Source organism: Pseudomonadota bacterium (genome assembly GCA_016719885.1).
In the GTDB taxonomy this organism is placed as follows: Bacteria; Pseudomonadota; Gammaproteobacteria.
This window is the reverse complement of record JADJYF010000010.1, coordinates 223,580-280,516: the sequence shown is the minus strand read 5'-3', so window position 1 is coordinate 280,516 and position 56,937 is coordinate 223,580. Positions and strand designations below refer to the sequence as shown.

Here is a 56,937-nt window from a genome sequence, read left to right as displayed (position 1 = left end):
AGCACGTCGACGCGCGCCGCTGACGACGACGCTGGAACTGGCCAAGCTCATCCACGCCTGCTTTCCCCATCATGGCGGGCGCATCGACAACGCCACGCGCAGCTTCCAGGCCCTGCGCATCTTCATCAACGATGAAATGGGCGAGATCGAGCGTGCGCTGGCGATCGCGCTCGGCCTGGTCAAGCGCGGCGGGCGCGTGCTGGTCATCGCCTTTCATTCGCTCGAGGACCGCTACATCAAGCATCGCTTCCGCGAACTCGATGCCGAGGCGCGCAACGCTGGCGACGGTGATGCACCGCGCTTTCGGCTGCTGATGCGCAAGTCGGTGCAAGCTGGCGCCAGCGAACTCGCCGCCAACCCGCGTGCGCGCAGCGCCCGCCTGCGCGTGTTGGAGCGGGTCGCATGAAATCCCTGGTGGTCGCCATCATCATCGGGCTCCTCACCTTCGCTTCGGCGGTTGAACTGGTGTTGTGCCGGCACCAGAGCCGTCGCTTGTTCGTGGAACTGCAGAACCTGCACGAAGTGAAGCAGGGGCTGGACCAGGAATGGGGCCAGCTGTTGCTGGAGCAGGCCACCTGGGGCGCCGAACTGCGCGTCGAGCAGATCTCCAACGACAAGCTCGGCATGGTGGTGCCATCGCCAGCGCAGGTGGTGGAGCTGCAATGAGCGCGCGCAACGAAAGCCGTCGCGAACTCAAGCTGCGCCGACGCATCGTGGTGGCGCTGTTCGTACTGGGCGCCGCCGTGCTGTCGTGGCGCGCCATCGATCTGCAGGTCAACAAGCGCGAGTTCCTGCAGAACCATGGCGACGCGCGTTACCTGCGCGTGGAGCGCATCGATGCCAATCGCGGCATGATCCTCGACCGCAACGGCGAGCCGCTCGCGATCAGCACGCCCACGCAGTCGGCGTGGGTACAACCACGCCGCTTCGTCGAGGCCAAGGACAAGTGGCCGAAGCTCGCCAAGATCCTCGGCATTCCCTTCGACCAGCTCGAGACGCTGATCATGCCGCGCCTCGACAAGAAGTTCGTCTACCTGCAGCGCCATCTCACACCCGACGAGGGCGATGCGCTCAAGCGCCTGGAAATCGCGGGCCTCAACCTGCAGGAAGAGCAGCGTCGCTATTACCCGGCGGGCGAGGTGGCGGCGCACATCCTCGGCTTCACCAATGTCGACGATCAAGGCCAGGAGGGCGTCGAGCTTTCCTACGACCACATTCTCAAGGGCGAGCCCGGTCAGCGGCGCGTGATCAAGGACCGCATCGGTCGCGTGGTCGAGGACGTCGAACGTCTGCGCGCCACGCGTCCCGGCCGCGACGTGTACCTGAGCATCGATCAGCGCATCCAGTACGCCGCCTACCGCGCGCTGAAGATTGCTGTGCAACAGAACGAAGCGCGCGCCGGCATGATGGTGGTGGTCGATCCGCACAGCGGCGAAGTGCTGGCGCTGGTCAACCAGCCGTCCTTCAATCCCAATAATCGCGACAACTTGAACAGCGAGCGCTACCGCAACCGCGCCGTGACCGACTTGTTCGAGCCGGGCTCGACCTTGAAGCCCTTCACGTTGGCGGCGGCGCTCGAGAGCGGCCAATACAAGCCGGAGTCGCAAATTGATACGTCGCCGGGCCGCTTCAAGATCGGCAAGGACACCGTGCGCGACATCAAGAACTACGGTGTGCTCGATCTCGGCGGCATCATCCAGAATTCGAGCAACGTCGGCGCCAGCAAGGTCGCCCTGTCGCTGGAACCCGAAGTGCTGTGGAAGGCGTTCCGCGATTTTGGCTTCGGTTCGATTTCGGAAATCGCGCTGCCGGGCGAAGGCTACGGTCGCCTCAACGAATATCGCAACTGGAGCGAGATCGAGCATGCCACGCTGGCCTTCGGCTATGGCCTGTCGGTGACCGCCGCGCAACTCGCGCGCGCTTACACGGTGCTGGCCAACGACGGCTGGATGCAGCCCCTGAGCATCGTCAAGCTGTCCGAACCCGAGCCGCGCAAGCGCATCATCAGCGCCAACACCGCGCAGGAGATCCGGCGCATGCTGACGCGTGTGATCACCAAGGGCACGGGCGCGCTGGCGGCGGTGCCTGGTTACTCGGTGGCGGGCAAGACCGGCACGGTGCACAAGTCGATCAGTTCCGGCTATGCCGAACATCGCTATCGCTCGCTGTTCGCCGGCATGATCCCGGCGGAAAACCCGCGCCTGGTGGCGGTGGTGATCATCGACGAGCCGCAGCGCGGCGTGTATTTCGGTGGCAAGGTCGCGGCGCCGGTGTTTGCCAGCGTGATGCGCGACGCCGTGCGCATCCTGAACATTCCGCCCGACCAGCCGGTGCAGGCCACGCCCGAAGCGGTGTGGCTGGCGACCGGCCATGATGGCGATCGCGCCGCGGAGTCCACGCAATGATGGCCAGCAAGCTCGCCCACGGCGTCACGCTGGCGACCCTCTTGCAGGACATCGCAACGGTGCCGCGCACGCTCGATCGGCACGTCGAGGACATCACGCTGGACAGCCGCGAAGTGCGGCCAGGCAGCTGCTTCATCGCGCTCGCCGGTCACAAGGAAGACGGCGCCCGCTACGCCGCCGAGGCCATCGCACGCGGCGCCATCGCGGTGATCGCCGAGCGTCCGCTCGAGGATCTGCGCCCCGACGTGCCGCTGATCCACAGCGCCGAACTGCGCCAACAGCTCGGCGCCATCGCCAACCGCTTCTTCGACACGCCGTCGGCGGCGCTCGAGCTGTGCGCGGTCACGGGCACCAACGGCAAGACCACGGTCGCGCATCTCGTCGCGCAGGCGGTGGAGCTCATGGGCGACGCGGCGGCCTACATCGGCACGCTGGGCGCCGGCGCTTTGCATCAACTGCAGCCGCTCGCCAACACCACGCCCGACATCATCACCATCAACCGTTGGCTGGCCGCGAGTCGTGAGCGCGGTTGCCGCGTGGTGGCGCTGGAGGCCTCGTCCCACGCGCTCGCGCAGCAACGCCTCGGCGGCCTCAAGATCCGGGCCGGCGCCTTCACCAATCTCGGCCACGATCATCTCGACTACCACGTCGACGTCGACACCTATGGCTCAGCCAAGCGCCGCCTGTTCGCGCATCCCGACCTGCAGGCGATGGTCATCAACATCGACGACGCGCTAGGCGCGCAGATCGCGCTCACGCGCCCCGCCGCGCGCAGCCTGTGGACGTGTTCGTCGCGCGGCGCCAGCGCGCGGCTGCGCGCCGACGGCGTGGTGGCGGCCAGCACCGGCATGCAGTTCACGCTGGACATCGACGGCTGGCGCAAACGCATCGCCAGCCGCCTGGCGGGGCGCTTCAATGTCGACAACCTGCTGGTGGTGTGTGGCCTGTTGCTGGCCTGCGATTACGAAGCGCGCGCGGTCGCCAACGTGCTGCCGCTGCTGCGCGGTGTCAGCGGCCGCGCCGAGGAGTGCGGCCGCAGCGCGAGCGGCGCGCGCATATTCGTCGACTACGCCCATACGCCCGACAGCCTCGCCGCGATCCTGGCCACTTTGCGTGAACTCGCGCCGCGCCGCATCCTGGTGGTGTTCGGCTGCGGCGGTGGGCGCGATCGCAGCAAGCGGCCGGTGATGGGCGCGATTGCCGAGCGCGACGCCGAGCGTGTGATCGTCACCGCCGACAATCCGCGCGATGAAGACGCAGCCGTCATCGCCAGCGAGATCCTGGCCGGCATGCGCACGCCCGAGGCGGCCGAGGTCGTCGTCGATCGCGCCGAGGCCATACGCGTGGCGATAGACGAGGCTGGCGATGGCGATATCGTGCTGATCGCAGGCAAGGGACACGAGCGCACCCAGGAGAGCGCCGGCCGCAGGACGGCGTTCAGCGATCACGCCGAGATCGCACGCGCACTGGCGGAGGGCAGGCCGTGATCCGCATGACGCTGTCCGCCGCCGCCACCGCGCTCGAGGCGAGATTCGCCGGCGACGATCGCGAGTTCACCGGCGTCAGCACCGATACCCGCAGCCTGGCGCCGGGCCAACTGTTCTTCGCGCTGCGCGGGCCGAATTTCGACGCCCACGAAAAACTGCAAGAGGCGCTTGCGGCGGGCGCGGTGGCGGCGGTGGTCGAGCGCGCGATGCCGTGCCGCGTGCCGCAACTGGTGGTGGCCGACACGCGCGCCGCGCTCGGCACGCTGGCACGCGCCTGGCGTCAACGCTTTGCCATCCCGGTACTGGCCGTGACCGGCAGCGCCGGCAAGACCACGGTCAAGGAAATGCTCGCCGCCATCATGCGCACTCAAGGGCCGGTGCTCGCCACCAGCGGCAATTTCAACAATGACATCGGTTTGCCCCTGACCCTGTTCCAGCTCGATGCCAGCCATCGCGCGGCGGTCTTGGAAATGGGCGCCAACCATGTCGGAGACATCGCGCTGCTGGTCGCGATCGCGCGTCCGCGCATCGGTGTCATCACCTTGTGCGCACCCGGTCATCTCGAAGGCTTCGGCAGTATCGAAGGCGTGGCGCGCACCAAGGGCGAAATGTTCGCCGGCCTGCCCGACGATGGCATCGCGATCCTCAACGACGACGATGCACAGGCGCTCCTGTGGCGCGAACTCGCCGGCCGGCGTCGCGTGGTGAGTTTTGGCGCCGCGGCGGATTTCCGCGCCGACGACGTCGAAGCGAGCACCGCCGGCACGGACTTCACGCTGCGCACGCCGCAGGGTTCGATCGGCATCACGCTCAAACATCGAGGCCTGCACAACGTGCGCAATGCGCTGGCCGCCGCCGCCGCCGCCAGCGCCGCCGGCGTGTCGCTGGCCGACATTCGGCGCGGCCTTGCCGAGGCCGGCACCGTCAAGGGGCGTTTGCAGTATCGCGCCGGCCGTGACGGCAGTCGCCTCATCGACGACAGCTACAACGCCAATCCCGCCTCGGTGGCGGCCGCGCTGGCGGTGCTGGGCGGCGAGCCGGCGCCGCGTTGGCTGGTGTTTGGCGACATGCGCGAACTTGGGTCCGACGCCGTTGCTTATCACCGTGAGGTCGGCGCGCAGGCCGCCGCTGCCGGCGTCGCGCAGTTGTTCACCTACGGTGCACTCGCACGCCACGCCGCCGAGCGTTTCACCGGTCGCGTCCATCACGGTGAGGATCATGCGAGCTTGCTCGCGGCGCTGCATGCGGCCCTTGCCGAGGCGCGCCCGTCGCCACCCACGGTATTGATCAAAGGCTCGCGCGCGATGGCGCTCGACCAGGTGGCGAATGCACTCGCCGAACGGAGTGATGTCGCGTGTTGATGGTACTGGCGGAATGGCTGGCGCAGTATCACTCCGGATTCGACGTGTTCCGGTACCTGACCCTGCGCACGATTCTCGGTGTGTTGACCTCGTTGTTCATCGCGCTGATGGTCGGGCCGCGCATGATTCACTACCTGGCCAAGTTCCAGATCGGTCAGACCATTCGCGAGGACGGCCCGCAGTCACACCTGTCCAAGGCCGGCACGCCGACCATGGGCGGCTTGTTGATCCTGGTTTCGATCGCGGCCAGCACGCTGTTGTGGAGCAATCTCAACAATCGTTTCGTATGGATAGTGCTGGTCACCACGCTGGCGTTCGGTGCGGTGGGCTGGTACGACGATTACCTGAAACTCGTGCGCCGCAATTCCAAGGGCCTCGCCGCGCGCTACAAGATGTTCTGGCAATCGCTGGGCGCGCTCGGCGCGGCGGCGGCGCTGTTCTTCACCGCCCAGTCACCGACCGAGACGCAGCTCATCGTGCCGCTGGTCAAGAGCGTGGCGCTGGATCTCGGTTGGATGTATTTCGTGGTGGCCTATTGCGTGATCGTAGGCACCAGCAATGCCGTCAACCTCACCGACGGCCTCGACGGCCTGGCGGTATTGCCGACGGTGATGGTGGCGGCGGCGCTGATCGTGTTCGCCTATGTCGCCGGCAACGTCAAGTTCGCCCACTACCTGGCGGTGCCCTACGTGCACGGCGTGGGCGAGATCTGCGTGTTCTGCGGGGCGATCGTCGGCGCCGGCCTCGGCTTCCTGTGGTTCAACACCTACCCGGCCATGGTCTTCATGGGCGACATCGGCGCGCTGGCGCTGGGCGCAGCCATCGGCACCGTGGCGCTGACCGTGCGCCAGGAACTGGTGCTGGTGATCATGGGCGGCGTGTTCGTGATGGAAACCGTGTCGGTCATCCTGCAGGTGGCGTCGTTCAAGCTGACCGGTCGCCGCATATTTCGCATGGCGCCCATCCATCATCATTTCGAACTGAAGGGCTGGCCGGAACCGCGCGTCATCGTGCGCTTCTGGATCATCACCGTGGTGCTGGTGCTGGCGGCGCTGGCGACCTTGAAGATCCGCTGACCATGACGGCCATGACTGCCACCCGCGGCACCACCCACCAGGCACTCGCTGATTACGCGGTGGTCGGCCTCGGCATCACGGGTTTGTCCTGCGTGCGTTATCTCGCCGCGCGCGGCGTGTCGGTGCTCGCCATGGACAGTCGCGCGACACCGCCCAATCTCGAGACGGTGCGCCACGAGTTCCCCGAGGTCACGGTCATCACCGGCGCGCTCGACGCCGACACCTTGAGCCGCTGCCGGCACATCGTGTTGAGTCCGGGACTGTCGCTGGCCGAACCCGCGATTGCCGCCGCGCGCGCCGCCGGCGTGGATGTCATCGGCGACATCGAACTGTTCGCGCGCGCCGCCAACGCGCCGGTCATCGCCATTACCGGCACCAATGGCAAGAGCACCGTCACCACCCTGGTGGCGCGCATGCTGGAAGCCGACGGATACCGGGTCAGGGTCGGCGGCAATCTCGGCACGCCGGCGCTGGACCTGCTGGAAGTGGTGGCACCCGATTGCTACGTGCTCGAACTATCGAGCTTCCAGCTCGAGACCACCGTGAGCCTCGCGCCGCGCGTGGCCTGCGTGCTCAACATCACGCCCGATCATCTCGATCGCTACGGCAGCTTCGCCGACTACCGCGATGCCAAGGCGCGCATCCTCGCGCGTGCCGAGCAGGTGGTGTTGAACGACGACGACGCGGTGACGCGGCAACTCGCGGGCGGCGGAGCGCGCACGCTGTTCACGCTCGCGGCCCCGGCCGCCGCCCAGTACGGCGTCGAAATCGACGCTGGCGAGGAATACTTGGTCGGCCCGCACGGCACGCGCCTCGCCGCCAGTGCGCTCGGGCTGGTCGGCCGGCACAACATCGCCAACGCGCTCGCGGCGATCGCGGTGTGCCATGCCTTCGGCGCGCGCGGCAAGGTGCTGCTGACCTCGCTCGCGAGTTTCGGTGGGCTCGACCATCGCGCGCAGCTGGTCGCGACCATCGCCGGCGTGCGCTACATCAACGATTCCAAGGCCACCAATTCCGGCGCGGCCTGCGCCACCATTCGCGGCCTGTGTCGCGAGCGGGGCGGCGTGCTGATCGCCGGCGGTGAAGCCAAGGAGCCGGATTTCACCGAGTTCGCCGATACGGTGGTCGCACACATGCATACGGTGGTGCTGATCGGCCGCGCCGCGCCGCTGTTCGCCGCCGCCATCCATGGCCGCATCGCCACCGTGTTCGCCACTGACATGCGCGGCGCGGTGGCCGCCGCCGCCGCCGCGCAGCCAGGCGACATGGTGTTGCTGTCGCCCGCCTGCGCGAGTTTCGACATGTTCGCCAACTATGCCGCGCGCGGCTTCGCGTTCCGCGACGCGGTGCTCGAGAGGATGGCGCCATGAGCGTCACCGCGGAAGCCATCGGCCAGGCCAAGCCGCAGCCGGCGCGTGGCGAGGTGGTGCCCTCGGCCTACGACGTGTGGCTCATCGGCGCCGCGTTCGCGCTGCTGTGCGTGGGGCTCATCATGGTGGTTTCGACCTCGGTCTCGATCGCCGAACATCGCGATCTGACCCAGCTCTATTACTTCAAGCGCCAGCTGTTCGCGGCCATCCTCGGCATCACCGGCGCGGTGGTGATGACACGTACGCCGCTCGCCTATTTCGAACAGTGGAGCACGCCGGTGCTGTTCGTGGCGATCGCGTTCCTGATCGCGGTGCTGATCCCGGGCCTTGGCCACGAAGTGAACGGCTCGATGCGCTGGCTGGGTTTCGGTTTCTTCACCATCCAGACCTCGGAGCCCGCCAAGGTGGCCGTCGCGATCTACGTGGCGGCCTACCTCGTGCGTCATATCAAGCAGGTGCGCACCGACTTCATCGGCTTCATCAAGCCCATCGGCGTCATCACCTTGATTGCCGGCCTGCTGCTGCTGGAGCCGGACTTCGGTACGGCGGTGGTGTTGTTCACCACCGTGCTCGGCATGTTGTTCCTGGCCGGCGTGCCCTATATCCGTTTCTTCTTCTGGGGACTGGCGGCGCTGAGCGCGCTGGCGGCGCTGTCGATGCTCGCGCCTTATCGACTGGCGCGCCTCATGACCTTCATGGACCCGTGGTCCGACCCCTTCAATACCGGTTTCCAGCTGACCCAGGCCTTGATTGCCTTCGGGCGTGGCGAATGGTTTGGCGTCGGCCTCGGCAACTCGGTGCAGAAGCTCTTCTACCTGCCGGAAGTGCATACCGACTTCGTGTTCGCCGTGATCGCCGAGGAAGGCGGTTTCGTCGGTTGCCTGACGGTCATCGGCCTGTTCGTGTTCCTCATCTGGCGCATCTTTCATGTCGGCGGTCGCGCCGAGCGCGCCAACCTGTTGTTCGCCGCCTACGTCACCTACGGCATCGGGTTGCTCATCGGCATCCAGGCCTTCGTCAACATCGGCGTGAACATGGGCATCCTGCCGACCAAGGGCCTGCCGCTGCCGTTCCTGAGCTACGGCAGCAACAACCTGGTGGTGACGCTGGGCGCCATCGGCATCGCCTTGCGCGCGGGAATCGAAGCCCACGAAGTGACCTATCCACGTGCGACCGCGCCGCAGATCATGACCGCGCCGCCGACCTCCGGCGATGACGAGTACGACGACGACGATGACGACGACGCGGAGCGCGACAATGACTAGAACCGTCATGATCGTCGCCGGCGGCACCGGCGGTCACGTCTATCCCGGCTTGGCGGTGGCCGAGGCTTTGCGCGCGCGTGATGTGGAACTGCACTGGATGGGCACCGAGCGTGGCATCGAAGCGCGCGTGGTGCCGCTCGCCGGCCTGCCCTTGACCACCATTCCGGTCAGCGGTTTGAGACGACGTGGCTGGTGGCGCTGGCTGGCCGCGCCGTTTGGCGTGAGCTACGCGGTGTGGTGCGCGCTGACGGCGATGCGTCGCATTCGCCCGCAGGTGGTGCTGGGCATGGGCGGCTTCGTCAGTGGCCCGGGCGGCATCGCGGCGTGGTTGACGCGTCGGCCCTTGATCATCCACGAACAGAACGCGGTGCCGGGCCTGTCGAATCGCATCCTCTCGCATTTCGCGCGCCGGGTATTGCAGGGCTTTCCGAACAGTTTCGCGGCGCGCGTGCACGCCATCACCACCGGCAACCCGGTGCGCGCCGACATCGCCGCGATCGCCGCGCCCGCCGCGCGCCGTCATGACGATGGCGCCTTGAAGGTGCTGGTATTCGGCGGCAGCCGCGGCGCGCGGGCACTGAACGAACGCGTGCCGCAGGCGCTCGCCAGCTGCGCAATCGCCAACCTTCACGTGCGCCACCAGTGCGGAGCCGATGACGTGGCCGCCACCGAAGCGCGTTACGCCGAGGTCGGCAATGTCACCAGCGCGAGCGTGGTGTCCTACATCGATGACATGACCAGCGCCTACGCGTGGGCGGATCTCGTCATCGCGCGCGCCGGCGCCAGCAGCATCGCCGAGATCGCGGCCTGCGGCGTGGCCTCGATACTCATTCCCTATCCCTATGCGGTGGACGATCACCAGTCGGCCAATGCGCGCTACCTGTCGACCGCCGGCGCCGCGCTGCTGATGCCGGAAGCCGACCTCGACGTCGAGACACTGGCGCGCGCCATCGCGAGCCTGCTCGGCGATGCCGAGCTGCGCGTGGCGATGGCTGAGCGCGCCCGCGCGCAGGCGCGGCCCCACGCCACCGCCGACGTCGCCGCCCAATGTCTGGAGTTCATCGATGCATGACCCTCACGGCACGCTCATGCATCGCGTAGAGCGCATTCATTTCATCGGAGTCGGCGGCTCGGGCATGAGCGGTATCGCCGAAGTGCTGTCGAATCTCGGTTACAAGGTCTCGGGTTCGGATCAGAGCAGCTCGCGCGTGACCGAGCGTCTGCGCGGCGCCGGCGTCGCGGTGCTGGGCTCGCATGTCGCCAGCAATGTCGACGGCGCCGACGTGGTGGTCTATTCGAGCGCGATCGCCGACGACAACGTCGAACTCATGGCGGCGCGCGCGCAGCGCATCCCGGTGGTGCCGCGCGCCGAGATGCTGGCCGAGCTCATGCGCTTCCGGCGCGGCATCTGCATCGCCGGCACCCATGGCAAGACCACCACCACCTCGCTGGTGGCGACGGTGCTGGCGGAAGCGGGCCTCGATCCGACCTTCGTGGTCGGCGGCCTGGTCAAGAGCATCAATGCCAACGCGCGCCTCGGCGCCGGTCGCTACCTGGTGGCCGAGGCCGACGAGAGCGACGCTTCGTTCCTGCTGCTGCATCCGCTGGTGGCGGTGCTGACCAATGTCGACGCCGATCACATGGCGACCTATCACGGCGACTTCGCGGTGTTGAAGGCGACCTTTGTCGAATTCTTCCGCCGTCTGCCCTTCTACGGCGTGGCCTGCGTGTGCCTCGACGATGCCCAGGCGGCGTCGCTGATCCCCGAGATCCGCGCGCGTGTCATCACCTATGGTGTGCACGAAGATGCCGACGTGCGTGGCTACGACCTTCGCCACGTCGATGGGCGCGAGCATTTCCGCGTCGCGCTGAAAGGTGAGGCGACGCAGCCGCGCGAGGAGTTCGTGCTCAACCTGCCGGGCGAGCATAACGTGCAGAATGCGCTGGCCTCGATCGCGGTGGCGCGCGAACTCGGCGTCGATCTCGATGCCGCGCGGCGCGCGCTGTCGGGCTTCCAGGGCATCGCGCGGCGCTGCCAGATCCATCGCGACATCGACATCGGCGCACGACGCGTGACCGTCATCGATGACTATGGCCACCACCCCAAGGAACTGGAGGCGGTGCTGAAGACCATCCGCCGCACCTTTCCCGACAAGCGCCTGGTGGTGGTGTTCCAGCCGCATCGCTACACGCGCACGCGCGACCTGTTCGAGGATTTCGCCGCCGTGCTGTCGCGCGCCGACGTGCTGGTGTTGCTGGAAGTCTATGCCGCCGGCGAAGCGCCCATCGCCGGCGCCGACGGGCGCGCGCTGGCGCGCGCCATCCGCACGCGTGGCCACATCGACCCGGTGTTCGTCGCCGAACTCGGCGCGGTCCAGGACGTGCTGGCGGACATCGTGCACGACGACGACGTGGTGGCCTTGCTCGGCGCCGGCAATATCGGCGGCATTGCCGAGGCGCTGGTGTCATGAGCAAGGAAGGCCAGCCCAGGTGTCGGACGTGAACGCGCAGCCCGATCGCATCGACGCGCCATGGCGCGGCGCCTATCGGCGTGGCGAAGCGCTGGCGCGCCACACCAGCTGGCGTTGCGGGGGCCCGGCCGATCACTATTTCGAGCCGGCCGACCGCGAAGAACTCAAGGCCTTTCTGGCCGGCAATGGCGTCGACCCGCTGTTCTGGCTGGGACTCGGCAGCAACCTGCTCATTCGCGATGGTGGCCTGCGCGGTACGGTCATTTCGACCGCCAGGCTGTCGCGCAGCGAATGGCGCGACGACACGCATCTGTATGCCGAAGCCGGCGTGCCGTGCGCGCGCATCGCGCGCAGCGCCGCGCTGCAGGATCGCGCCGGTCTCGAGTTCCTGGCCGGCATTCCCGGCAGCCTGGGCGGCGCCCTGCGCATGAACGCCGGCGCGCTCGGCGGCGAGACCTGGCAGTTCGTGGAGTGGGCCGAAGTGATCGATCGCCGCGGTGACATCACGCGCCTGGCGCGCGACGAGTTCCAAGCCACCTATCGCCAGGTGCGACAGCCTCGGCCGGGCTGGTTCATCGCCGCCCTGCTGCACCTGCCGCAGGCCGCGCACGGCGAAGGTAACGAACGCATCCGCCAGGTGCTGGCGCAGCGCGGCGCGACGCAGCCGACCGGCAAGGCCACCTGCGGTTCGGTGTTCAAGAATCCGCCCGGTGATTACGCCGGACGCCTCATCGAAGCCTGCGGTCTCAAGGGCCATCGCATCGGCGGCTGCGAAGTGTCGACCGTGCACGCCAATTTCATCGTCAACGATGCCGGCGCGCGCGCGGCCGACGTCGAACGCATGATTCGCCATGTGCAAGCCACGGTGCGCGCGCAGACCGGCATCGTGCTCGAGACCGAGGTGCAAATCGTCGGTGAAGCCGAGGAGGCGACACCATGAGCGCGCCGTCCCGCCAGGAGTTCGAGGCCATGGTGCGCGCGGCGGGGCGCGTCGGTGTGCTGATGGGCGGGCGCTCGGGTGAACGCGAGGTGTCGCTGAAGAGCGGCCTGGCCGTTACCGACGCCCTGCGCAATGCCGGTATCGACGCCACCGCGCTCGATTGGGCGGGCACGCTCGAATCGCTGCTCACCTTCAAGGGCTACGACCGCTATTTCATCGCCCTGCACGGGCGGGGCGGTGAAGATGGCCAGGTGCAGGCCGCGCTCGATCTGCTCGGCGTGCCCTATACCGGCACCGGCGTGGCGGGCTGCGCGATTGCGATGGACAAGTACCGCAGCAAGCTCGCGTGGCTGGGCGCCGGTCTGCCGACGCCGCCGTTCAAGGTGGTGGACGAGCGCAGCGACGTACAGAGCGTGGTCGCCGAACTCGGCCTGCCGTTCATCGTCAAGCCGGGCCGCGAAGGATCGAGTCTCGGTGTATCCAAGGTCTCGCTGGCCGACGACTTCGGCACCGCCGTCAAGGCCGCGCTCGCCTACGACGAACTCGTGATCGCGGAGCGCTATATCACCGGCGGTGAATACACGCTGTCGATCGTGGCGGGTCAGACCTTGCCCATGATCCGGCTCGAGACGCCTCACGAGATCTACGACTACGCCGCCAAGTACTTGGTCGATACCACGTCATATATATGCCCGTGCGGACTGTCGGCCGCCGAGGAAGCCGCCGCCGCAACGCTGGGGCTGCGCGCCTTCGAGGCCCTCGACGGCCGCGGCTGGGGACGCGTCGATTTCATGCGCGACGCGCAAGGCCGCATGTGGCTCATCGAACTCAACACCGTGCCGGGCATGACCGACCACTCGCTGGTGCCGATGGCGGCGCGTCAGGATGGCTGGAGCTTCGAAGAGCTGGTGGTCGCGATCCTGGGCTCGAGTCGCGCGCGGGAGGTGGACGCATGAGCCACGCCGTACCAAAGGTCACCGAGCCGCTGCCGCCGCGCGTGGCGCCGACCACCGTGGTGTTCCTGGTGATGGTGGTGGCGACCGTCATCGGCGCGGTGTGGTTGGTGCGCGAACTGTCCGACCCGACGGCCCTGCCGATACGGCGCGTGATGGTGGAGGGTGAATTCAAGCACCTCACCACCGAGCACGTGCAGCGCGCGGTGGTCGGCGCCGTGCACGCCGGTTTTTTCGGCGTCGATGTCACCGACATCCGCCGCCTGCTGCAGGACCAGGCGTGGATCCGCGACGCCAATGTCAGCCGCATGTGGCCAGACGGTCTGCACGTCACCATCGTCGAACAGGTGCCGGTCGCGCGCTGGGGCGACTACGGTCTGCTCAACGAGCGCGCCGACATCTTCGTGCCCGCCGCCGAGGATCTGCCGCGCGACCTGGTGCAGCTCAACGGTCCGCTGGGATCGGAGCAGGAAGTGCTGGAGCGCTACGGCTACATCCGCTCGCAGCTCAGGGCGGTCGGTTTGAAAGTGGTGGCCTTGAGCCTGTCGGACCGCCGCGCATGGACGGTCACCACCGACGGTGGTCACGAGATCCTGCTCGGCCGGCGCTCACTCGAAGAACGCCTGGCACGTTTCAAGTGGGGCTACAGCAAGGGTTTGAATGCGGCGTGGGAGCGTATCGGCCACGTCGATATGCGTTACACCAATGGATTCGCGGTGGGCGAGCGCGGATCAGTGAAGAGGAACGGTTGAAATGAAGGGCTGGCGGACTGGGGTCGGCACTGCGCCGAGGCGCGGGAGCACAACATGATGGTGAAGAAGCCGGACAAGAAGCTGCTGGTCGGCCTCGACATCGGCACCTCCAAGGTGGTGGCGATCGTCGGCGAGATCTCGCCCGACGGTTCCATCGAGGTGGTGGGACTCGGCTCCCATCCCTCGCGCGGCCTGAAGAAGGGCGTGGTGGTGAATATCGAGTCGACGGTGCAATCCATCCAGCGCGCCATCGAGGAAGCCGAGCTCATGGCCGGCTGCGAGATCCACTCGGTGTATGCCGGCATTGCCGGCGGCCACATCCGCAGCCTGAACTCGCACGGCATCGTCGCCATCCGCGATAGCGAAGTGACGCACAATGATGTCGAGCGCGTGATCGACGCCGCGCGCGCGGTCGCGATCCCGGCGGATCAGAAAATCCTGCACATCCTGCCGCAGGAGTTCATCATCGATGGCCAGGAAGGCATACGCGAACCGATAGGCATGTCGGGTGTGCGCCTCGAATCGCGCGTGCACATGGTGACCGGCGCGGTGTCGGCGGCGCAGAATATCGTCAAGTGCGTACGACGCTGTGGCCTCGAGGTGGACGACATCATCCTGCAGCAGCTGGCTTCATCCTATGCGGTGCTGACCGAGGACGAAAAAGATCTCGGCGTGTGCCTGTGCGACATCGGCGGCGGCACCACCGACATCGCGGTGTTCGTGCACGGCGCCATCCACCATTCGGCGGTGATCCCGATCGCCGGCGACCAGGTCACCAACGACATCGCGGTGGCGCTGCGCACGCCCACCCACCACGCCGAGGACATCAAGATCAAATATGCCTGCGCGCTGACCCAGCTCGCCAACCCCGATGAGACCATCGAGGTGCCGAGCGTCGGCGACCGGCCGCCGCGACGGCTGGTGCGCCAGACGCTCGCTGAAGTAGTGGAGCCGCGCTACGAAGAGCTGTTCAGCCTGGTGGCGGCCGAACTCAAGCGCAGTGGTTTCGAGGAGATGATGGCCGCCGGCGTGGTGCTCACCGGCGGCGGTTCCAAGATGGAAGGCGTGATCGAACTCGCCGAGGAAGTGTTCCACATGCCGGTCAGGCTCGGCACGCCGCAATACGTGGCGGGCCTGGTCGACGTGGTGCGCAATCCCATTTACGCGACGGGCGTCGGCCTGCTGCTGTTCGGCAACCAGGCCGGCGCCGGCACCTTCACCCAACCCGCGCGTTTCGAGAGCACGGCAGGACTCTGGGAGCGCATGAAAGCTTGGTTCCATGGAAATTTTTGAGGCAAAGCGCCGGCGGTGTGGAAACCGCGCGTGCGATGCCATGACTGATTACTAACGCTGGTTACACGAATACATAACAGTCACCCGCCCCACCAACCGGGCGGATAGTAGACGGAGGGAAGAAGATGTTCGAACTCATGGACTCTTACAGCCAACGCGCGGTCATCAAGGTGATCGGCGTCGGCGGCGGCGGTGGCAACGCGGTTCAGCACATGCTGGGCGCGGACATCGACGGCGTTGAATTCATCTGCGCCAATACCGACGCGCAGGTGTTGAAGAACTCGCCGGTCAAGACCACCTTGCAACTCGGCGCCGATATCACCAAGGGCTTGGGCGCGGGCGCCAATCCCGATATCGGCAAGCGCGCGGCAATGGACGACCGCGATCGCATCGGCGACGTGCTCGAAGGCTCCGACATGATCTTCATCACCGCCGGCATGGGCGGTGGCACCGGCACCGGCGCGGCGCCGGTGGTGGCGCAGATCGCCAAGGAGATGGGCATCCTGACGGTGGCGGTCGTGACCCGGCCGTTCCCGTTCGAAGGCAAGAAGCGCGCGGCCATCGCCGACCAGGGCATCAAGGATCTCGCCCAGTACGTCGATTCGCTGATCACCATCCCCAACGAGAAACTGCTGTCGGTGCTGGGGCGCGACATCAGCCTGCTGGACGCCTTCAAGGCCGCCAACGACGTGCTGCTGGGCGCGGTGCAGGGCATCGCCGAACTCATCACCTGCCCGGGCCTCATCAACGTCGACTTCGCCGACGTGCGCACCGTGATGTCGGAGATGGGCATGGCGATGATGGGCTCGGGTGTGGCCCGCGGTCAGGACCGCGCGCGCATCGCCGCCGAGGCGGCGATTTCGAGCCCGCTGCTGGAAGACATCAACCTGTCCGGCGCCAAGGGCATCCTGGTCAACGTGACCTCGGGACTCGACCTCAAGATGGGCGAGTTCGAAGAGGTCGGCAACACCGTCAAGGCCTTTGCCTCCGACAATGCCACGGTGGTGGTCGGCACCGTCATCGACCCCAACATGGACGACGAGATCCGCGTGACGGTGGTGGCCACCGGCATCAGCACCGAGATGCGTCAGAAGGAAGAGCCGACGCCGGTCGTGCAGCAGACCGTGGCGGTGGCCTCGGCCGGCCCGACCGCGGTGCCGAACAGCGCCCCGAGCGCACGACGTGCGGACGACGATATCGATTTCCGGCGCATCGAGCGGCCGACCGTGATCCGCAACCGCGAGGAGCGGGTGCTGCCCGATCTCAGCGACGGCAATACCGATTATCTCGATATTCCGGCGTTTCTGCGTCGTCAGGCCGACTGAGTCGGAGGACGGCGCGGAACTCGCGCGAGATCAGCAAGGACGGTGGGTTCGTCGAATAAGGACAGGGATATCAAGCCTATACGGAGGTGTGGTACATTCCCGACCCAAAAGCGGACCTTCTCTCAGGAGAAGTGGAGAACATGATCAAACAGCGGACCCTGAAGAATGTGATCCGGGCGACGGGTGTCGGCCTGCACACGGGGCGCAAGGTCTTTCTGACCCTACGCCCCGCACCCCCGGATACCGGCATCGTATTTCGTCGCGACGACCTGAAACCGTCGGTCGAAATCGTTGCTCGGGCCGAGAACGTCGGTGACACCAGTCTTTCGACCAGCCTGGTCAGGGACAATGTGCGCATCTCGACCGTCGAACACTTGCTGTCGGCCTTCGCGGGTCTGGGCATAGACAACGCCTACGTGGACTTGAGCGCCGCCGAAGTGCCGATCATGGACGGCAGTGCCGGGCCCTTCGTGTTCCTCATCCAGTCCGCCGGCTTCGAAGAGCAGAGCAAGCCCAAGAAGTACATGCGCATCAAGCGCCAGATCTCGGTGCGGGACGGCGACAAGTGGGCGCGGTTCGAGCCGTTCGATGGCTTCAAGGTATCGTTCGCCATCGAGTTCGATCACCCGTTCTTCCACCAGCGCAGCAAGCACGCCGAAATCGATTTTTCGACCACCAGCTTCGTCAAGGAAGTGGCGCGCGCGCGCACTTTCGGATTCATGAAGGACGTCGAGATCCTGCGCGAGCAGAACCTGGCGCTGGGCGGCAGCCTCGATAACGCCGTGGTGGTCGATGACTACCGCGTGCTTAACGAGGATGGCCTGCGTTACGAAGACGAATTCGTCAAACACAAGATACTCGACGCCATCGGTGACCTGTACCTGCTCGGTCACAGCCTGATCGGGGCCTTCCACGGCTACAAGTCAGGGCACGAACTCAACAACCGTCTGCTGCGCAAGATCCTGGCGACCGAGGACGCGTTCGAGCTGGTGTCGTTCGAAGGCGAAGAGAACGCGCCGTTCTCCTTCATGCAGCCCATACCGGCGCGCTGACGCCGGTCTAATCCCGCGCATGCCGCGCCAGGCGCTCGAGCGCCGCGCGCAGCTTGCCGTCGGCGGTGCAGCGCGCCTCCTGGCGCAGGGCGGCCGCCGCCGCGTGGGTCATGTGCCTGCGCGGTGGAGCGACGGTCTTGGGCTTGGGCTCGGTGACGTTGCGCACGCGTACGCTGCGCACCTCGCTGAATTCCGGGTGGGCCTTGAGCGTTTCCAGGATTTCCGGGGTCTTGAAGCGCAGCTGCGCGGCCCAGGTCGAACCCTCGGCCTGCAGCACCAGGCAGCCATCGCGCACCGTGGCCAGGCGGACGTGCCTGGCCAGGGACGCCGGTACGCAGGACAACAATGACGCGTTCAGTTCGCGCAGCCGATTGGCCTTATCGGTCAATTGCTTTAGCTGCGAGAATCTGGAGACAATGTCAAAAACAGACAGGGGGGTGCTCACAGCGGCTGGCCTGGCCTCGGGGTCGGCATGGCCGTTGCCCAACTCGTTTCATGGAAATCATCATCCTATCAAAATCGCGCGGCACCACCGCGAGATTCCGTATCGGTTGGCAGCTGCTGGCCTTGACCACCGTCGTGCTCATCGGCGGCTCATCGAGCCTGGCCTGGTGGGGATATGCGCGTGGCGGCAACGCCATGGTCGAGGAGATCCTCAACAATCCCGAACGCTCGGCGCAGATCTGGCAACGCGAGATCATCAATCAGCGCCAGTTCCTCAATTCCCTGAATGAAGACATGAATGCCGATCTCAGCGCCCTGTCGGGCGCCATCGGCCGCATGCAGTCACAATTGACCCGCCTCGACGCGGTTGCCGAGCGGGTCGCCAAGTCGGCGCGCATCGATGCCGCGGAATTCGACCTGGGCCACGAGCCGGCCATCGGCGGTCCGCACAGCGCCAATGTCCAGGCGCCACAGTGGACCGATCTCTTGGCCAACCTCGATTCGATCAAGAGCGAAGTGCAGTTGCGCGACGATCGCCTGGGAGCGATCGAGGCCCTGATGCAGAATCGCCAGCTGCATGACGACATGAAGCCGGCTGGCCAACCCTTGAGCGACGGCTGGATTTCTTCGGGCTTCGGTTATCGCACCGATCCCGTGACCGGCGGCCGCGAATTCCACGACGGGCTCGATTTCGCCGGCAAGCCCGGCGCACAGGTGCGCGCGGTGGCGGCGGGCGTCGTGACCTGGTCGGGCAAGCGCTGGGGCTATGGCAACCTGGTCGAGATCAGCCACGGCAGTGGCTATATCACCCGCTACGCGCACAACCGCGCCAACCTGGTGGCGGTCGGCGAGACCGTCAAGAAGAACCAGGCTGTGGCCCTCCTCGGGTCGACGGGCCGTACCACCGGCCCCCATGTCCACTTCGAAGTCGTGCATGACGGCGATCGGGTCGACCCCTTGAAGTTCGTCGGCAACCCCGCGCAGCTGCGCGTACAGGCGGGCACCGTCCTGCGCCGATGACGCTGGCGCCCGCGCCACGGGGTGGCCGGGCACGCAGTATCCGCACTTCCCTTTGCTACAATGTCGGCGCCGCGACCGCCGCCCCGGAAGGTGGTCGGTCGCCGCCCAATTCAATTCCAGCGCATTCCAATGGCCGCAACCTCAAAGTCCCTTCCCGCCCGCATCATCCAGTCGGTGTTCGGCAGCCGTAACGATCGTCTGCTGAAGAAGATGCACAAGACCGTGCATGCCATCAATCAGCTGGAGAGTGGCATCGCGGCCCTCGACGACGAAGCCCTGCGCGCCAAGACCACCGAATTCCGCGAGCGCTACAAGGCCGGCGAAACCCTCGACGCCCTCCTGCCCGAAGCCTTTGCCGTGGTCCGTGAAACCGGCAAGCGCGTGCTCGGCATGCGCCATTTCGACGAGCAGATGATCGGCGGCATCGTGCTGCACCAGGGCAAGATTGCCGAGATGCGCACCGGCGAAGGCAAGACCCTGGTGGCGACCTTGCCGGCCTACCTCAACGCCCTGTCGGGGCGTGCGGTACACGTGGTGACCGTCAACGATTACCTGGCGCGGCGCGACGCCGAATGGATGGGACGCCTGTACAACGCCCTCGACATGTCGGTGGGCGTGATCCTGACGGGCATGTCGAGCCAGGACCGGCAGCGCTCCTACAGCTGTGCCATCACCTACGCCACCAACAACGAACTCGGCTTCGATTACCTGCGCGACAACATGGCCTTCCACGCCAGCCAGCGGGTGCAACGCGATCATGCTTTCGCCGTGGTCGACGAAGTCGACTCGATCCTCATCGACGAGGCGCGCACGCCACTCATCATCTCCGGCCCGGCCGACGATCGCAGCGATGTCTACACGCGCATCAACAAGCTGATTCCTATGCTCGAGCGCCAGGAGTTCAGCGAAGAGAAGGATGCGCCGGAAAAACCCGGCGACTTCTCGGTCGACGAGAAGGCGCGCCAGGTCTATCTCAGCGAAGCCGGCCACGAGAAGATCGAACGCCTGCTGGTCGAAGCCGGCATGCTGGCCGAGGGCGACAGCCTCTACAGCGCCACCAACATCTCGCTCATGCACCACGTCTACGCCGCGATCCGCGCCCATGCGCTGTTCCAGAAAGACGTCGACTACGTGGTGAAAGACGGCGAGATCATCATCGTCGACGAATTCACCGGCCGCACCATGCCGGGGCGTCGCTGGTCGGAAGGCCTGCACCAGGCGGTCGAGGCCAAGGAAGGCGTGTCCATCCAGCAGGAGAACCAGACGCTCGCGTCCATCACCTACCAGAACTACTTCCGTCTCTACGACAAGCTGTCCGGCATGACCGGCACGGCCGATACCGAGGCCTATGAATTCCAGGAAATCTACGGCCTGGAAGTGGTGGTGATCCCGACCCATAGACCGATGGTGCGCGACGACCGCGGCGACCTCGTGTTCCTCACCGCCAAGGAAAAATTCGACGCCATCATCGATGACATCAAGGACTGCGTGCAGCGCGGTCAGCCGGTGCTGGTCGGCACCACCTCGATCGAGACCTCGGAATACCTGTCGGGCCTGCTGCGCAAACAGGGCATCAAGCACGAAGTGCTGAACGCCAAGTTCCACGAGAAGGAAGCGCAAATCGTCGCCCAGGCCGGGCGCCCCGGCAGCGTGACGGTCGCCACCAACATGGCCGGTCGCGGTACCGACATCGTGTTGGGCGGCAATCTCGGCGCGGAACTCGCCGAGATCGGCAGCGACGACGCCGACAAGGTCGCGGCCGTACGCGCCGCCTGGGAAGAACGCCAGAAACAGGTGCTGGAATCCGGCGGCCTGCACATCGTCGGCACCGAGAGACACGAATCGCGGCGCATCGACAACCAGCTGCGCGGCCGTTCGGGACGCCAGGGCGACCCCGGTTCCAGTCGCTTCTACCTGTCGCTGGAAGACAACCTCATGCGCATCTTTGCCTCCGAGCGCGTCAGCGGTCTGATGCAGAAGCTCGGCATGCAGGAAGGCGAGGCCATCGAACACCCGTGGGTGAGCAAGGCCATCGAGAACGCGCAGCGCAAGGTCGAAGGGCGCAACTTCGACATCCGCAAGCAATTGCTGGAGTTCGACGACGTCGCCAACGATCAGCGCAAGCACGTCTATGAGCAGCGTCGCGAGGTGATGGAGGCCGAGGACATCTCGGAGAACATCCGCGGCATCCGTCATGACGTCGTGAACGCCATGATCGACACTTACATTCGCCCGCAGAGTTTCGACGAAACCTGGGATCTGCCCGGCCTCTCCCAGGCGCTGGACAGCGAGTACGGCATCCACGCCGACGTTGCCGAGTGGCTGAAGCAGGACGACCAGCTCGACGAAGACGGCATACGCGCGCGCGTGCTGCAAATGGTCGAGGACGCCTACGGCGCCAAGGAAGCGCAGGTCGGCGCGGCCGACATGCGCAATTTCGAAAAAGGCATCATGCTGCAGGTGCTGGACACCCACTGGAAGGAACACCTGGCGGCCATGGACCATCTGCGCCAGGGCATCCATCTGCGCGGCTTCGCGCAGAAGAATCCCAAGCAGGAATACAAGCGCGAGGCGTTCGAGTTGTTCGCGCGCATGCTCGACGAGATCACCCGCGACGTGATCGGCATCCTGTCGAAGGTGCAGGTGCGCGCCCACGAAGACATCGAGGCGGTCGAAGAACAGCAGCGTCGCGCCGCCGCCCAGAAAGAGCAGGAATATCATTACCAGTCAGGGTCTGACGAGCCACCGCCCGCCGCGGCATTGCCGCAGGAAGAGCGGGGTGGCCCGCAGCAGCAACCCCACGTACGCGACGGTCGCAAGGTCGGTCGCAATGAACCCTGCCCCTGTGGATCGGGCAAGAAATACAAGCAGTGCCATGGCAAACTCGATTGAACGGCCGACGGCCGACACCCAAGCACGGCCCATCGCCGGCATCCGTCTCGCGACCGCCGCCTCGGGCACGCGCTACAAGAACCGCACCGATCTGACGCTCATCGAAATCGCGCCGGGCGCGACGGTCGAATGCCTGTTCACGCGCAACAAGTTCTGCGCCGCGCCGGTGACCGTGGCGCGCGAACATTGGGCGAGTGGCCAGTCGCGCTACCTCATCATCAATGCCGGTAACGCCAATGCCGGCACCGGTTCGCCCGGCGAAGCGCGTTGCCGCGAAGTGTGCGCGGCGATCGCCGAGGCGGCGGGCTGCGCGGCGCAGGACGTGCTGCCGTTTTCGACCGGCGTCATCGGCCAGCAGATGAATGCCGCGGCGCTGTCGGCGCCGGCGCCGGCGCTGGTTGCCGCGCTCGTCGCCGACGGTTGGCAGAACGCCGCCGCCGCCATCATGACCACCGATACGCGCGCCAAGATCCGCAGCGTCGAAGTGAGCGATGGCGGGCAGCGATTCGCCGTCACCGGCATCGCCAAGGGCAGCGGCATGATCAAGCCCGACATGGCGACCATGCTCGGCTATGTCGCCACCGACGCCAAGGTTGCGCCGGCGGTGTGGAAAGCCATCGCTGCGCGCGCCACCGACTTGAGTTTCAATCGCATCACGGTCGATGGTGACACTTCGACCAACGACGCCCTGGTGCTGATGGCGACCGGCGCGGCCGGCACGTCCTTGATCGACAGTGCGCAGCATCCGCTCTACGCGCGCTTCGCGGCGGCGGTGGAAGCGGTGTGCATCGGTCTCGCGCAAGACATCATTCGTGATGGCGAAGGCGCCACCAAGTTCATCACCGTGCGCGTCAGCGGTGGCTACAGCGAGGCCGATTGCGTGCGCGTCGCCTACGCGGTGGCCGAGTCGCCGCTGGTCAAGACCGCGATGTTCGCGAGCGACGCCAACTGGGGACGCATCCTCGCCGCGGTCGGTCGCGCCGGCGCCGAGCGCCTCGCCATCGAAGAAGTGAACCTCGCCATCGGTGGCCTGCCGATAGTGACCGCTGGTGAACCGGCGCCCGGCTACACCGAAGCCGAGGGCAGCGCCATCATGAAGAAGCCGGACATCGAAATCGACATCACCATCGGCCGCGGCACGCAGACCGCCACCGTGTGGACCTGCGATTTCTCCTACGACTACGTCAAGATCAACGCCGAGTACCGTAGCTGAGCCTAACCGTGAGCAGGGCGCGGCCGCGGTCCGTCGCCACGCCGAGGCTGCGCGTGGCGGCGGCCGTCATCCGGCGCGTCGATGGCGCGGTATTGTTGAGCGTACGTCCCAGCCACGCCGCCCACGGCGGCCTGTGGGAATTCCCCGGCGGCAAGCTCGAAGGGCGCGAACGGCCGGTCGACGGTCTCGCGCGTGAACTCGCCGAGGAACTCGGCATTCGCATCGCGCGCGCCACGCCGCTCATCACCGTGCGTCACCAGTATCCCAAGGCCCACGTCGAACTCATCGTCTTCGAAGTCAGGGACTGGCAAGGCGAGGCCCATGGCCGCGAAGGTCAGCACGTCGAATGGGTCGCTGCGGCGCAATTGCAGAACCTGCAATTCCCCGAGGCCAACCTGCCGGTCACGACCGCGGTCGCGCTGCCGCGCGTGCTCATGATCACGCCCGATGTCGGCGACGACGAAGCGGCCTTCCTGACGCGTCTCGAGGGCTGTGTCGGCGCTGGCGTGGAACTCGTGCAGCTGCGCATCCGCACCCGCGGCGAGCAACGCCGCCGCGTGGTGACGGCGGCCGTCGCCGCCTGCCATCGTCATGGTGCGCGTTTGATGTTGAACGGTTCGGCGCAAGAGGCCGTGGCCCTGGGCGCGCAAGGCCTGCACCTCAATCGTCAAAGGCTGTTCGAATGCCGGCGACGCCCGGTCGCGGCGTCGATGCTGTTGAGCGCTGCCTGTCATGACGCCGCGGCACTGGCCCAGGCCGAACGCATTGGCGTCGATTTCGTCTACCTGTCGCCGGTGTTGGCGACCACCAGCCATCCCGGCGCCGAGGGGCTGGGCTTCAAGGCGCTGCGCCAGCTGTGCGCCGCCACGCGCCTGCCGGTCTATGCGTTGGGCGGCATGCACGCCGCGCACCTGCCGCGCGCCGTCAGGGCCGGCTGCCAGGGCATCGCGATGTTGAGCGGTGTGTGGCAACACGCGGCGCCGGCCAGCCTGTTGGCGCGCGCCGCGCGCTTGCTGGAGAAAGCGGCCGCCGAGGTCGGGACGGCCTGAGGCGAAGGGGCTTCAGATGCCGCAGCAGGCCAGTTCGAAACGCACGTCGTCCTGGACCTGCACGGCGCGGGTCGAGGTCTGGCGCTGCGAATAGAAGCGCACCGTGAAGCGGTGCTTGCCGCCGCTGATCTCGGGAAAGGTTTCCGCCGCGCCCGGCATCACCACCCGCACGATCTGGCACTGCGCGGCGCTTTCGAACTGCTGCTGGTAGAAGCCGGCATTGGCCACCGCGATGCGCGGATTGGCGCTCTCGCGAATCAAGGCCAGGATCAGGCGGGTGGCTTTTTCGATGACGCGGATGTCCTGCATCCACACCATCATCTGGCTGCTGCGCTGGGACGGCAGGCTGTTCAACCAGAAATGCAGCGACGGCACGTCGAAGCTGCAGGTGCCACCCGGGATGCTCATGCGTTGGCGCACCTGGTTGGCCAGCTCGTCGTTGCGGATGCGCGCTCCGGGCTGGCAATCGGGCGCCTTCAACTGCACCAGCACTTCGCTCATCGAACCGATGGTCTTGTCGAGCACCGCCGAATTCACGCTCGGGTTGTTGCGCAGGCTGTTGAACGTCGAGATCTCGCGTTCGAGTTCCTTGATCAACTCGCCCTTGATATCGGTGCGTACCAGGAAATCGCTGACTTCGAGAATACGGCCGAGCGCGTTGCGCGCGCTCCATTGATCGCCGCCCTCGACGCCGGCGGCTATGCCGTGGAACAGGTGTTCCAGGCGCAGACAGTTGCGGATGCGCTCGTTGAGCGGCTGCTCGTAGATGACCGAGGTGTCTGCTTCGGGGAAAAGACTGGGCTGACTGGCCCCGCGCTCGCCAGCGGTCACGGGTATGCCTTCATGCTTTGGCCGCGGCTAGTTGCAGGTACATCTCGTGTAGTTCGTCCACACGGCCCGCGAGCGAGGCCGTGTCACCATCATTGACCACCACATCGTCGGCGATGCGCAGGCGCGCCTCGCGGCTGGCCTGTGTGCGCATGATTGCGGCGACCTCGGCTTCTGTCAAATGATCGCGCGCGCGTACGCGCTCTACCTGCAGGGCTTCCGGGCAATCGACCACCAGCACGCGGTCGATGAGATCATTGCGGCCGCCCTCGGCCAGCAAGGGGATGCCGAGCATGCAATAGGCGCCGGTGACCGCTTCGACGTGGGCCCGCATGCCGGCGCGGATGGCCGGGTGCGTGATGGCTTCGAGTTCGGCGCGGCGCGCCGGATCGGCGAACACGATACCGCGCAGCCGTGCCCGATCGAGGCGTCCGTCCTTGCCCACCACCTCGGCGCCGAATGTTGCGACGATGGCGGCGAGCGCAGGCGTGCCGGGTTCCACCACTTCGCGCGCCACCTGGTCGGCGTCGATCACGACGATGCCGTGTCGGTCGGTGAACACCCGGCACACGGTCGATTTGCCCGAGCCTATGCCGCCGGTCACGCCCACCACGTACGCTCTTTTCACAATCTCGCTCCGGAACGAAAGAGGCCGGCAATGCTGTCATCGAAGAACATCGCGACGATGCCGGCGGCGGCCAGGAAGGGGCCGAAAGGTATCGGTTCACCGCGCTTGGTGAGACCGGAGGCCATGGCGCCGATACCGATCACCGCGCCGATCACCGAGGACAGCAGGATCACGGCCGGCAAGGCCTGCCAGCCCAGCCACGCGCCCAACGCGGCCAGCAGCTTGAAGTCGCCGTAGCCCATGCCTTCCTTGCCGGTGACCAGCTTGAAGGCCCAGTAGATGGACCATAGGCTGAGGTAGCCGGCCATCGCACCCAGTACCGCACTGGCGAGATCGGGTGCGAACAAGCCGAACAACGAGCACGCGAGACCTGCCCACAACAGCGGCTGGGTGATGTTGTCGAACAGGTAGCGGGTGTCGAAATCGATCAGCGCCAGCGCCACCAGCGTCCACGCGTAGCAGGCCGCGGCGAGCGCGCGCAGCAGCCACAGGGCGGATTCGGCATCCGCGCGGTAGCCGAAATGCCAGGCCGCGAGGCCACCCAGCACGCCGCCGGTGAGTTCGACCAGCGGATAGCGTTTCGAGATCGCAACCCGGCAGTGGCGACAGCGGCCGCCCAACACCAGGTAGCTCACCAGGGGAATGTTTTCCATCGCCGTGATCTGGGTGCCGCACTTCGGGCAACGCGAACGCGGACGCACGAGATCGAAGGCTTCGGCGGCGCTGGCCTCGTCGGTGAGTTCCAGCAGGCCGCGGCAATCACTGCGCCACTCGCGCTCGACCATGATCGGCAGGCGGTGGATGACGACGTTGAGAAAGCTGCCGACCAACAGGCCCAGCACCGTCATCGCGCCGACCACGAGGGCGGGTTGCGCGGCGAGTAGGGTGATCGTTTCCATGGGTGTGCGGCTGCCGCCAGTGCCGCGGCGCCGAGAGTCGCCCGACTCTCAGCGCGCCATTGCGGGGTTTGGAAGCGGGATGTCGGAGGCCTTAAACCACCTGGCCCATCTTGAAGATCGGCAGGTACATGGCGATCACGAGGCCGCCGATGAGCACGCCGAGCACCGCCATGATGATGGGCTCGAGCAGGCTGGTCAGCGAATCGACCGCGTCGTCCACCTCCTGTTCGTACCAGTCGGCGACTTTGCTCAGCATCGAATCGAGCGCGCCGGATTCTTCGCCGATGGCGACCATCTGCACGACCATGTTGGGGAAGATGTTGACGTCGCGCATGGCGGTCTGCATCTGCGTACCGGTGGCGATCTCGTCGCGCATCTTCATCACCGCCTCGTAGTAGACGATGTTGCCGCAGGCGCCGGCCACCGAGGTCATGGCTTCGACCAGCGGCGTGCCGGCGGCGAACATGGTGGCGAGGGTACGGGCGAAGCGCGCGATGGCGGACTTGTTGAGGATGTCACCCAGCACCGGGAACTTGAGCAGCGCGCGGTCGACGAAGTGGGCGAATTTTATCGAGCGCTTCATGGCCTGGATGATGCCGAATACCGAGCCGCCAATGACCATGATCAGCAGGTACCAGTAGGCCTGGAACCATTTCGACATGTTGATCACGATCTGGGTCAGCGCCGGCAATTCCGCGCCGAAACCCGAGAACAGGTCCTGGAACTGCGGGATCACGAAGATCATGAGGATGCAGGTGATGACGAAGGCCACCACCACCACCGCGATCGGATAGAACATCGCGCCCTTGATCTTGGACTTGAGCGCCTCGGTCTTTTCCATGTAGGTGGCGAGCTTGTGCAGGATGTCCTCGAGGATACCGGCGTGTTCGCCGGCCACCACGAGGTTGATGTACAGCTCGTTGAACTGCTGCGGATGCTTGGACAGGGCTTCGTTCAGTGAACCGCCGGCTTCGACATCGGCCTTGATGCCCATGATGAGCTGTTGCATGGCCTTGTTCTCGTGACCACGCCCGACGATTTCGAAGGACTGCACCAGCGGCACGCCCGACGACATCATGGTCGCCATCTGGCGCGAAAAGACCGTGATGTCCTTGGTGGTGATCTTGCCGCTCGATTCGCCGAACAGCGGTTTGGTTTTCTTCTTGACCTTGAGCGGGTTGACGCCCTGGCGGCGGAGCTGGGCCTTGATCAGGGCGTCGTTTTGCCCCGACATCTCGCCCTTGACGCGCTTGCCATGTCGATCGACGCCTTCCCAGACGAACATCGACGATTTGACTGCGGCTTCTGCCATGACTTACTCCACTGTCACTCGGTTGACTTCGGCAAGGCTGGTGATGCCGGCGCGGACCTTGGAAAGGCCCGAGGTGCGAATGTCCCAGATGCCTTCGGTGCGCGCCTGGTCTGCCAGCACCACGGCATTGGCGCCTTCGATGATCAATCGCTTCATGGTGTCCGAGATCGGCAGTACCTGGTAAATACCGGCGCGGCCCTTGTAGCCGCTCGGGCAATCGGCGCCGCCGTTGCCGGGGCCGAACACGCTGATGCCCTGGTCCACCCATTCCTGCGGGAAGCCTTCCTGCAGCAAGGCTTCATTGGGCATGTCGAGGCGCACCTTGTAGTCAGGGTGCAGACGCCGGCACAGACGTTGACCGGTGATGAGGTTGATGGTGGTCGCCACCGCGAAGGCCTGGATGCCCATGTCCTGCAGGCGCGTCAGGGTCTGCGGTCCGTCGTTGGTATGCAGGGTCGACATCACCATGTGACCGGTCTGCGCGGCCTTGACCGCGATCGAGCCGGTTTCGTAGTCGCGGATCTCGCCGACCAGGATGATGTCCGGGTCCTGGCGCAGGAAGGCTTTCAGGGCCTTGGGGAAAGTCATGCCGGTGCGCTCGTCGACCTGCACCTGGTTGACGCCCGGCAGGTTGATTTCCACCGGGTCCTCGGCGGTCGAGATGTTCACGTCGTCCTGGTTCAAGATGTTGATGCCGGTGTAGAGCGACACCGTCTTGCCCGAGCCGGTGGGGCCGGTGACCAGGAACATGCCGTAGGGCTTGTGCAGGTTCTTCAGGAACAGCTTCTTCTGGAATTCCTCGTAGCCGAGCTGATCGATCTGGAGCTTGGCGGCGTCGGAATCGAGGATACGCAGCACCGCCTTTTCACCGAACAGGGTCGGGCAGGTGCTGACGCGGAAATCGATGGCCTTGGTCTTGGACAGCTTGAGCTTGATGCGGCCGTCCTGGGGCACGCGGCGTTCGGACACGTCGAGGCGCGACATGACCTTGATGCGCGCGGCAATCTTGCCGGCCAGCGCCAGCGGCGGACGGGTGATTTCCTGCAGCACGCCGTCGATACGGAAGCGCACGCGGTAGATCTTTTCGTAGGGTTCGAAGTGCAGGTCCGAGGCGCCGCGCTTGATGGCGTCGAGCAGGCACTTGTTGACGAAGCGCACCACCGGCGCGTCGTCGATTTCCGCTTCGTTGCTGGTGTCCGGTTGTTCCTGGCCGACTTCGACGTCGTCGAAGTCCTCCAGATCCGAATCCTCCATTGCGCCGAGGCTGGTGTCGGCCGCTTCCAGCGCCTTGTCGATGACCTTGGCGAGCTTGTCCCATTCCACCACCACCGCTTCGGTGGTGCCGCCGCCGATGTTGAATTTGATCTCGTCCAGCGCCTGCAGGTTGGTCGGGTCCGGAATGCCGATGAACACCCGCGCGCCGCGCTTGAACAGCGGCATGGCGTTGTGGCGGGTGATGAGATCGCGGCTGACTATCTTGATGGTGTCGGGGTCGATGTCGAGCGCATCGATGTCGACCATCGGCACGCCGAACTCGCTGGACGCGGCATGGGCGATGGCGCGGCCGTTGACGATGCCGTTCTCGACCAGGAACTTCACGAACGGGATCTTCTTGGCCAGTGCTTCCTGGAACGCCTGACCCGCGGCTTCTTCTTCGAGGAGGCCGTCAGCAACAAGTCTGCGTGCGAGGCCGCTCAAGGGCACTCGGTTACTCGATACCGCCATGGGTCAGCTCGCGAGGTCAGTTGATTCCACACAAAATGGTAGATTAGTCGCTTCTAAATAGCTACTCCGTCGAATGATTTTGACGCGCGCGCAGGGCTCGAAACGAGACCTGCGCACGCCTTTGGGAGGGGACTGATCAGGCCGCGGCAGCGCGTGCTCCCGACAGCACGAGACCCTGCTCGCCACAGTCGACACGGACGGTATCGCCCGCACCGTATCGACCCTTGAGCAAGGCCTCCGCGAGCGGCGTTTCGAGCAGGTTCTGGATGGCACGTTTCAGCGGCCGTGCGCCGTAGACCGGGTCGAAGCCTGCCTCGCCGAGCTTGTCGAGCGCGGCGGTGGTGATGTCGAGCCCGAGGTCCATCTGCGCCAGGCGCTGCTTCAGGCCGGCTATCTGCACTTCGGCGATGGCGCGGATCTGCGCCTTCTCCAGCGCGTGGAATACCACCACCTCGTCGATGCGGTTGATGAACTCGGGCCGGAAGTGGTTGCTGACCACGCCCATCACCGCCGACTTCATGCGCTCGTAGTCGGCGCTGCCGGTCAGGGCCTGGATGGTGTCGCTGCCGAGGTTCGAGGTCATGACGATGACGGTATTGCGGAAATCCACCGTGCGGCCATGGCCGTCGGTCAGGCGACCGTCGTCCAACACCTGCAAGAGGATGTTGAAGACCTCGGGGTGGGCCTTTTCCACTTCATCCAGCAGCACCACCGAGTAGGGCTTGCGCCGCACGGTTTCGGTCAGGTAGCCGCCTTCCTCGTAACCGACATAGCCGGGCGGGGCGCCGATCAGGCGCGCCACCGAGTGCTTTTCCATGAATTCCGACATGTCGATGCGCACCAGCGCCTGTTCGGTGTCGAACAGGAAGGCGGCCAGCGACTTGCAGAGTTCCGTTTTGCCGACGCCGGTCGGACCCAGGAACAGGAAGGAGCCGTTGGGACGATTGGGATCGGACAGGCCCGCGCGCGAGCGTCGGATCGCATTGGCGACCGCAGTCACCGCCTCGTCCTGGCCGACCACGCGGTCGTGCAGCGCTTCCTCCATGCGCAACAGCTTGTCGCGTTCGCCTTCCAGCATCTTCGAGACCGGGATGCCGGTCCACTTGGAGACCACCTCGGCCACTTCCTCCTCGGTGACGCGGTTGCGCAGCAGCTGGTTGGGCTTGCCCTCGCGGCTGGAGGCGTCGGCGAGCTGCTTCTCGAGCGCCGGGATGACGCCGTACTGGAGTTCGGACATGCGGTTCAGATCGCCGGCGCGGCGCGCGGTCTCGAAATCGAGGCGCGCGCGTTCCAGCTCCGCCTGCACCTGGTGGGCGCCGGTCAGGGCTGCTTTCTCGGCTTTCCAGATCTCCTCGAGGTCGGCGTATTCCTGCTCGACCTCGGCCAGCTGGGCCTCGAGATCGGCCAGGCGGCGCTTGGACGCCTCGTCCTTCTCCTTGCGCAGCGCCTCGCGCTCGATCTTGAGCTGGATGGCGCGCCGTGCGAGGCGGTCCATCGATTCCGGCTTGGAATCGATTTCGATGCTGATGCGGCTGGCGGCCTCGTCGATGAGGTCGATGGCCTTGTCCGGCAGCTGGCGGTCGGTGATGTAGCGGCTGGAAAGATTCGCCGCCGCGACGATCGCCGGATCGGTGATCTCGACGCCATGATGAACCGCGTAGCGTTCCTTCAGGCCGCGCAGAATGGCCACCGTGTCTTCGATGCTCGGCTCGTTGACCATCACTTTCTGGAAGCGCCGCTCGAGCGCGGCGTCCTTCTCGACGTACTGGCGGTACTCGTCGAGCGTGGTCGCGCCTATGCAATGCAGCTCGCCGCGCGCCAGCGCGGGTTTGAGCATGTTGCCGGCGTCCATCGCGCCTTCGGCCTTGCCGGCGCCGACCATGGTGTGCAGTTCGTCGATGAACAGGATGATCTGTCCACCCTGCTTGGAGAGGTCGTTCAACACCGCCTTCAGGCGTTCCTCGAACTCGCCGCGGAACTTGGCGCCGGCAATCAGCGCGCCCATGTCCAGCGACAGCACGCGTTTGCGCTTCAGCCCTTCCGGCACTTCACCGTTGATGATGCGCTGGGCGAGGCCTTCGACGATGGCGGTCTTGCCGACGCCGGGCTCGCCGATCAGGACCGGGTTGTTCTTGGTGCGACGCTGCAACACCTGGATGGTGCGGCGGATCTCCTCGTCGCGACCGATCATCGGATCGAGCTTGCCTTCCTCGGCACGCGCGGTCAGATCGACCGTGTATTTGTCCAGCGCCTGGCGCTGTTCTTCGGCATTGGCGTCAGCCACGCTGTCTCCTCCACGTAAATCGTCGATGGCCTTGTTGATGCGGGCGCGATCGGCGCCCTGTTCCTTGAGCAGGCGGCCGACTTCACCGCTGTCTTCCAGTGCCGCCAGCAGGAACAGTTCGCTGGCGATGAAGCTGTCCTTGCGCTCCTGCGCGAGCTTGTCGGTGAGATTCAATAGCTTCATGAGGGCGTTCGACGGATGCACGTCGCCGCCGACGCCGCTGACCTTGGGCAGGCGCTCCAGGCTGCGGGCCACGGACGCGCGCACGCGGCCGACGTTCACGCCGGTGTTCTGCAAAAGCTGCGTGACCACGCCACCGTCCTGGTCGAGCAGCGCGGACAGCAGGTGGGCGGGTTCTATGAATTGGTTGTCGGCGCCCAGCGCCAGGCTCTGGGCATCGGACAGCGCCTGCTGGAACTTGGTGGTCAGTTTGTCGGCACGCATGCAGCGTTTCCTCGAAGAGTCGGACGAATGCCAAGGAAATGGGGCTGTGCGCGCTTAAATCAAGGCGGGCCGTTGATCCAGATCAGCGCCGCCATGCGACCGGTGTCGCCGTCGCGGCGGTAGGAGAAGTAGTTGCGGGCATCATCGTGTACGCAGATGCCGCTGGAAGTGATGCTGGTGACGCCGAGCGCGGCGAGTTGCAGTTCGGCGATGCGCGCGAGATCCAGGTGCCAGCGGCCGGCGCGCTCGGTGAAGCCCGCCGCCAGGCGCGCGTCCTGCGCCACGAAGCGCGCGCGCAGCTCATCGCCCACCGTGTAGGCATTGGCGCCGATGGCCGGTCCCAGCCAGGCATGCAGGCCGGCGGCCGGCGCATCGAAGCGCGCCACGGTCTTGGCAATGAGTTCGCAGGCCAGGCCGCGCCAGCCGGCATGCACCGCCGCCACCTGGCGCCCGGCGGCGTCACACAACAGCACCGGCAGGCAGTCGGCCACCATCACCGCCGCAACGCGGCCGACGCTGCGGGTGATGGCGGCATCGCCGCGCCGCGCAGCGGCCGGGTCGTCGAGGTCGAGCAGGATGTCGCTGTGCACCTGTTCCAGCCAGCACGGGCCTTCGGCCAGACCGAGATGAGCGGCCAGCGCCGCGCGGTTGGTGGAAACCGCCGCCGGTTCGTCGCCCACATGGCTGCCGAGATTGAGGCTGGCGTAGGCGCCCTGGCTGACGCCGCCCTGTCGCGTGCTGAAGGCAGCGCGCACGGTGGCGGGCGCCGGCCAGTCGATCGCCAAGCATCGTGGCGTGGCGTTCATGGCATCTCATCTTGGTGGGCGTCGAGGTCGTCGCGCAGCACGCCGAGCAGGTGCTCGAAATCGGCCGGCGGCGGCGATTCGAATTCCAGCTCGGCGCCGTCGAGCGGATGGGTGAAGGCCAGCCGCCAGGCGTGCAGCGCCTGGCGCGGAAAATGTTGCAGGGTGTCGCGCAGCGCGGGCGTCGCCGCCGGCGGCAAATGGGGCCGCCCGCCGTAGCGACTGTCGCCGACCAGCGGATGGCCGCGCCACGCGAGATGCACGCGGATCTGGTGCGTGCGGCCGGTTTCGAGTTCGACTTCGAGCAAGGTGTGAGCGCGGTAACGCTCGGCCACCCGGTAATGGGTGACGGCGGCGCGCCCGCCCGGCATCACGCGCATGCGCGTGCGCTGCTGCGGATCGCGGGCGATGGCGGCGTCGATGGTGCCGCCGGCCACCAGCACGCCGTTCACCACGGCCAGGTAGTGGCGATGAATGTCGCGCCGCGCCAGCGCCCGCACCAGGGTCTGAAAGGCCTGCGGTGTGCGCGCCGCCACCAGCAGGCCGGAGGTGTCCTTGTCGATGCGATGTACGAGTCCGGCGCGGGGCAGGGCGGCGAGCTCGGGAAAGCGCGCCAGGAGGCCGTTGACCAGGGTGTGATCAGGGTTGCCGGCGCCCGGATGCACGACCAGGCCGACCGGCTTGTCGATGACGAGGACGTGCGGGTCGACGTGCGCCAGCCGGAACTCGACCGCCTGCGCTTCGAGTTCGCCGGCGGCGTCGAGCGTGGCGATGACGTCGATGACTTCGCCGGCGCGCGCCGCCGCGCGCGGTTTGAGCGCAACGCCCCGGTGCGTCACCTGGCCGGCGTCCATCCATTGCTTGATGAGGCTGCGCGAATATTGCGTGAGGACCCGCGCCAGGGCCTGGTCCAGACGCAAGCCGTCGACCGCCGGCGGCAACTCGACGCGATGATGCTCGGTGACGCCGGCGCTCACGGGCGCCGCACGCGTTGGGATGCAAGGGCTCGGGACGGACCTGCCGACGGTGCAACCATCACGTTCATTGCCTTGTCGAAAATTCCGCCACTACAATACGACGCGCTTACGACCGCGCTTCTCACCCACACCCACGCGGGGATTCTACGTTAGATGACTTCCAAGCTCAGCCCTGCGCTCGCGCGCGTCCTGTTTGTGTGCCTGTGCGCGCTCTCCGCCGGCTGCGGCCTGCTCCCCAGCGAAACCGACAAAGACAAGGAGATGTCGCGTTGGCCCGAGGATCGCCTCTACCAGGCGGCCAAGGATCATCTCGACGGCGGCACCTGCGGCTCGGCCATCGAGTATTACGAGAAGCTGCAGTCGCGCTACCCGTTCGGCGTCTACACCCAGCAGGCGCAGCTCGAGCTGGCGTACTGCTATTACAAGACCGACGAACCGGCCTCGGCGATTTCGACGCTGGACCGCTTCATGAAGCTCTATCCCTCGCACTCCAACATGGCCTACGCCTATTACCTGCGTGGGCTGGTCAACTTCGGCGCCGGCCAGGGCCTCGCCGAGCGCTACATCAATCGCGACCCTTCGCAGCGCGACCCGGGCGCGGCGCTGAAGTCGTTCAACGATTTCGCCGAGGTCATCAAGCGCTTCCCGGAAAGCAAGTACGTGGACGACGCGCAGCTGCGCATGCGTCACCTGCGCAACCTGCTTGCCCAGCATGAAGTGAACGTGGCCAATTACTACATGCGTCGCGGCGCCTTCGTGGCCGCCGCCAACCGCGCCCGCTACGTGGTCGAGAACTACCAGCAGACGCCGGCCATGCCGGAAGCGCTGGTGCTGATGGCCAAGTCCTACAAGATTCTCGAACTCGATGACCTGTCCAACGACGCGCTGCGCGTGCTGGAACTCAACTTCCCGAATTACCCGGGCATCGAGGAAGTGAAGGAGACGCGGGTCAGGTAGTAATGCCCTGTGGGTCAGACTTCAGTCTGACATTCGATATGGGAGGCGATGGCTAAACTACCGGTGTCAGGCTAAAGCCTGACCCACATGTTTAGATAGTCAGGTCTCGTCCTGCTCGTTATAGCGTGAGGTGATCGGAAAGCGCCGGTCGCGGCCGAAGGCGCGGCGGCTGATGCGTACGCCGGGCGCCGCCTGGCGGCGCTTGTATTCATTTCGATCGACCATCGCCGCCACCCGTTTCACGGTCGCGAGATCGAAGCCCAGCGCTGCTATCTGGTGCGGGGTCTGGTCGAGTTCGATGTAGCGCTCGAGGATCGGGTCCAGCACTTCGTAGGGTGGCAACGAATCAGAGTCCTTCTGGTCGGGACGCAGTTCGGCGCTCGGCGGGCGCTCGATGACGCGCGCCGGGATGACCGGCGACTGCGCATTGCGCCAGTTGCACAGGCGATAGACCAAGAGCTTGGGGATGTCTTTCAGCGGCGCGAAGCCGCCCGCCATGTCGCCGTACAGCGTTGCGTAGCCGACCGCCATCTCGCTCTTGTTGCCGGTGGTCAACACCATGCGCCCGCTGGCATTGGAAATCGCCATCAGGATCACACCGCGCGCGCGGGCCTGCACGTTCTCGGCGGCGACACCCGCGTCGCGGCCGGCGAGCACCGGTGCCAGCACGTCGGCAAACGCGCCCACCGGTTGCTCGATGGGCACGAGGTGGAATTCACAGCCCATGTTGTCAGCCTGTTCGCGCGCGTCGTCTATGCTCATGTCGGCGGTGTAGCGCGACGGCATGGATACCGCCATCACCCGTTCCGCGCCCAGCGCGTCAACCGCCAGCGCGAGCGTCAGCGCCGAATCGATGCCGCCGGACAAACCCAGCACGCAGCCCTGGAAGCGGTTCTTGCCGATGTAATCGCGGATGCCGAGCACCAGCGCATCGTAGACTTCGGCTTCGACTTCATTGCTCTCGGCTTCCTGGTGCGGGCCGTGCAGGGTGACGCCGTGCGCGCCGCGCGCCACGCGCACGGGCATGAGGTCCTCGACGAAGGCCGGCGCCTGGGCGGCCACCGCGCCATCGGCATTCATGGCGAACGAACCACCGTCGAACACCAGTTCATCCTGGCCGCCGACGGTATTGACGTAGGCGACCGGAATACCGCCGGCCGCGACCGCCGCGCGCACCGCCGCGAGACGCTCCGGCGCCTTGCGCAGGTGATAGGGCGAGGCGTTGATGTTGCAGATGAAGTCGGCGCCGGCGGCACGTGCCTGGGCGGCGCTGGCGGGCGTCCAGATGTCCTCACAGATGGACAGGCCCATGCGCACGCCCTTGATGTCGACCACCACCGCCGCATCGCCGGGCGTGAAGTAGCGTTTCTCGTCGAACACCGCGTAGTTGGGCAGATGCTGCTTGCGGTAGTTGGCGAGCACCTCGCCGTCACGCAGCACCAGGCAACTGTTGTAGAGCAGGTCGCCTTCCGGTTCGGGATAGCCGAGCACGAGGTGAATGCCGCTCACGCGCGCCGCGATTGCAGCGAGCGCCGCCTTGACCCGCGCATGCAGGCCGGGGCGGAACAGGAGATCCTCGGGCGGGTAGCCGGTGATGGCGAGTTCCGGCATCACCACCACGTCGGCGCCGGCTTCGCGCGCGCGGAGCGCAAGGTCGATGATGATGTCGCGATTGCCGGCGATGTCGCCGACACAGAAATTGGCTTGCGCCAGGGCGAGGCGGAGTTCGGAACTCATGTCATTGCCGGCGCGCGCGTCGCGTTCAACGCCGCGCGCGACGCCGGCCTGTGCTCACGCGCCGAGCGCCTTCGCCATGGCAGGCCCCATTTCCGCCGGTGAGCGCACGATACGCACGCCCGCGGCCTCGAGCGCCTTGAACTTGTCGTCGGCCGTGCCCTTGCCGCCGGAGATGATGGCGCCGGCATGACCCATGCGCTTGCCGGGCGGCGCGGTGACGCCGGCGATGTAGCCGACCACCGGCTTGCTGACGTGCTTGCCGATGAAGGCCGCCGCGTCTTCCTCGGCCGAGCCGCCGATTTCACCGACCATGATGATGCCTTCGGTCTGCGGGTCGTCCTGGAACAGCGCCAGGCAGTCGATGAAGTTCATGCCGTGGATGGGATCGCCGCCGATGCCGACGCAGGTGCTCTGGCCGAGGCCCGCACGCGTGGTCTGGTGCACGGCTTCGTAGGTCAGGGTGCCCGAACGCGACACGATGCCGATGCGGCCGGGCTGGTGGATGGCGCCCGGCATGATGCCGATCTTGCACTCACCGGGGGTGATGATGCCCGGGCAGTTCGGCCCGATCAGGCGCACCTCGGGACGCGCCGCGAGGCTGGCCTTGACGCGCAGCATGTCCAGCACCGGTATGCCTTCGGTGATGCAGGCGATGACCTTGATGCCGGCATCGGCCGCTTCGCAGATCGCGTCGGCGGCGAACGGCGGCGGCACGAAGATCATGCTGGCCTCGGCGCCGGTGGCGGCCACGGCATCGGCCATGGTGTCGAAGATCGGCCTGTCGAGGTGCTTGGCGCCGCCGCGACCGGGACTGGTGCCGCCCACCACCTGGGTGCCGTAGGCAATCGCCTGCTCGGCGTGGAACGTGCCCTGTTTGCCGGTGAAGCCCTGCACCAGCACGCGGGTCGCGCGGTTGACCAGAATCGACATCAGTTCTTTCCTCCCACGGCCGCCACCGCCTTTTTCGCGGCATCGGCGAGATCCTCGGCGCTGGTGATCGCAAGGCCGCTCTTGGCCAGCATCTCCTTGCCTTCGTTGACGTTGGTGCCTTCGAGTCGCACCACCACCGGCACGTTGACGCCGACTTCCTTGACCGCCGTGATGATGCCCTCGGCAATCAGGTCGCAGCGCACGATGCCACCGAAGATGTTGACCAGGATGGCCTTCACGTTGGGATCGGAGACGATGATCTTGAACGCCTCGGCGACGCGCGCCGCGGTGGTGCCGCCGCCGACGTCGAGGAAGTTGGCCGGCGCGCCGCCGGACAGCTTGATGATGTCCATGGTCGCCATGGCGAGACCGGCGCCGTTGACCATGCAGGCGATGTTGCCGTCGAGGGTCACGTAATTGAGATCGAACTCCTTGGCGCGGCGTTCCTTCTCGTCTTCCTGATCGGGGTCGCGCCAGCTGGCGATTTCCTGGCGATAGAGCGCGTTGTCGTCGACATTGATCTTGCCGTCCAGCGCGCACAGCGAACCGTCGGTCAGGATCGCGAGCGGATTGATTTCGACCAGGCTCAAATCGCGTTCATTAAAGAGCCGATACAGGCCATGCAGGATGATCTGCAACTGGCTGCGTTGCTTGGCGTCCAGTTCCAGCGCGAAGGCCATCTTGCGGCACTGGTAGTCTTGCAGGCCGAGCACCGGGTCGACCGTGAAGGTGACGATTTTCTCGGGCGTGGTGGCCGCCACTTCTTCGATGTCCATGCCGCCGGCGCGCGAGGCCATGAAGGCGATGCGCCGGCTGGCCCTGTCCACCAGCACCGACAGGTACAGTTCGTGGGCGATGTCGGCGGCCGCGGCTATCAGCACGCAGCCTACCGGCTGACCGTCGGCGCCGGATTGGTAGGTCACCAGGCGCGAGCCGATGAGGCGCGCGGCGGTCGCTTCGAGTTCTTTCAGATCGCGGGTGAATTTCACGCCGCCGGCCTTGCCGCGGCCACCGGCATGGACCTGGGCTTTCACCAGCCATGCATCGCCACCGAGCGCGCGCGCCTGGGCCACAGCTTCCTGCGCGGTGTGCGCGATTTCGCCGCCTTGCACCGGAATGCCGTAGTCGGCAAACAGGCGTTTGGCCTGATACTCATGCAGATTCATCTAGCCCCCTCCGCGCCGGTGAAACCCGGGGGCGGCCCCCGGGCGCCCGGGCCCCCCCGGGGGCGGGCACCACCCGGAAGCGTCCCGTTTGCGTGTGCTGCGGCTGGTCCCTTCACGGACAGCGGATACCGGCACCGATGACGGCCAAGCTTATCACCAACCGCCTTGAGTCGGACGGATCAAAAGGTGAACATACGGCCGCGGTCGGCGACGGAGCGAGGTCACGCAGTATGGCGGTTCACCCCCGCTTTGTCATGACTGCGACGGTGAACGCGCCCGCTTGCGCGGAGGCGCTCTGAATGCTCGTACGTTTGATCCTGTTGGTGTTGTTGGTGGTCGTGGTGTTGATGGTGATGCGACGTGTGAAGGTCGCCGTCGGCACGCACCCCAAGCGTGCAACCGTGGAAGCGCGGACGGTGCGCTGCGCCCACTGCCAGGTCTACCTGCCGAGCAATGAAGCGATCGCTCGTCACGGTCAGCACTACTGTTCGGCGGCGCATGCCGATCAGGCCGAGCAGGCGCGGCCACGCGCATGACGCAGGCCGCGACGCGCGCCCACGAGGTGCGGCAACGCGTTCAACACAACAACTGGAACGCGCTGCGCTACTTTAATTTCTATCGCATCGTCATCGCCGGCGTTTTCACCATCCTCAGCCTGTCGGGCAAGCTGCCGCCCAACCTGTCCGATGTTGATACACGCCTGTTCGTCGGCTCCGCGCTGGGCTACCTGGTGTTCGCCATCGGCGCGATGTTCCTGGTCGAGCAGCGCGGCCTGACCTATCGACTGCAGGTCTACGGCGGCGTGCTGGCCGATGTCGGTGCGACCTCCCTGCTCATGCATGCCGCCGGCGGCGTGACCAGTGGCATCGGCATCCTGCTGGTGATGTCAGTGGCCGGCGCGTGCCTGCTGGCGTCGGGACGCGCGGCGGTGTTCTTCGCGGCGTTGGCCAGCATGGCGCTGCTCGGTGAAACCTTTCTGGGCACGCTCTACGACGGCTATTCGGCGGCCAACTACACCCAGGCCGGCCTGCTCGGCGCGGCCTGTTTCGGCACCGCCGTGCTGGCCTCGGCGCTGGCCGAGCGAGCGCGCCGCGGTGAAGCGCTGGCGGCGGCGCGCGCGCTCGACATCGAGCATCTTTCACGCCTCAACGAACACATCGTCAGGCGCATGCGTGCCGGCATCATGGTGCTCGACAGCAACGGAGCGGTGGTGTTGGCCAACGACGCGGCGGCCGAGATCCTGGGCCACGAAAGCCATCAACTGCGCGGCGCGCTGGCCGATATCTCCGCCTCTCTCCATGATTCGTTCCGCGGCTGGCTCGGCAGCGGCGAGAACCCGGCCGCCACCATCGGCGGGCACGGCAGCATCAACGCCCTCGTGTCATTCACCGAGCTCGGCACCGGCGAGCCCGAGCAGCACGGCACGCTGGTATTCCTGGAAGATGCCGCCGAAACCCGCCAGCGCGCCCAGCAGTTGAAGCTCGCCTCGCTCGGGCGCCTGACCGCCAGCATCGCCCATGAAATCCGCAACCCGCTCGGCGCCATCAGCCATGCCGCCCAGTTATTGTCGGAATCGCCCGATCTGACCAGCCAGGATCGGCGCCTGACCGACATCGTGCTGCAACACGCGCAACGCGTGAACGCCATCATCGAGAACGTCATGACCATCGGCCGCCGCCACGACGTGGTGTCCGAGAGCTTCGCCCTGCGGCCCTGGCTGGAGCAGTTCCGCGCCGAACTCGCCGAGCGTTTCGAGCTCGACGACGGCGAACTGGCGCTGACCTGGCTGCACGAGCCGATAGTGGTCAAGATAGACAAGAGCCAGTTGCAGCAGGTGCTGTGGAATCTTTCCGAGAACGGCCTGCGCTATGCCGCGGGCACGCCGCTGCTGCGTTTCGAAGCTGGCATCATCGAGAGTAACGGTCGCCCGTTCCTCGACGTGGTCGATAGCGGGCCGGGCCTGTCCGAAGCCATCTCGGACCGCCTGTTCGAACCGTTCGCCACCACCGAATCGAGTGGCACCGGACTCGGGCTGTACATTGCGCGCGAGCTGTGTGAATCCAACCAGGCCTCGCTGCAATTGATCGAACGCCAGCGCGGCTGCCGCTTTCGCATCGTGTTTGCACATCCCGGCCGGCAACAAAGGATTGGAGAGGTATGAGCGACAAACGCGCGTTGATCGTCGACGACGAGCCCGACATCCGCGAACTGCTCGGCATCACGCTCGGGCGCATGGGCGTACACGCGAGTCCGGCCGCCAACATCGCCGAGGCGCTGGCGCTGCTCAAGCAGGAGCACTTCGATCTGTGCCTGACCGACATGCGCCTGCCGGATGGCAACGGGCTGGACCTGGTGGCCGACATCGCGCGTCGTCATCCCGGCATGCCGGTGGCGGTGATCACCGCCCATGGCAACATGGAATCGGCCATCACGGCGCTGAAGTCCGGCGCCTTCGATTTCGTCACCAAGCCGGTCGACCTGAAGGACCTGCGCAATCTCATCACCCAGGCCTTGAAGCTGCGCGGCTCGCCGACCGCCGAATCGCGCGCCCTGATCGGCGCCTCGGACGCCATCGAACGGCTGCGCGCCACGGTCGCCAAGCTCGCCCGCAGCCAGGCGCCGGTCTATATCAGCGGCGAGTCGGGTACCGGCAAGGAACTGGTGGCGCGTCTCATCCACGAACAGGGTGCGCGCGCCATGGCCGCCTTCGTGCCGGTCAACTGCGGTGCGATTCCGGACGAACTGATGGAAAGCGAACTGTTCGGCCACAGGAAAGGCAGCTTCACCGGCGCGGTGGCCGACAAGCCGGGCCTGTTCCAGGCCGCCGATGGCGGCACGCTGTTCCTCGACGAAGTGGCCGAGCTGCCGCTGCACATGCAGGTCAAACTGCTGCGCGCCATCCAGGAGAAGCGCGTGCGGCCGATAGGCGCCGACGCCGAGGTGGCGGTCGACTGCCGCATCCTGTCGGCCACCCACAAGAAGCTGGCGGACCTGGTCGAGGCCGGCGAATTCCGCCAGGACCTGTACTACCGCATCAACGTCATCGAGCTCAACGTGCCGCCGCTGCGCGAACGCGCCGACGACATTCCGCTGCTGGTCGAGCATTTTCTCGCCAACAAGAGCGAAGAGTTCGGCATGGGCACCCCGTGCCTGGCCGACGATGCCCTGGCGGCCCTGCGCAGCTACGCCTTCCCGGGCAATGTCCGCGAGTTGGAGAACATCCTCGAACGTGCCTTGACGCTGTGCGAGAACGACGAGATCCGGGTGCCCGACCTCAGGCTGCCGGAAGGCCAGCGGGCCGGTGCCGCTCCCGCCGCCGGCGCGGCGGAACTGCAGGACTACCTGGACGACGTCGAGCGCAGCCGCATCCTCGCCGCGCTCGAACAGACGCGCTGGAACAAGACCCGTGCCGCCAAGCTCTTGGGCATCAGCTTTCGGGCGCTGCGCTATCGCCTGCAGAAGTTGGGCATCGAGGGCTAGCGGGACGGACGGGATCTGACGAATTGCGTCACATTGTGACGCGGGTCGGGCGGTCTGCGCGGAATGCGTGGGCGGATTGCCAGGGTGCCGGAAGTTCGAGATCAATGAATTCAGCGCCTTGCCGCCCATCACCACGCATGGCATGGAATCTGCTAACCCTCCCGCACGCGTTCGTACCGACGCCCATTGGTACGAACACAGGCGAGCGAAGTTTTACGGGCGGCGTGCCGATAAGCACTCCGCGCCGGCTCACTGGCGAATGAAAAACCGAAATAAATTCTCGAGGAGAGACGACACATGAAGATGCAGAAGCAACAGGGCTTTACCCTTATCGAATTGATGATCGTCGTGGCGATCATCGGCATCCTGGCCGCGGTCGCGATTCCGGCCTACCAGGACTACACCATCCGCGCGAAAGTGACCGAAGGTCTGTCGCTGGCCAGCGCCGGCAAGACTGCCGTCTCGGAATACTTCTCGGCCAACGGCAGCCTGCCGACCGACAACACCGCGGCGGGTATGGCGGACGAAGAAACCATCTCCGGCAACTCGGTTGACAAGGTCAACGTCGGCGGCGCCGGCGATGGCATCATTACCGTGACCTTCTCCACCACCACCATCCAGGGCCAGGAAATCACCCTCGAGCCCCGCACTGCGGGCGGCAAGGTGGTGTGGGATTGCACCGGTGGCAACCTCGAAGGCAAGTATCGTCCTTCGTCCTGCCGCAATTAAGGCTGACCCAGCCTGAAACGAAGCACGCTGCGCTCTGCGCAGCGTGCTTTTTTTTTGCGTGAGAGATTGCCCGGACAACGACTCCGCGCCCGATGCGTGAACGACCATGATGACAGAGCGGCGCGCCGCGGTTCGCGCCCTGATGGGGCTGGGCCTGCTGGCGGCGGTGATGCTGGTCTACCTGCCCGGCGTGGGCGGTGGCTTCGTGTTCGACGACTACCACACCATCGTCGACAACCTCGCGCTGGCTGACGCCGACAAGAGTCTTTCAGCCCTGTTCGATGCCGCGATGTCCGGCGTCGGCACCGGACCCCTGGCCCGACCGCTCGCGATGCTGAGCTTCGCGCTCAACCGCGCGCTGACCGGCCTCGCGCCGGAACCGTTCAAGATCACCAATCTCGTCATCCATGCGCTGAACGCGCTCCTGGTATGGGCACTCATGGCGCGCATCGTGCCGTCGCTGGCGCCACGCGCGCCGCGCGCCAGCGCCTGGTTGATCGCCACGCTGTGGGCGCTGCATCCGATCAATCTCACCTCGGTGCTGTACGTCGTGCAGCGCATGACCTCGCTGTCGGCGACCTTTGTACTGCTGACACTGGTGCTGTACATCGATGCGCGCCGCCGCCAATTGCGCGGCCTGCCGGCGCCGCGCGCCTGGTGGCTGCTCAGCGCGGGCCTGGCGCTGCTGGCCTTGCTGGCCAAGGAGACCGCATTGAGCCTGGCGTTCTACCTGCTGCTCATCGAGTGGCTGGTGATCCGCGGCGCGCGCACGACGATGTCGGCCACGCTCAGGAGACGGCTGGGCGCGCTGGCGCTGGCGGTGTTGGTGGCGAGCCTGTGGTACTTCGTGCGCGAGGTCGAGCCCGGCTATCGCGGGCGCGAATTCACCCTCGGTGAGCGAGTGCTGAGCGAGGCGCGCGTGATGTTCCTGTATCTGCGCCTGCTGCTGGTGCCGACCCCCGACGCTTTCGCGCTGTTCCACGACTACCTCGCGCTGTCGCGTGGTTGGCTGCAGCCGCCCACCACCCTGTTGGCGGTGGTCGGCCTGGCGGTGATTTCGGCGTGGGCGCTGGCGCGGCGCGAAGCGCGCCCCTGGCTCGCCTTCGGCTGGGCCTGGTTCCTGCTCGGCCACCTGCTCGAGGGCAGCATCATCCCGCTCGAACTCGCCCACGAACATCGCAACTACCTGCCGGGCCTGGGCGTGCTGACCGCCGGCACGCTGGCCTTCGCCGAGCTGCTGGCGACGCCACGCCGGCGCGCCGGCGCCGCCGCGCTGGCGCTGCTGCTGCTGGCCGCGGTGACCTTCACGCGCGCGACGCTATGGGCATCGCCGTCGGCGCTGGTCGAATCCGATCTGCGCCATCACCCGCACTCGCCGCGGCTGTGGTACGAAGCGGGTCGCCTGCGCCTCGAAGCGGCCGGCCAGGACGCCGGCCGTTACGCCGCCGGCATCACCGCACTGGAACAGGCCGCGCGACTCGCGCCGATCAAGACCCTGCCCTTGTCGGCCTTGCTCATGACCGCCATCGAGCGCGGCGACCGCGCCGCCGTCTCGCGCCTCGTGCCGCTCATCGTCGCGCAGCCGCGCGACACGGTCGGCGAGGAAATCTTCCGCGGACTGGTCATCTGTCAGGGCTACGGCCGCTGCCGTCGCGATACCGACAGCGTGCAAGTCCTCGCCAACGCGCTGTTGGCGCGCAAGGACCTGTCCATCGCCAGCCGCCAACGCGTGCTGGAATGGCTGGCGGTGTTCTATGCCCGCATGCTCGGCGACAGCGCCGCGGCCATCACCATTCTCGAAGACCTGGTCGCGGCCCAACCGCACAATGCGCCGCTGAAGACGCGACTCGCCGAAGCGCATGCCAGCGCCGGCAACCAGGCGCGCGCCACGGCGCTGGCCAGTGAAGTGCGGGCCGCGCTGCCGTGGTCGGCGCGGTTCATGCAGCGTGGCCTCCTCATCCGCCTGTCGCGCCTGACGTCCGCCGCGCATGACGACTGAAGCACGTGCTGCAGACTTGCTTGGCGTGACGCTGCTGGTCGCGCTGCTGGCGCTGACGGTGATGCTGTACTGGCCGGCGCTCGGCGGGCCGCTGTTGCTCGACGACAGTGAGGTCATCACGCCTTTGCTGCGCGCGGCCGAACTCGGCCACGACTGGCGCTTGTTCCTGTTCAGCGACAGCGGGCCCCTGGGACGGCCCTTGGCGATGGCGAGCTTCATCGCCAACGCCGTGGCGAGCACCGATCTGCGCTACTGGAAAGCGACCAATCTCGCACTGCATCTCGTCAATGGGGTGCTGGTGCATGCCTTGGCGGGGCGGCTCGCGCGCTGCACCGGCGTGGCCGCCGACGCCGCGCGCGGCGTGGCGCTGGGCGCCGCCGCGCTGTGGCTGCTGCATCCCTTGAACGTCAGCACGGTCATGTATTTGTGCCAGCGCATGACCGAACTCGCGACCTTGTTCGGCGTGACGGCGATGTGGTTATACAGCGTCGGCCGGGAGCGTATCGCGGCGGGGCGTGGCGGCGCGCTGCCCATCGCGCTGGCCTTGCTGGTGTGCACGCCGCTCGCCGCGCTTGGCAAGGAGATCGGTCTGCTCACGCCCTTCTACCTGCTGGCGCTGGAAGTGTGCGTATTCGATCCGCGACGTTGGCCGCGTCCAAGCTGGCTGCGCACCGCGCTCGCCTTGAGCACCGTGGTGCCACTGGCGCTGGCGGCCACCTACTTCGCGACGCATTGGTACGGCACGTTCACCGCGCCCTACAGCCTGCGTGATTTCAGTCCTCTCGAGCGGGTGTTGACCGAAGCGCGCGTGCTGCTGGTATACCTCGGCTGGATCGTTGCACCGCGCCGCGCGGCGCTCGGCTTCCATCACGATGACGTCGACATCGCGCACTGGCCGCCGCACATCACGACCGTGCTGGCGGTGGTCGCGCTCGGCGCCTTGCTGGTGACGGCGTGGAAGTGGCGTCGGCGCATGCCGCTGGCGGCTTTCGGCGTGCTGTTGTTCTTCGTCGGCCATGCGCTCGAATCGAGCGTGTTCGCGCTTGAACTCGTGTTCGAACACCGCAACTACCTGCCCGCCATCGGCATCTGCCTCGCGCTCGCGGCGCTGGCCGCGCAATGGCTGACGGCGCGTCGCGCCACGCTGTTGCTGGCGACGCTGGCGCTGCTCTACGCCCTGGTCACCGCCAGCATGACGCCGACCTGGGGCAATGCCGGTGCCCTGTATGCCTCGTTCTTCGAGGCTCACCCACGTTCGCTTCGCGCGCGCGCCAATCTCGTCGAATGGCTGCTGACGCGCGGCGATACCGCCGCCGCCGCGCGCGTGCTGGGCGATGCCAGCGATGCCGGCGCGCGCTTGCATCGGCTGCGCATCGCCTGCCTCGCCACGCACGAGACGGCGGGACAGGATGCGGCGTTCAAGGCCGCGGCCGAGCTCGCGCGGCCTGACGCCATGACCGTCGAGATCCTGTTGTGGCTCACCGCGCAGGTGCTGGACGGCGCCTGCGCGCTCGACAGCACCGCCCTCGCGGCGACGCTCGACGCCCTGCGCGATCGACCGTTGTCGCACAACACGCGCTATCTCATGTACGTCAGCAGCGCGCAGCTTCGCCACGCGCGTGGCGAACATGCGCGCGCGACCGCGGCGGCTGCCTATGCGGCGCGACTGGCGCCCGCCGATCCCTATCCTGTGTATCTCGGCGTGGAGATCGCGCTGGACGCCGGCGATCGCGCGGGGGCCCGCGCGCTCATCGACGAGGCCCGTGCACGGGCGCGTCGCCAGCACGCGGATTTCTCACGCATGGATGCCGGTCTCGACGCCGAGTTGCAGGGCCGCTGAGCGCGGCCGCCGTCATTCGTGCTCGTCGTGCGGCTGCGCGCGCCGCGCCAGCCGTCGCTCGGCGTCGGCTTCCTTGTAATGCAGCGCGGAAACCAGCTCGGCGAGGATGCCGAGCATGAAGGTCGTCACCGAAGTCGTGATCAAGAGCGCCGACATGTTGGTGAAGCGATGGGAGTCGATGAAGGTGTAAAGGTAGTAGAGCATGCCGGTCGCGAAGATCACCATGCTGACCGGCAGGAACAGTCGCATCGGTGAAAACAGCGCACCGACTTTGAGGATGATCATGAAGAAGCGCAGGCCATCTTCGAACAGGCGGATGTGGCTGCGGCCGCCGCGTCGACGCGCGCTGATCGGCACGTAGGCGACCGGCAGACCCGAGCGGAAGAACGCCATGGTGCTGGTGGTCGGGTAGGAAAAGCCGTTAGGCAACAGGTACAGGAAGCGCAGGAAGTGCCGGCGCCGCGCGGCGCGAAAGCCGGACGTGAGATCCAGCACCGGCCGCCCCGCCATGTAGCTCGCCAGGCCGTTGTAGATGTAGTTGGCGGCGCGTCGTGGCAGCGAGGCGTGGGAATCCCAGGTGCGGGCGCCGACCGCCATCTCGTAGCCTTCGTCGAGCTTGTCGAGCAGCGCCTGGATGCAGGCCGGATCGTGCTGGCCATCGGCATCCATGAACATCAGCACGTCATGGCTGGCGTTGCGCGCGCCGGTCTTGACGGCGGCGCCATTGCCCATCGAATAGGGATGGGACACGCAGCGCACGCCGTTCGCTTCGCACAGCGCCACCGTGTCGTCGCTGCTGCCGTCGTCGACCACGATGATCTCGGCATCGGGCTGCGCGGCGCGCAGCGCGGGCAAGAGATGCACGAGGTTTTGCGCCTCGTTCTTGGCGGGCAGGATGATGCTGACCGTGGCCATGGCCCGGCGCCGCGCTCAGCCCTGGTCGCTGCTCGCCGCGCGCCCGCCTTCGCGGGTCGCCAGCGCACCGAGCAACTGGCGAAAGACCTTGGCATTGCCTGCCACGACATCGCCCCTGTCCATGTGCTTCTCGCCGCCGTCCGGATCGCCGACCAGGCCGCCCGCTTCCTGGACCAGGAGCCCACCCGCGGCGATGTCCCACGCCTGCAAGCCGAACTCCCAGAAGCCGTCCAGGCGTCCGCACGCGACGTGCGCGAGATCGAGCGCCGCCGCGCCGGCGCGGCGCACGTCGGCGCAGCGTTCGAGCACCGTCGCGAACGAGGCCACGTAGGGACGCAGGGTGGCTTTGCGCCGCACCGGAAAGCCGGTGCCGATGAGCGCGTCTTCGAGATGCGCGACCTTGCTGACGCGCAGGCGATGGCCGTTCAACTGCGCGCCGGCGCCGCGCGAAGCGGTGAACAGCTCGTCGCGCACCGGATCGTAGACCACCGCCTGCTCGACACGACCGCGCACGGCGAGCGCGATCGAGACCGCGAACTGCTGGTAGCCGTGTACGAAGTTGAGCGTGCCGTCGAGCGGGTCGACTATCCACAGGTATTCGCCGTCGCGGCCGGTGGTGCCGGACTCCTCGGCCAGGATCTGGTGAGTGGGATACGCGGTCAGCAGGGTGTCGATGATGGCGGACTCGGCGTCCTTGTCGATCTGGGTCACGTAGTCCTGGTGACCTTTGCGCGTGATGGCGACTTCGTAGAGGCGCTGTTGACCGCGCATGATGACGGTGCCGGCGCGGCGGGCGGCGCGCACGGCGATATTGAGCATGGGATGCATGGCGCGATCCGGGGATTAGAATGCCGGGGATTCTAACCGATAGTCAGTGCCAGACCGTGGACCGAAGCGAAATCGACACACCTGCCATGCCGGCGCCGCTCGCGGCGCGTGTGCGCGTGGTGCTGGTCGGCACCACGCACCCGGGCAACATCGGCAGCACGGCGCGCGCCATGAAGGCCATGGGCCTCACGCAATTGCATCTCGTCGCGCCGGCGCGCTTTCCCGATGACGAGGCCACGGCGCTGGCGGTGGGCGCCGCCGACCTGCTGCAGGGCGCCAGGGTTCATCACGACCTGGCCGCGGCCTTGGCCGGCGTGGATCTCGCCTACGCGACCAGCGCACGCGATCGCCGCATCGACTGGCCGACCTTCAGCCCGCGCGGCGCGGCGGCCGACATCGTGGCGCGCGGTGAGTCAGAGGTGGCGGTGGTGTTCGGGCCGGAGCGCAGCGGCCTGTCGAATTCCGATCTGGACCTGTGTCAGCGCCTGATCGAGATCCCGACGGTGCCGGAATTCAGTTCCTTGAATCTCGCCCAGGCGGTGCAGATAATCGTCTACGAGCTGTACGCCGCCGCGCCGCTGGTGGTGGCGCCCCGGCCACGCAACCGGCGCCTGTCGGATCAAAGCGCGAGCGCCGAAGACGTCGCCGCCCTGCAGCGCCATTGCATGCAGGTGATGGCGGCGGTCGAGTTCTTTGAGCCCGGCAAGCCGAAGTTGCTCGACCGACGTTTGCGACGCTTGTTGAGTCGCGCCGAACTGCGCGACAGCGAAGTGCAGATCCTGCGCGGTTTCCTGACCGCCGTGGAGGAAAGCCTGGCCGGGCGACGCCGCGCGAAGGGCGGCGCGCCCGTCGTTCAGGACAAGCTGCCGCTGTAGGCGACGCCCGTGCCGCCCTCGCGCACCACGCCGATGCGCGTGACCTGCTCGCCGGCCTCCACCAGCACCGCGCTGACCGTATCGACGTCCTCGGGCGCGACCACCACCACCATGCCGATGCCGCAGTTGAAGGTCTTGAGCATTTCGCTTTGCGCCACCTGGCCGGCATCGCGCAGCCAGGTGAAGAGCGCCGGCAGACGCCAGGCGTGCAAATCTATTTCGACCGACAGGCCGTCGGGGATCACGCGCGGAATGTTCTCGGTCAGGCCGCCGCCGGTGATGTGGGCGAGGGCATGGATGTCGACCTCGGCCAGCGCCTTCAACAGCGCTTTGACGTAGATGCGGGTCGGCGTCAGCAGCGCGTCGGCCAGCGTGCCGTCGCCGAAGGCAGTGTCCAGTGTCTGACCGCTGCGCGCGAGGATGGCGCGCACCAGCGAATAGCCGTTCGAATGCACGCCGCTGGAAGCAAGGCCCAGCAGCACGTCGCCGGCGCGCACCTTGCTGCCGTCGATGAGGCGCTCGCGCTCGACCGCGCCGACACAGAAGCCGGCCAGGTCGTAATGCTTGGCCGCGTACATGCCGGGCATCTCGGCGGTCTCGCCGCCGAGCAGCGCGCAGCCGGCTTCCACGCAGCCGCGCGCCACGCCGTTCACCACCGCCGCGCCGGTCTCGACGCTGAGCGCGCCGGTCGCGAAGTAATCGAGGAACAGCAGCGGCTCGGCGCCTTGCACCACCACGTCGTTCACGCACATGGCGACCAGATCGATGCCGATGGTGTCGTGGCGGCCGGTGTCGATGGCGAGCAGCAGCTTGGTGCCGACGCCGTCGGTGCCCGACACCAGGATCGGATCGCGATAGCCGGTGGCGCGCAGATCGAACAGGCCGCCGAAGCCGCCCAATCCACCCATCACGCCGCTGCGATGGGTGGCGCGGGCGCCCGGGCCGATGCGTCTGACCAGTTCTTCGCCGGCCTCGATGTCGACGCCGGCGGCGCGATAGGACAAGCCCTGGGATTCGTTGCTGCTGTCGTGGGTGCTCATGGGCGCGCATGGTAACAGGCGCAAAAGCCCGCGGAAATTCGCACGTGCTCACGGCGATTTTGGTCGGCCTGTTACCATAGCGCGTCGCCACGAGGCGACCGGCAGCAACGAGTTGGGCATGACGCGAAAGACTTCGAAACGATGGATGGGCCTGGTCGTGGCGCTGTTGTCCTGCGTATTGGCCAGTCCGCTCGCGGCGCGTGACGTGACCGGCCTCTACAACGCCAGCGTGGCGGTCAAGGACCGTACACCGGCCGAACGCTCGCGCGCCAGCGCCGCCGCGCTCGCCGAAGTGCTGGTCAAGCTGACCGGCAATCGCCGCACGCCCAACGATGCCAGTGCGCGTGCCCTGCTGGGGCGCGCATCGACCCTGCTGCTGCAATACGCCTATGCCAATACGCCGGACGGCGGCCTGAGCTTGAACGCACAATTCGATGAAAGGGTGCTCGAGCGTGAACTCGAGGAACGCGGCATCGGCACCTGGGGCAAGCAGCGCCCCGATACCGTGGTGTTCCTGGTGGTCGACGACGCCCAGGGCCGCGCCCTGGTCGGCGGTGAAGCGCCAGGCAAGCTTGGCGCGACCTTGAAGCGCAAGGCCGATGCGCGCGCCCTGCCGGTGCTGCTGCCGCTGATGGACATCGAGGAAAGCGCTCAGTTGAACCAGGCCCAGGACTGGTCCGCGCTGTCCGAGGCGGCGGTCGGCCTGGCTGCTCGCTACGGCGCGGCGGCGGTGCTGGTCGGGCAATTGCACGAAGCCGGTGCGCAGGTGTGGGAAGTGCAGTGGCGCCTCGACGTCGACGGTGAAACCCTGCAATGGACCCAGGAAGGGGCATTGGCCGACGCCATCGTCGAGGAAGGCGTGGACGCCTTGGGCGATGCGCTGGCGCGACGCTACGCCGAGCCCGGCATGCTGGCCGGCGCCGAGCGCGTGAGCCTCGCGGTCGAGGGCGTGCGCTCGGCCGCCGACTACGCGCGCCTGTCGCGTTACCTCGATACCCTGGACAGCATCTCGGCGCTGTTCCTGCGCACCGTCGACAACCAGCGCGTGGTCTACGAAGTCACAGCGCGCGGCGGACGCGCGGCGCTGGCGCAGGCGATTGCCTTCGGCCGTGTGCTGGCGCCGGTGCCGGCAAGCAGCGACACCTACGAGTTATTGCCATGAACACCACCCTCGCCGATTCCCGCCAGTGGTTCATTCTCGCGCTGGTGCTGGCCGGCGGCTGGCTGCTGTACCTGCTGGCGCCGGTGCTGACACCCTTTCTCATGAGTGCGCTCCTGGCCTATCTCGGCGACCCCTTGGTTGACCGTCTCGAGCGCCTCGGCGCGAGCCGCACGCTCGGCGTGTTGACGGTGTTCGGCGTGATGCTGGTGACGGGCGTGGTGGCGCTGGTGGTGCTGTTGCCGATGCTGAGTCACCAGACCATCGCTTTCTTGAACAACATTCCCGAGGCCCTCGACTGGCTGCAGAAGAGCCTCGCGCCGCGCATCGCCGCGCTGGTCGGCAGTGACGTGGTCAGCATCGACATCGAAGCGCTGCGCACCGCCATCGTCGAGCACTGGCGCCAGGTCGGCTCGGTGGCCGGCCAGGTGATGTCGTCCATCGGGCGCTCCGGCCAGGTGCTGCTGGGCTGGTTGACCTACCTGCTGTTGATACCGGTCGTGACCTTCTACCTGCTGCGCGACTGGGACCACCTGGTGGCGGCGGTGCGGGAACTGTTGCCGCAGCGCGTGGCGCCGACCATCGGCAAGCTCGCCAAGGAAATCGATGCCGTGCTGGCCGAGTTCCTGCGCGGCCAATTGACCGTGATGCTGGCGCTGGCCGTGATTTACACCTGCGGCCTGTGGATGGTCGGGCTCGATCTCGCCTTCGTGATCGGCATGATGGCGGGCCTGTTGAGCTTCGTGCCCTACATGGGCGTGATCGTCGGCGTGGTGGCGGCGGCGGTGGCGGCCTTCCTGCAGTTCCATGATGCCGCCCACCTCATCGGCGTGGCGGCGGTGTTCAGCGTCGGCCAGCTCCTGGAAGGCATGGTGCTGTCGCCGATGCTGGTTGGCGATCGCATCGGCCTGCACCCGGTGGCGGTGATCTTCGCGGTGATGGCGGGCGGCCAGCTGTTCGGCTTTTTCGGCGTGCTGGTGGCCCTGCCGGTGGCGGCGGTGGTGGTGGTGCTGTTGCGCCATTCGCGCGACGAATATCTCAAGAGCGAACTCTACGGCCCATGAGCCCGCGCGCTGCCGATCCGCAGCTGACGCTGGCGCTGTTCAATACCACCCACCACGATTTCGCGAGCTTCGTGGCCGGTGACAATGGCGAAGCGCTGCGCGCCGTCGAGCAGTGGTCGCGTCGCGCCGGGCCGCGCATCGTGCACCTGCGTGGTGGCGCGGCAACCGGCAAGAGCCATCTCCTGCACGCCGCCATCGCCGCCCTGGCCACCCAGGGCGTACGCGCCATGCTGCTGCCCTTGCGCGAACTGTTGACGGCCGGCGCGGCGGCGCTGGATGACCTCGACAGCGTCGACATGCTGGCGCTGGACGACATCGACGCCTGCGCCGGTGACGCCGAGTGGGAACGACGGCTGTTCAATCTCTATAACGCGGTACACGCCGGCGAGCGTTTCCTCTTGTGGTCGGCGCGCGGCGAACCGAACTTTGTGCTGGCCGATCTCGCCTCGCGCCTGTCGGCGAGTCTCATCTACCAACTGCACGAGTTGAGCGATGCCGACAAGGTACGTGTATTGCAAGCGCGTGCCCGCGAACGCGGACTCGACATGCCGGAAGCCGTCATCGAATTCATCATGCTGCGCGAACGGCGCGACATGACGACCCTCGTCAGCCTGCTCGATGAACTCGATGCCGCGGCGCTTGCGCAAGGGCGCGCGCTGACCGTGCCGCTGGTGCGGGAAGTGCTGGCGGCGCGTCGGGAAGAACTCGCCAAACCTGACCGTCCAGCGGTGTCAGACTGAAGTCTGACCCACAATGCCGGGCGATTCTTCCGTGGGTCAGACTTCAGTCTGACATGCACGGATTGACGGACGACGATCACCCCAGCCGCAAGGCCGTTTCCGCCAGCCGCCTGCCCAGCGTCCGCGCCACGCGTTTCTCGTGTTCGCTCAAGCTTCGGCCGTTGTCGGCGCCGGCCACGTGGCTCGCGCCATAGGGCGTGCCGCCGCTCTGCGTATCGAGCAGCGCGGCTTCGCTGTAGGGCACGCCCATCACCAGCATGCCGTGATGGAGCAACGGCAGCATCATCGACAGCAAGGTCGATTCCTGGCCGCCATGCAGGCTGCTGGTGGAGGTGAACACGCAGGCCGGTTTGCCGATGAGGCTGCCCGACAGCCACAGGTCCGAGGTTTCGTCGAGAAACGCTTTCAGCGGCGCCGCCATGTTGCCGAAGCGCGTCGGTGAACCGAGCGCGAGGCCCGCGCATTCGCGCAGATCATCCTTGCTGACATGGGGTGGTCCGCTGGCCGGCACGCTGTCGGGACGGTGGGCGAGGGCGGCCACGGTGCGCATGCGCGCGCCGCAGCCCGGCACCGAGATCACGCCGTGGCGCAGTTCGTCGGCGAGCGCGGCGGTATGGCCGTGACGGCTGTAGTAGAGGATGAGGATGTCGGTCATGACCGACTCAAGCGAAGAGCTGGTCGATATTGCTCGGCGGCCGGCCCAGCACCGCACGCGTGCCGGCCACCACGATGGGCCGTTCAATCAGCTCGGGATGCGCGACCAGGGCGGCGATGATGCGCGCCTCGTCGTTGTCGTCGTCGATGGCGCAGGCCGCCCACGCCGCTTCCTTGTCGCGCACCAGGGCCCGCGCCTTGATGCCCAGCGCCGCCAGCAGCTCGCGCAGCTCGGCCGCCGACGGCGGCGTTTGCAGGTACTCGATGATGGTCGGCGTGATACCGCGCGCTTCGAGCAGCGCCAGCGTCTCGCGCGATTTCGAGCAGCGGGGGTTGTGGTAGAGGGTGACGTCCACGCATTGGCTCCGGTTGTCTGTCGCCGGCCCGATCGCGGCCTGCGTATGCTGTGGCATTGTAGGCGTGTGCGCCGAGCTCGGGCATCCCGTCCGGCGCGTCATGTTCGCCACGCAGGAGCAGGGACGATGCACGGGTTTTCCCATCACAACGCGGCGCCGGGGCGCGCATGAGCGAAGCGCCGCGTGGACCGCTCGCGGCCTTGGTCGCCCACAGTCGCTGGCTGTACCTGTTCGTGGGCTACCTCGCGCGCCGCTTCGAATCCGATCAATGCCTGCGCACCGCCTCGGCCCTGGCCTATACCTCGTTGCTGGCCCTGGTGCCCTTGTTCACGGTGCTGATCGTCAGCCTGTCGGCGTTCCCGGCCTTCCAGGACTGGCGCGAAGCGATGGAAAGCTTCGTGTTTCGCGCTTTCGTGCCGACGCTGGGCGAGCAGGTGCGCGCCTACCTGGTCGAGTTCAGCGACAAGGCGCGCGGTCTGCAGGCGTTGGGCGTGGCGGTGTTGCTGGTCACCGTGCTCGCCATGCTGTCGACCATCGAGTCGACCTTCAACGTCATCTGGGGCGTGCGTCGCAAGCGTCCGCTCTTGGTGCGCTTCCTGGTCTACTGGTCGGTGCTGACCTTGGGCCCGGTGCTGATCGGCACCGGCATGGTCGCCACTTCCTACGCGATGGCCTTGCCGGGGCTGGCCGGACACGCGCTGAACGACAGTCTGCGTACGCAGTTGATCGCGGTGTCGCCCTTGATTGCGACCATGCTGGCCTTCGTGCTGTGCTTCAAACTGATCCCCTATCGGCCGGTGCCGCTGCGCCATGCCGTCATCGGCGGCGTGGTGGCAGGCCTGCTGTTCGAACTGGCCAAGCATGCGTTCGCGCTGTTCGTGACGCGCTTTCCGTCCCAGGAAGCGATCTACGGCGCTTTCGCCACGGTGCCAATCTTCCTGACCTGGATTTACCTGTCGTGGGTGATCGTGCTGCTGGGCGCGGAGATCACCGAATGCCTGACCACGTTCCGGCCGCCGCGACCACGCCAGCACGCGGTGCTGGCGGCTGACGATCCCCTGTACTGCACCTATCGCGTGCTGTTTCGCCTGCACGAAGGCCAGGGTCTCGGCCGCAGCCTGTCGGACAAGGATCTCCTGCGTCTCGAGTCGGACTTCGGTTACGCCGCCATCAATGCCGCGCTGGAAACGCTGGACGCGGCGGGCTGGATCAACCGCGACGATCGTTTCGAGTGGATGCTGGCGCGCGATCTCGACCGCCTGAGCCTGCTCGACCTGTTGCGACTGACGCCGAGCTTTCCGCTGCGCCATGACGTGCATGCGCTGGCCGCCGACACCTCCGACCGGCGCCTGCACGGGCACTTGCTCGAACTCGCGCAATGGTCGGAACACCACCTCTGCATGCCGCTTGCCGAACTGTTCGAAGGCGTGGCATCCGCCACGGAGCCGCCGCCATGAACGATGAAGTGCGTAGCTGTCGCCGCTACCGCGTCAGCGGCAAGGTGCAAGGGGTTTACTACCGCGTGTCGGCGCGCGACTGCGCGCGCAAGCTCGGCCTCGACGGCTGGGTGATGAACCTGCCCGACGGACGCGTGGAGGCGGTGGCGGCCGGCACGCTCGATGCGCTCGCCGAATTCGAACAGTGGCTGGCAGAGGGGCCGCCGCGAGCGAAGGTCGGCGCGGTCACGAGCGAAGCCTGCGATGAAGCAGTGGGCAGCGGCTTCGAGGTGCGCTGACCGGCAGGTGCGAATTCATTCGCACCTTGCAGCCTGAGGCTGACCACAAAGCAAGGCGCGCGCAGCGCATTTGTCGACAGTGTGCGAATGAATTCGCACCTGCAGAATCATCCCGAACGCTGGCGCTCAGCGCTCCGCCTCGATCTTCGCCTTCAATATCTCGACGGTCTTGCCTAGCGGCAGCGCCTCGGCGTTCTCGGCGGTGCGCGCCTTGTATTCCAGGGTGCCGGCGTCGATGCCGCGATCGCTGACCACGATGCGATGCGGAATGCCGATCAGTTCGAGGTCGGCGAACATCACGCCCGGGCGCTCGTTGCCGTCGTGGAACAGCACGTCGATGCCGGCATCCTTGAGGTCGCTGTAAAGCTGCTCGGCGATGATGCGCACCTTGTCCGACTTGTGCATGCCGATGGGCGCGATCGCGCATTCGAACGGCGCGATGCCTACCGGCCACACGATGCCCTT

The 56,937-nt window shown here is 66.6% G+C and carries 51 protein-coding genes (2 of these 51 only partly in view); 33 read left to right on the top strand and 18 right to left on the bottom strand.

The window, feature by feature from the left end:
• The 16 genes from rsmH to IPM80_12150 all read left to right on the top strand — a co-directional run.
• Positions 1–406, top strand: the end of a protein-coding gene (gene rsmH, locus IPM80_12225; protein MBK8959176.1) for a 16S rRNA (cytosine(1402)-N(4))-methyltransferase RsmH. Its footprint begins 446 nt before the window's first position; the window shows 406 of its 852 coding nt (coding positions 447–852); its start codon lies off the left edge, out of view; it ends in the stop codon at positions 404–406.
• Entirely contained in the window at positions 403–666 is a 264-nt protein-coding gene (ftsL, locus tag IPM80_12220; GenBank protein MBK8959175.1) for a cell division protein FtsL, read from the top strand. Before rsmH ends, ftsL begins: the two co-directional genes overlap by 4 nt.
• Positions 663–2,405, top strand: coding sequence for a penicillin-binding protein 2 (locus IPM80_12215; protein MBK8959174.1), 1,743 nt, complete (start codon positions 663–665; stop codon positions 2,403–2,405). Before ftsL ends, IPM80_12215 begins: the two co-directional genes overlap by 4 nt.
• Entirely contained in the window at positions 2,402–3,892 is a 1,491-nt protein-coding gene (locus IPM80_12210) for a UDP-N-acetylmuramoyl-L-alanyl-D-glutamate--2,6-diaminopimelate ligase (protein MBK8959173.1), read from the top strand. Before IPM80_12215 ends, IPM80_12210 begins: the two co-directional genes overlap by 4 nt.
• Positions 3,893–3,897: 5 nt before the next feature.
• On the top strand, positions 3,898–5,253 hold the full coding sequence (locus tag IPM80_12205) for a UDP-N-acetylmuramoyl-tripeptide--D-alanyl-D-alanine ligase (GenBank protein ID MBK8959172.1): 1,356 nt from the start codon (positions 3,898–3,900) through the stop codon (positions 5,251–5,253).
• Positions 5,247–6,329, top strand: coding sequence for a phospho-N-acetylmuramoyl-pentapeptide-transferase (locus IPM80_12200; protein MBK8959171.1), 1,083 nt, complete (start codon positions 5,247–5,249; stop codon positions 6,327–6,329). The genes IPM80_12205 and IPM80_12200 overlap by 7 nt, the downstream gene beginning before the upstream one ends.
• 11 nt (positions 6,330–6,340) lie before the next feature.
• Positions 6,341–7,699, top strand: a complete 1,359-nt coding sequence (murD, locus tag IPM80_12195; GenBank protein ID MBK8959170.1) for a UDP-N-acetylmuramoyl-L-alanine--D-glutamate ligase — start codon at positions 6,341–6,343, stop codon at positions 7,697–7,699.
• On the top strand, positions 7,696–8,964 hold the full coding sequence (gene ftsW, locus IPM80_12190; protein ID MBK8959169.1) for a putative lipid II flippase FtsW: 1,269 nt from the start codon (positions 7,696–7,698) through the stop codon (positions 8,962–8,964). Before murD ends, ftsW begins: the two co-directional genes overlap by 4 nt.
• Complete coding sequence (gene murG / locus IPM80_12185; protein MBK8959168.1) at positions 8,957–10,036, top strand: undecaprenyldiphospho-muramoylpentapeptide beta-N-acetylglucosaminyltransferase; 1,080 nt, start codon at positions 8,957–8,959, stop codon at positions 10,034–10,036. The genes ftsW and murG overlap by 8 nt, the downstream gene beginning before the upstream one ends.
• The gene (gene murC, locus IPM80_12180; protein MBK8959167.1) at positions 10,029–11,435 is read left to right on the top strand and encodes a UDP-N-acetylmuramate--L-alanine ligase; all 1,407 of its coding nucleotides are present in this window, start codon (positions 10,029–10,031) and stop codon (positions 11,433–11,435) included. The genes murG and murC overlap by 8 nt, the downstream gene beginning before the upstream one ends.
• Before the next feature lie 28 nt (positions 11,436–11,463).
• On the top strand, positions 11,464–12,375 hold the full coding sequence (murB, locus tag IPM80_12175) for a UDP-N-acetylmuramate dehydrogenase (GenBank protein MBK8959166.1): 912 nt from the start codon (positions 11,464–11,466) through the stop codon (positions 12,373–12,375).
• Between the two features lie 29 nt (positions 12,376–12,404).
• The gene (locus tag IPM80_12170; protein MBK8959165.1) at positions 12,405–13,331 is read left to right on the top strand and encodes a D-alanine--D-alanine ligase; all 927 of its coding nucleotides are present in this window, start codon (positions 12,405–12,407) and stop codon (positions 13,329–13,331) included.
• The gene (locus IPM80_12165) at positions 13,328–14,080 is read left to right on the top strand and encodes a cell division protein FtsQ/DivIB (protein ID MBK8959164.1); all 753 of its coding nucleotides are present in this window, start codon (positions 13,328–13,330) and stop codon (positions 14,078–14,080) included. Before IPM80_12170 ends, IPM80_12165 begins: the two co-directional genes overlap by 4 nt.
• 57 nt (positions 14,081–14,137) lie before the next feature.
• Positions 14,138–15,373, top strand: coding sequence for a cell division protein FtsA (gene ftsA, locus IPM80_12160; protein MBK8959163.1), 1,236 nt, complete (start codon positions 14,138–14,140; stop codon positions 15,371–15,373).
• Positions 15,374–15,498: 125 nt separating this feature from the next.
• Positions 15,499–16,698 carry a cell division protein FtsZ gene (ftsZ, locus tag IPM80_12155; GenBank protein MBK8959162.1) on the top strand — a complete coding sequence of 400 codons (1,200 nt, stop codon included), beginning with the start codon at positions 15,499–15,501 and terminating at the stop codon, positions 16,696–16,698.
• A gap of 140 nt (positions 16,699–16,838) precedes the next feature.
• A complete protein-coding gene (locus IPM80_12150) occupies positions 16,839–17,750 on the top strand; it encodes a UDP-3-O-acyl-N-acetylglucosamine deacetylase (GenBank protein MBK8959161.1) in 912 nt (303 codons plus the stop codon).
• A gap of 7 nt (positions 17,751–17,757) precedes the next feature.
• Here IPM80_12150 and IPM80_12145 read toward each other — a convergent pair whose 3' ends face one another.
• Positions 17,758–18,138 carry a DUF721 domain-containing protein gene (locus IPM80_12145; GenBank protein ID MBK8959160.1) on the bottom strand — a complete coding sequence of 127 codons (381 nt, stop codon included), beginning with the start codon at positions 18,136–18,138 and terminating at the stop codon, positions 17,758–17,760.
• A gap of 107 nt (positions 18,139–18,245) precedes the next feature.
• Between IPM80_12145 and IPM80_12140 the strand changes: the two genes are divergently transcribed.
• The 4 genes from IPM80_12140 (at position 18,246) to IPM80_12125 (ending at position 24,368) form a co-directional block, all read left to right on the top strand.
• Positions 18,246–19,214 carry a peptidoglycan DD-metalloendopeptidase family protein gene (locus IPM80_12140; protein ID MBK8959159.1) on the top strand — a complete coding sequence of 323 codons (969 nt, stop codon included), beginning with the start codon at positions 18,246–18,248 and terminating at the stop codon, positions 19,212–19,214.
• A 129-nt stretch (positions 19,215–19,343) separates the two neighbouring features.
• Positions 19,344–22,106, top strand: a complete 2,763-nt coding sequence (gene secA, locus IPM80_12135; GenBank protein MBK8959158.1) for a preprotein translocase subunit SecA — start codon at positions 19,344–19,346, stop codon at positions 22,104–22,106.
• Positions 22,090–23,319, top strand: a complete 1,230-nt coding sequence (gene argJ / locus IPM80_12130) for a bifunctional glutamate N-acetyltransferase/amino-acid acetyltransferase ArgJ (protein MBK8959157.1) — start codon at positions 22,090–22,092, stop codon at positions 23,317–23,319. The genes secA and argJ overlap by 17 nt, the downstream gene beginning before the upstream one ends.
• Before the next feature lie 53 nt (positions 23,320–23,372).
• Complete coding sequence (locus IPM80_12125; GenBank protein MBK8959156.1) at positions 23,373–24,368, top strand: Nudix family hydrolase; 996 nt, start codon at positions 23,373–23,375, stop codon at positions 24,366–24,368.
• A 12-nt stretch (positions 24,369–24,380) separates the two neighbouring features.
• Here IPM80_12125 and zapD read toward each other — a convergent pair whose 3' ends face one another.
• The 8 genes from zapD to rluD all read right to left on the bottom strand — a co-directional run bounded on the left by zapD (position 24,381) and on the right by rluD (position 34,268).
• The gene (gene zapD, locus IPM80_12120; protein MBK8959155.1) at positions 24,381–25,199 is read right to left on the bottom strand and encodes a cell division protein ZapD; all 819 of its coding nucleotides are present in this window, start codon (positions 25,197–25,199) and stop codon (positions 24,381–24,383) included.
• A gap of 10 nt (positions 25,200–25,209) precedes the next feature.
• Positions 25,210–25,827 carry a dephospho-CoA kinase gene (locus IPM80_12115; protein ID MBK8959154.1) on the bottom strand — a complete coding sequence of 206 codons (618 nt, stop codon included), beginning with the start codon at positions 25,825–25,827 and terminating at the stop codon, positions 25,210–25,212.
• Positions 25,821–26,723 carry a prepilin peptidase gene (locus IPM80_12110; protein MBK8959153.1) on the bottom strand — a complete coding sequence of 301 codons (903 nt, stop codon included), beginning with the start codon at positions 26,721–26,723 and terminating at the stop codon, positions 25,821–25,823. Before IPM80_12110 ends, IPM80_12115 begins: the two co-directional genes overlap by 7 nt.
• Positions 26,724–26,814: 91 nt before the next feature.
• Complete coding sequence (locus IPM80_12105) at positions 26,815–28,035, bottom strand: type II secretion system F family protein (GenBank protein MBK8959152.1); 1,221 nt, start codon at positions 28,033–28,035, stop codon at positions 26,815–26,817.
• Positions 28,036–28,038: 3 nt separating this feature from the next.
• Positions 28,039–29,760, bottom strand: a complete 1,722-nt coding sequence (gene pilB / locus IPM80_12100) for a type IV-A pilus assembly ATPase PilB (GenBank protein MBK8959151.1) — start codon at positions 29,758–29,760, stop codon at positions 28,039–28,041.
• A 136-nt stretch (positions 29,761–29,896) separates the two neighbouring features.
• Positions 29,897–32,488: an ATP-dependent chaperone ClpB gene (gene clpB / locus IPM80_12095; protein MBK8959150.1), complete on the bottom strand. Its 2,592-nt coding sequence runs from the start codon at positions 32,486–32,488 to the stop codon at positions 29,897–29,899.
• A 59-nt stretch (positions 32,489–32,547) separates the two neighbouring features.
• Positions 32,548–33,294, bottom strand: coding sequence for a peptidoglycan editing factor PgeF (gene pgeF, locus IPM80_12090; protein ID MBK8959149.1), 747 nt, complete (start codon positions 33,292–33,294; stop codon positions 32,548–32,550).
• Positions 33,291–34,268: a 23S rRNA pseudouridine(1911/1915/1917) synthase RluD gene (gene rluD, locus IPM80_12085; protein ID MBK8959148.1), complete on the bottom strand. Its 978-nt coding sequence runs from the start codon at positions 34,266–34,268 to the stop codon at positions 33,291–33,293. Before rluD ends, pgeF begins: the two co-directional genes overlap by 4 nt.
• 153 nt (positions 34,269–34,421) lie before the next feature.
• Here rluD and IPM80_12080 point away from each other — a divergent pair, with 153 nt between their 5' ends.
• On the top strand, positions 34,422–35,225 hold the full coding sequence (locus IPM80_12080) for an outer membrane protein assembly factor BamD (protein ID MBK8959147.1): 804 nt from the start codon (positions 34,422–34,424) through the stop codon (positions 35,223–35,225).
• 99 nt (positions 35,226–35,324) lie between these two features.
• Here IPM80_12080 and IPM80_12075 read toward each other — a convergent pair whose 3' ends face one another.
• From IPM80_12075 to sucC, 3 genes are read right to left on the bottom strand one after another with little or no spacing between them, the layout of a single operon-like run.
• Positions 35,325–36,962 (bottom strand): NAD+ synthase, encoded by a 1,638-nt coding sequence (locus tag IPM80_12075; protein ID MBK8959146.1) that lies wholly within the window; start codon positions 36,960–36,962, stop codon positions 35,325–35,327.
• A gap of 54 nt (positions 36,963–37,016) precedes the next feature.
• A complete protein-coding gene (gene sucD / locus IPM80_12070) occupies positions 37,017–37,892 on the bottom strand; it encodes a succinate--CoA ligase subunit alpha (GenBank protein ID MBK8959145.1) in 876 nt (291 codons plus the stop codon).
• Entirely contained in the window at positions 37,892–39,058 is a 1,167-nt protein-coding gene (sucC, locus tag IPM80_12065) for an ADP-forming succinate--CoA ligase subunit beta (protein ID MBK8959144.1), read from the bottom strand. Before sucC ends, sucD begins: the two co-directional genes overlap by 1 nt.
• Positions 39,059–39,357: 299 nt before the next feature.
• On the opposite strand from sucC, the gene IPM80_12060 reads away from it, so the two are divergent.
• From IPM80_12060 to IPM80_12035, 6 genes are all read left to right on the top strand, one after another.
• Positions 39,358–39,594 (top strand): hypothetical protein, encoded by a 237-nt coding sequence (locus tag IPM80_12060; protein MBK8959143.1) that lies wholly within the window; start codon positions 39,358–39,360, stop codon positions 39,592–39,594.
• Positions 39,591–41,219, top strand: a complete 1,629-nt coding sequence (locus IPM80_12055) for a PAS domain-containing protein (protein ID MBK8959142.1) — start codon at positions 39,591–39,593, stop codon at positions 41,217–41,219. The genes IPM80_12060 and IPM80_12055 overlap by 4 nt, the downstream gene beginning before the upstream one ends.
• On the top strand, positions 41,216–42,538 hold the full coding sequence (locus IPM80_12050) for a sigma-54-dependent Fis family transcriptional regulator (GenBank protein ID MBK8959141.1): 1,323 nt from the start codon (positions 41,216–41,218) through the stop codon (positions 42,536–42,538). Before IPM80_12055 ends, IPM80_12050 begins: the two co-directional genes overlap by 4 nt.
• A 303-nt stretch (positions 42,539–42,841) precedes the next feature.
• Entirely contained in the window at positions 42,842–43,267 is a 426-nt protein-coding gene (locus IPM80_12045; protein ID MBK8959140.1) for a pilin, read from the top strand.
• A gap of 106 nt (positions 43,268–43,373) precedes the next feature.
• The gene (locus IPM80_12040; protein ID MBK8959139.1) at positions 43,374–45,266 is read left to right on the top strand and encodes a hypothetical protein; all 1,893 of its coding nucleotides are present in this window, start codon (positions 43,374–43,376) and stop codon (positions 45,264–45,266) included.
• Entirely contained in the window at positions 45,256–47,106 is a 1,851-nt protein-coding gene (locus IPM80_12035; GenBank protein ID MBK8959138.1) for a hypothetical protein, read from the top strand. The genes IPM80_12040 and IPM80_12035 overlap by 11 nt, the downstream gene beginning before the upstream one ends.
• Before the next feature lie 12 nt (positions 47,107–47,118).
• On the opposite strand, the gene IPM80_12030 is transcribed toward IPM80_12035, so the two are convergent.
• Together IPM80_12030 and IPM80_12025 are read right to left on the bottom strand one after the other, a co-directional pair.
• Complete coding sequence (locus IPM80_12030) at positions 47,119–48,021, bottom strand: glycosyltransferase family 2 protein (GenBank protein MBK8959137.1); 903 nt, start codon at positions 48,019–48,021, stop codon at positions 47,119–47,121.
• A 15-nt stretch (positions 48,022–48,036) separates the two neighbouring features.
• Positions 48,037–48,849, bottom strand: a complete 813-nt coding sequence (locus IPM80_12025; GenBank protein MBK8959136.1) for an inositol monophosphatase — start codon at positions 48,847–48,849, stop codon at positions 48,037–48,039.
• 86 nt (positions 48,850–48,935) lie between these two features.
• On the opposite strand from IPM80_12025, the gene IPM80_12020 reads away from it, so the two are divergent.
• Positions 48,936–49,724, top strand: coding sequence for an RNA methyltransferase (locus IPM80_12020; protein ID MBK8959135.1), 789 nt, complete (start codon positions 48,936–48,938; stop codon positions 49,722–49,724).
• Here the strand turns inward: IPM80_12020 and IPM80_12015 are convergent.
• Positions 49,703–50,764: a phosphoribosylformylglycinamidine cyclo-ligase gene (locus IPM80_12015; protein ID MBK8959134.1), complete on the bottom strand. Its 1,062-nt coding sequence runs from the start codon at positions 50,762–50,764 to the stop codon at positions 49,703–49,705. The genes IPM80_12020 and IPM80_12015 overlap by 22 nt on opposite strands.
• Before the next feature lie 118 nt (positions 50,765–50,882).
• Between IPM80_12015 and IPM80_12010 the strand changes: the two genes are divergently transcribed.
• From IPM80_12010 to hda, 3 genes are read left to right on the top strand one after another with little or no spacing between them, the layout of a single operon-like run.
• The gene (locus tag IPM80_12010; protein ID MBK8959133.1) at positions 50,883–51,926 is read left to right on the top strand and encodes a DUF2066 domain-containing protein; all 1,044 of its coding nucleotides are present in this window, start codon (positions 50,883–50,885) and stop codon (positions 51,924–51,926) included.
• Positions 51,923–52,987: an AI-2E family transporter gene (locus tag IPM80_12005; GenBank protein MBK8959132.1), complete on the top strand. Its 1,065-nt coding sequence runs from the start codon at positions 51,923–51,925 to the stop codon at positions 52,985–52,987. Before IPM80_12010 ends, IPM80_12005 begins: the two co-directional genes overlap by 4 nt.
• Positions 52,984–53,727, top strand: coding sequence for a DnaA regulatory inactivator Hda (gene hda / locus IPM80_12000; protein MBK8959131.1), 744 nt, complete (start codon positions 52,984–52,986; stop codon positions 53,725–53,727). Before IPM80_12005 ends, hda begins: the two co-directional genes overlap by 4 nt.
• A 76-nt stretch (positions 53,728–53,803) precedes the next feature.
• On the opposite strand, the gene wrbA is transcribed toward hda, so the two are convergent.
• The gene (gene wrbA, locus IPM80_11995; GenBank protein MBK8959130.1) at positions 53,804–54,382 is read right to left on the bottom strand and encodes an NAD(P)H:quinone oxidoreductase; all 579 of its coding nucleotides are present in this window, start codon (positions 54,380–54,382) and stop codon (positions 53,804–53,806) included.
• Between the two features lie 7 nt (positions 54,383–54,389).
• Positions 54,390–54,794 carry an arsenate reductase (glutaredoxin) gene (arsC, locus tag IPM80_11990; protein ID MBK8959129.1) on the bottom strand — a complete coding sequence of 135 codons (405 nt, stop codon included), beginning with the start codon at positions 54,792–54,794 and terminating at the stop codon, positions 54,390–54,392.
• A gap of 110 nt (positions 54,795–54,904) precedes the next feature.
• Here arsC and IPM80_11985 point away from each other — a divergent pair, with 110 nt between their 5' ends.
• Positions 54,905–56,194, top strand: coding sequence for a YihY family inner membrane protein (locus IPM80_11985; protein ID MBK8959128.1), 1,290 nt, complete (start codon positions 54,905–54,907; stop codon positions 56,192–56,194).
• Positions 56,191–56,472 (top strand): acylphosphatase, encoded by a 282-nt coding sequence (locus IPM80_11980; GenBank protein MBK8959127.1) that lies wholly within the window; start codon positions 56,191–56,193, stop codon positions 56,470–56,472. The genes IPM80_11985 and IPM80_11980 overlap by 4 nt, the downstream gene beginning before the upstream one ends.
• Positions 56,473–56,598: 126 nt before the next feature.
• Here the strand turns inward: IPM80_11980 and IPM80_11975 are convergent, their stop codons facing one another.
• Positions 56,599–56,937 carry the 3' end of a proline--tRNA ligase gene (locus IPM80_11975; protein MBK8959126.1) on the bottom strand. The gene runs 1,377 nt beyond the window's last position, so the window shows 339 of its 1,716 coding nt (coding positions 1,378–1,716); its start codon lies beyond the right edge, outside the window — the gene reads right to left on this strand; its stop codon occupies positions 56,599–56,601.

Excerpts from the sequence above, each read along its gene's own strand:
- IPM80_12205 (MBK8959172.1), top strand. The coding sequence starts at position 3,898 with ATGACGCTGTCCGCCGCCGCCACCGCGCTCGAGGCGAGATTCGCCGGC.
- IPM80_12060 (MBK8959143.1), top strand. The coding sequence starts at position 39,358 with ATGCTCGTACGTTTGATCCTGTTGGTGTTGTTGGTGGTCGTGGTGTTG.
- pgeF (MBK8959149.1), bottom strand. The coding sequence starts at position 33,294 with ATGAACGCCACGCCACGATGCTTGGCGATCGACTGGCCGGCGCCCGCC.
- IPM80_12105 (MBK8959152.1), bottom strand. The coding sequence starts at position 28,035 with ATGGCAGAAGCCGCAGTCAAATCGTCGATGTTCGTCTGGGAAGGCGTC.
- sucC (MBK8959144.1), bottom strand. The coding sequence starts at position 39,058 with ATGAATCTGCATGAGTATCAGGCCAAACGCCTGTTTGCCGACTACGGC.
- IPM80_12020 (MBK8959135.1), top strand. The coding sequence starts at position 48,936 with ATGCCGGCGCCGCTCGCGGCGCGTGTGCGCGTGGTGCTGGTCGGCACC.
- IPM80_12140 (MBK8959159.1), top strand. The coding sequence starts at position 18,246 with ATGGAAATCATCATCCTATCAAAATCGCGCGGCACCACCGCGAGATTC.
- murD (MBK8959170.1), top strand. The coding sequence starts at position 6,341 with ATGACTGCCACCCGCGGCACCACCCACCAGGCACTCGCTGATTACGCG.
- IPM80_12030 (MBK8959137.1), bottom strand. The coding sequence starts at position 48,021 with ATGGCCACGGTCAGCATCATCCTGCCCGCCAAGAACGAGGCGCAAAAC.
- IPM80_12045 (MBK8959140.1), top strand. The coding sequence starts at position 42,842 with ATGCAGAAGCAACAGGGCTTTACCCTTATCGAATTGATGATCGTCGTG.
- IPM80_12170 (MBK8959165.1), top strand. The coding sequence starts at position 12,405 with ATGGTGCGCGCGGCGGGGCGCGTCGGTGTGCTGATGGGCGGGCGCTCG.
- IPM80_12165 (MBK8959164.1), top strand. The coding sequence starts at position 13,328 with ATGAGCCACGCCGTACCAAAGGTCACCGAGCCGCTGCCGCCGCGCGTG.
- arsC (MBK8959129.1), bottom strand. The coding sequence starts at position 54,794 with ATGCCACAGCATACGCAGGCCGCGATCGGGCCGGCGACAGACAACCGG.
- IPM80_12215 (MBK8959174.1), top strand. The coding sequence starts at position 663 with ATGAGCGCGCGCAACGAAAGCCGTCGCGAACTCAAGCTGCGCCGACGC.
- IPM80_12075 (MBK8959146.1), bottom strand. The coding sequence starts at position 36,962 with ATGAGTTCCGAACTCCGCCTCGCCCTGGCGCAAGCCAATTTCTGTGTC.
- clpB (MBK8959150.1), bottom strand. The coding sequence starts at position 32,488 with ATGCGTGCCGACAAACTGACCACCAAGTTCCAGCAGGCGCTGTCCGAT.
- IPM80_12035 (MBK8959138.1), top strand. The coding sequence starts at position 45,256 with ATGACGACTGAAGCACGTGCTGCAGACTTGCTTGGCGTGACGCTGCTG.
- ftsW (MBK8959169.1), top strand. The coding sequence starts at position 7,696 with ATGAGCGTCACCGCGGAAGCCATCGGCCAGGCCAAGCCGCAGCCGGCG.
- IPM80_12005 (MBK8959132.1), top strand. The coding sequence starts at position 51,923 with ATGAACACCACCCTCGCCGATTCCCGCCAGTGGTTCATTCTCGCGCTG.
- sucD (MBK8959145.1), bottom strand. The coding sequence starts at position 37,892 with ATGTCGATTCTGGTCAACCGCGCGACCCGCGTGCTGGTGCAGGGCTTC.
- IPM80_12050 (MBK8959141.1), top strand. The coding sequence starts at position 41,216 with ATGAGCGACAAACGCGCGTTGATCGTCGACGACGAGCCCGACATCCGC.
- ftsZ (MBK8959162.1), top strand. The coding sequence starts at position 15,499 with ATGTTCGAACTCATGGACTCTTACAGCCAACGCGCGGTCATCAAGGTG.
- IPM80_12080 (MBK8959147.1), top strand. The coding sequence starts at position 34,422 with ATGACTTCCAAGCTCAGCCCTGCGCTCGCGCGCGTCCTGTTTGTGTGC.
- secA (MBK8959158.1), top strand. The coding sequence starts at position 19,344 with ATGGCCGCAACCTCAAAGTCCCTTCCCGCCCGCATCATCCAGTCGGTG.
- IPM80_11980 (MBK8959127.1), top strand. The coding sequence starts at position 56,191 with ATGAACGATGAAGTGCGTAGCTGTCGCCGCTACCGCGTCAGCGGCAAG.
- murG (MBK8959168.1), top strand. The coding sequence starts at position 8,957 with ATGACTAGAACCGTCATGATCGTCGCCGGCGGCACCGGCGGTCACGTC.
- hda (MBK8959131.1), top strand. The coding sequence starts at position 52,984 with ATGAGCCCGCGCGCTGCCGATCCGCAGCTGACGCTGGCGCTGTTCAAT.
- IPM80_12015 (MBK8959134.1), bottom strand. The coding sequence starts at position 50,764 with ATGAGCACCCACGACAGCAGCAACGAATCCCAGGGCTTGTCCTATCGC.
- IPM80_12150 (MBK8959161.1), top strand. The coding sequence starts at position 16,839 with ATGATCAAACAGCGGACCCTGAAGAATGTGATCCGGGCGACGGGTGTC.
- pilB (MBK8959151.1), bottom strand. The coding sequence starts at position 29,760 with ATGGCGGTATCGAGTAACCGAGTGCCCTTGAGCGGCCTCGCACGCAGA.
- IPM80_11985 (MBK8959128.1), top strand. The coding sequence starts at position 54,905 with ATGAGCGAAGCGCCGCGTGGACCGCTCGCGGCCTTGGTCGCCCACAGT.
- murC (MBK8959167.1), top strand. The coding sequence starts at position 10,029 with ATGCATGACCCTCACGGCACGCTCATGCATCGCGTAGAGCGCATTCAT.
- IPM80_12010 (MBK8959133.1), top strand. The coding sequence starts at position 50,883 with ATGACGCGAAAGACTTCGAAACGATGGATGGGCCTGGTCGTGGCGCTG.
- IPM80_12040 (MBK8959139.1), top strand. The coding sequence starts at position 43,374 with ATGATGACAGAGCGGCGCGCCGCGGTTCGCGCCCTGATGGGGCTGGGC.
- ftsA (MBK8959163.1), top strand. The coding sequence starts at position 14,138 with ATGGTGAAGAAGCCGGACAAGAAGCTGCTGGTCGGCCTCGACATCGGC.
- ftsL (MBK8959175.1), top strand. The coding sequence starts at position 403 with ATGAAATCCCTGGTGGTCGCCATCATCATCGGGCTCCTCACCTTCGCT.
- wrbA (MBK8959130.1), bottom strand. The coding sequence starts at position 54,382 with ATGACCGACATCCTCATCCTCTACTACAGCCGTCACGGCCATACCGCC.
- IPM80_12110 (MBK8959153.1), bottom strand. The coding sequence starts at position 26,723 with ATGGAAACGATCACCCTACTCGCCGCGCAACCCGCCCTCGTGGTCGGC.
- argJ (MBK8959157.1), top strand. The coding sequence starts at position 22,090 with ATGGCAAACTCGATTGAACGGCCGACGGCCGACACCCAAGCACGGCCC.
- IPM80_12055 (MBK8959142.1), top strand. The coding sequence starts at position 39,591 with ATGACGCAGGCCGCGACGCGCGCCCACGAGGTGCGGCAACGCGTTCAA.
- IPM80_12210 (MBK8959173.1), top strand. The coding sequence starts at position 2,402 with ATGATGGCCAGCAAGCTCGCCCACGGCGTCACGCTGGCGACCCTCTTG.
- IPM80_12025 (MBK8959136.1), bottom strand. The coding sequence starts at position 48,849 with ATGCATCCCATGCTCAATATCGCCGTGCGCGCCGCCCGCCGCGCCGGC.